Source organism: Croceitalea sp. MTPC6 (assembly GCF_036985525.1).
In the GTDB taxonomy this organism is placed as follows: Bacteria; Bacteroidota; Bacteroidia; order Flavobacteriales; family Flavobacteriaceae; genus Croceitalea.
In genome coordinates this window covers 228,837-286,284 of the sequence record NZ_BTGR01000002.1, presented here as the reverse complement: position 1 = coordinate 286,284, position 57,448 = coordinate 228,837, and the positions used below count along the sequence as shown (strand labels likewise).

Below are 57,448 nucleotides of genomic sequence, written 5' to 3'. Positions count from 1 at the left end.
TATACCAAACTTGTAAGTCTTGTTTAAATTCTGGGCTTAGCTTGCCGTGCTCAACTTTATAAGCTTCAACCATTTTTGTAGCTATACTTGGTCTTGGTCCCCAATCTGCAATAACCTCATCCTTAATTTGATCTAGGATAATCAGTTTTGGAATGGACATCGCATCATTGGTCAAAAATTGATTCATTAAGTCCAAATTCTCATCTCTCAATACGATTCGCAACTCTATATTTGGGTTAAGCTCAGCTATTTTATTCATAACTGGCAAACTTGGTGAAGCATCACCACACCAGCTTTCAGTCAAAACTAAAAAAGTCAGTTTTCTATCTAAACTTACAATCCTTTCTTGGAACTCAACAGGGATTTTTAAGGTTTTATCCCAACGGTTCATACGTCTATCATTCAGCTGGGTGTATTCTATTAAAGCCTTAGATTGGGTTTCTCCAGTAGTTTTCCCATCTATTGCAAGTTCATATACTTTATCTCTATAAATTCCATATGATACTCCCCTGGATAAGCTATCATTTATAATATCGATTGTATTTCTATCTTGAACTGTATTCATGTTTTCCTTTCTAATATTCCATTTGTAGGTATTCTTAGAAAAAACTTACAATGATCGCTTTTTAATCATTCCTCCTCGTGTATCGTTAATACGATGCATTACCACAAAGGCTTTGGGGTCTATTTTTGAGATTTCAGTATTTAATCTACGGATTTCCAATCGCGTGATGACTGTGAAGATAACATCCATTTCTGTTTGATTACCATGCTTACCAAAACCGCCACTGCCTTTATAAATAGTTAGTCCACGACCCATTTTTTCTGTAATCATTTGACGGATTTCTTCATTGTATTTTGAGATAATAGTAACCCCGGTATACTCTTCAATTCCCTCAATCACAAAATCCAAAGTTTTAGAAGCAGCCAAATAGGTGAGCATAGAATATAATGCAGTTTCTACCGAAAGGAAATACGCAGCTGCAAGAAAAACAAGAATATTTATTAAAATTATAATGTCGCCAATGGTTGTGCCCAACCTTCGACTCAAAAAAATTGCCAATACTTCCGTGCCATCTAAAACACTACCTCCTCGTATGGAGAGCCCTATTCCCGCACCCAAAAAGAAACCACCAAAAACAGCCACCAATAATTTGTCTTGGGTTACTTCAGGAAAGTGAACAAAGGCAATTACCAAAGCAAGCCCTAAAATTGCTATAGTGGTTTTAATGGCAAATAGTTTTCCTATGACTCTATAGGCCATAATCATAAAAGGAAAATTGACCAGTATAATTAGAACATATAGAGGAAGTGCGGAGGTATTTGCGACCAGAAGCGAAATCCCTGTAGCACCACCATCTATAAAACTATTGGGGAGCAAAAAACTCTCTAATCCAAAAGCAGCTGTGAATATGCCCAAGACGATAAAAAAAGTATCTTTTAGTAAAGACTTGGCAGTAAAGGTTGTGCTACTATTCAATTTGATATGTATTATATTGAAATTATAAATTTTGAGGGTTGACCGCTAAACTCTTGAAGAGGTTTGCCTTAGTCTTAAAGAATTTATTCTGAACTTCATTTTGTTTTAGTTCAGCATCAATCAACTTGCTTTCTCGAGAGTTTATAAGGAACAAAGAGCTTTCTCCAAAACTAAATTTACGTTCTTCTGCAGACAGTAAAGTATTATAATCCATTACGATTCCATCTATTAATTCATTTTGTAAAACGTAAGAATCCAATTCCCTATAAATGGCCAATACTTTATTTTGAATCTCTACCTGTGCATTATCCCGCTCAAACTGTGCATCCTGTAACTTAAACTTGGCCAGCTTTAAAGCTCCACGTTCTTTTCTTAAAAATAGTGGAAATCTAAAGCTAAGACCACCTTTATACTGCTGCGTTTCAAAAGAGCGTATTTGGTCAGGGGTTTCGGTTAAAAAATTATACTCCACATCAATTTTAGGTAGTAGCCTATTAGCTTTTAATCTTTTATCAACAGTAAGCCCATCAATTTTAAAATTTAGAGACCTAAGTTTTGGGTGATTCTCTAAAGTGAAGCTATCTAGGGGTTTCCCCATTATTTCCAAAGTAATGTCAATATCTTCTGCTACGTTCAAATCTGGAATTACATTGTTCTGCAACTCAACCGGCACATCGTTTATCCATAGAAAATTGGATAGCTCTAACGATTTTTTCATCAGTTTTACTTTGGCTTGTTCCAAACTTAAAGCCCTGTTTTGCATTGCAATTTTTGCCTCCACCGTATCAATTGCTGCAATCTGACCTACCAACGCACTGCTTTTAACACCCTCAAAACGTATCTGGGCATTCCTTAAAAAATCTCGAAATATTTCAGCATCATTATATGCCTGGACCCAATCAAAATAGGCCAAAGAAGCATTATATAAAACTTCATTTACCAGTAAATCTTGGTCAGCTTTTGCTTGCTCTCTAAAAAACTTGGCCTTTCTTAAGGTAGCCATGCGTTCATTGATCCAAAAACCTTGGCCTAAAGACATCGAAACTCCAGCACTGTATAGCCCATCTTCCGGTAAAAACTCCGCTGGGTTAATAAACTGACCTTCATTTTGCTCAAAATTACCTTTCAGCTCTATTCCAAAATACGTTGGGATTTTAAATGTGGCATTCAACCTATCCCAATACTCCGTTTCCTTAAACTCTTTTCTGTCATAATCCACTTCAATTTTTGGGTCAAAGCCTCCTCTTGCTTTCATTAAATTGGCTTGCCCCATAGAGATAGTTAGTTGCGCTTGTTTTGCGATGGGGTGGTATTTCTTAACATAACCCAAATACTCATTGAACTTGAGCATTAAAGTATCTTGCTGCGCAGATAGAGCACAACTAACCAATAGGAATAAGAGCAAGGAATATTTTTTCATTCTTATTTCTTTTTAGCATTGGCCATATCATTATCTGGCTGATAATAATTTGGGGGAAATCCATTAAGTTGGCGCCATAGTTCGAACCAGATTGGCACATCTTCCAAGAGTGCAATAGTATTTGCCCCGGAACCCACCCTAAGGTCTTTAGGCCAAGCTTGATCATCTTTATCTGGAGCCAATAATATTCTGTATTTCCCATTTTCACTTATAAAGGTTTCGATGGCAACTACAGTACCACCATAGGTTCCATAAGACACGTTTGGCCATCCACTGAATATAATTGCAGGCCAACCATCGAACTGAATCCTAACTTTCTCACCCAAGTGCACTAATGGTAGGTCAATTGGCTCTACAAAGGTTTCTACGGCCATATCATAATCTGCCGGCATTATCCCAACAAGTTTATCACCCTCTTTAAAAGTTTCACCAATTCCTCCTTGTATAGCTCTGTTTATAAATCCGCTTTGTGGGGCTTTTATATAATACAGATCATTACGAATAGAGTAGTTGGTAAACTCGTTCTCCAATTTTGTAACCTGTGCTTCCGAATCAAACTGATTGGATTGCGCAGTGAACATATCACTCTGTGCCTTGGATATTTTATCTGTATATTCCGCTTGCACCCTATTAATTTCAACTTGGGCATTAATAACTTCATTTTTACTCGCCAGAAGTTTATTTTCTTGCGAAATTAACTTTGCCTGCGTCTCTTGAAGCTTTAGACGTTTTTCTTCAACATCTGTCAATGCCTTTAAACCCTCAGATTGTAGCTGTACTATACGATTGTATTGTCTTTCTGCTATCGAAATGTTTGTCTTAGCGGCTTCAAAATCTATACTGTCACTCTTTACTTTAAGATTGGACTGCAAAAGCTTGTTTTTTGCCTGCTGTAACTTTAAAGAACGTTCGCTTGACAATGCTCCTATCTGATTGTTAAGAGCCTTTACTTTACCTTGATAAGAGCTGACGGACATTTCTTTTGCCTTAATTTGTTGTCCTGTTCTTTCAACTAGATTAGGGTCAAAATACTCGTTCTTGATTTCTGAGATAAATAAGATAGTATCACCTTTTTCAACAAAGTCGCCCTCTCTTACGTACCATTTTTCAATCCTACCAGGAATTTGAGATTGAATCGTTTGCGGTCTTTGATCAGGTGTTAATGTTGTTAGATAACCTTTTCCGGTGATATTCTGTGTCCATGGCAAAAAAAGTACAATGAACCCCAAAATTGAAAATGCTGCCAAAAACCTATTAAACTGCTTATAGTGTTTTTTATGAAACACTTTTTGAGCCGCTTTAAATCTGGAAAGGTCTACTTTCTCATTTAATTTATTCGGTGAAATATTAAGCATTTTTGTTCGTTTTTTCGTTCAACAATCTTCCATTTTCCATAGTGATGATTCTGCCACATCGCCTTGCCCATCTAGAATTCTCGCTAACTACAACTAAAGCCCATCCGTTGGAAGGGTCGCTCAAGAAACTCATTATCTCTTCCGATTCCTTTTTATTGAACTGATCTAACGGATCTTTTAAAATCAAGAGTTTTGGTCTTCGGATAATACTACGAGCCAATACAATTTTCTTTGATACTGAAGTAGGAATCTGTTTCCCTTCTGGATATAAGATTGTTTTTAGCCCTTGGGGTTGTTCTTTTACAAAACCTGTTAGATTTACCTTATCTAAAGCCCAATAAACATCTTCTTGTGGAATTGAAGTATCCCCAAAGGTGATATTATTTAAAATAGAACCTTCAAAAGGAGATTCCTCGGTCAAGGATTGTCCTAAATGTGAACGATAATAATTTAAATTTACTCCTTGTAACGCAACATCGTTTACAAAGATTTTACCCTCATCTGGAGCTAAAATGCCTGCTATCAATCTTAAAAGTGTAGACTTACCGGAACCACTGGGGCCTTGAAGCAAAATGGAACAGGTAGGCGTTATGGTCAATGAGACATTATCGATAATTTTTTTATCCCTATCCGGTACTTGATAAGAGACGTCTTGAAGCTCAACCGTAAAACCTTCACTTTGTTTAAATGGCATTTCTCCCTCAAGTGGCTCTAAATCTTTATCAACAACTTGACCAAGTTTTTCAAGTGAAGTCAAAAGATCATAGAAAGTTTCCAATCCCAAAATCAATTTCTCCACAGAACTTATGACCAGTAGGATAATGATTTCAGCTGCAACAAACTGACCTATATTCATCTCTTGATTTAATACCAAAAGACCACCAATTAAAAGTAACCCAGCAGTAACAAGTACTTTAAATCCAATCATTTGGATGAATTGAATTACCAAGACCTTAAAATGGCTTTCCCTCGCCTCTAAATAATCGGCTACCAAAGCATCATTTTTGTTGATTGCGTGCGAGGTTTTCCCAGAAAGCTTAAAACTTATGATAGAGCGTGCTATCTCCTGCAGCCAATGTGCCACTTTATACTTGTTCTTGGACTCTTCCAAACTTGTTTGCAGCCCTTTTTGGGCGGTAAATTTAAATACCACATAAATCAGCAATAGTAGTAGAATACCATAAATAATGAAAAATGGGTGGTAAAAAGACAACAACAGAAGACCAAAAATGATTTGTAGCAAAGCTGCCGGAAAATCTATTAGAATCTTGGACAATCCCTTTTGTACAGTTAATGTATCAAAAAAACGATTTGCCAACTCTGGTGGATAATAGTTTCTAAGTTCGCTCATCTTAATTTTTGGAAAGCGATAAGCAAATTCAAATGAAGCTCTAGTAAATATCTTTTGCTGCACATTCTCTATAATTCGAATCTGCATTAATTGTAAAGCACCTACAAAAGCTACCCCCAAGGTTACCAAAACCACCAATACAATCCATGAAGTACTTACTTGCGCACCCTGTATTAAATTGATAATTGCCTGTATTCCCAAGGGTAAGGACAGGTTTACCAAACCTGCAAAAATTGCATAGTAAAATATCTGGAAAACGTCTTTCTTATCCAGTGAGAGAAGACCAATTAGACGTTGCCAAGAGGTCAAAATTGTTTTAGCCATGGTTAGATTGGTTAAGTGTTTTAAAAACTAAGTCTGAAATAAAGCTGCCGGGAGTTTTTACAGTATCACAATTAGTTAATGTTGGGAAATGATCTTTTAAAAAATGTTGGTATAAAGTGCTTTCCAAAATTGTACTCGCCAAACTAGATGGATATTTGTAACTAGGAGATACCTCTTTTATCATATCTTCCAAACGATTTACCATACGTTTATAAATAGTAAAATAACCTTCTTTATTCTCTTGATCTACTTCTTTGGTAAGAAATGACTTTGAAGACTCATTCACTACTATTTTGTTAAGAAGTACTTCATTTACATGTGAAAAAGCATTGTCTTCCACTATTGTTTTGCTAACAATTTCAATAGCCCTTTTCAATTTTTCATTAACATCTGTGATGCTATTGGTAGCAAATACCAACTGATACTCCAACCAACCCCAATACCAAGATGTTAGATATACCAGTAACTTATGTTTATTTTCAAAATAGCGATATATTGAACTTTCATTGGAATCTATTTTAGACCCTAACTTTTTAAAAGTGAAACTTTCAAATCCAATTTCATCGATCATTAAAATACTGTGCTGAATAATTCTTTTTCCAAGATCTGAGGATTCAGGGTCCTTCACATAAATCTTATCGTTAATCGCAATTTTAACGGTTTGCAAAAGTCTTTCCATTTTTCTTTTCTTAATTGGAACAAATATAATAGTATTACTTTCAATATATAATAGTTTAACACTCTTTTAACGAAAGTAAAACTTGTAATTTGAGCTATTTTCCTATTTTTGAGTGATTTTAATGCTTGACTATGAAACACTTATACATATTATTACCTATTCTATTTTTAACGCAAATGCTTACTGCACAACAAAATGAATATTTTAAGAAGTTTGAACATTTCACTGAAAGCCGAGGTAATATGGAGAGCGGTTTAATAATCACGTTACCATATCAAGAAAGGGTAAGATTGGAACAAGGCCTAAACTCCAACTCAGACTTGGGACCTCGTTTTAACTATTTTGGAACAGTGGTAATTGTGGATCAAATGGATGTTTTGCCAAATGGCACCAAACAATTGATATTACGCCGAGAGGACGGACGCAACTTCTATGGATACACTGCTTTTTTGAAGGCAACCTTATCCAATGAAAATATAATGAAGGAAGAAACAGACTTAAACTAATCTACATCCATAATGGCTTAGATAAACTTTTTTGTTCTCCAAGCATCTGTTAAAATCGATAATCGCTAGTCATCAACTTTTAGCAGATGCTTAATACATCTTTGACTTATGATTTTATTGCATATTTCCTGTAATTCCCACGAACAGGCCAACAGTATTGTTGATTTTTTAATTGATGAAAAGCTAATGATTGACGCACTTGTATCTGACAGTATGCTTTTTAAACAATTGAATCTAGGCAAGAAAGAAAGCTTGCATCAAGTATTGATAATGGGAACCACAAAGGCATTACTATTTAAACTGATAACACAAAAAATAAAAGCCAAATACCCTGACAATATGCCTCTAATCTATGCTACACCTATAGTATATATGGAAGAAGAACAGACAAAACACCTACAAGATGAACTTAAAAAAGTTTAATCCGTTTAAAATTTCCAAAGCCACTGGTACTAATGATATAATACAGTTGGTCGAGGGTAGCTTTAGCCCTGCTGAAGCTGCAGACGTATTGCTTTCATTAATCAATTATAAAATTAAATTTCATTCTGTTCAAATTCTAAACCTTAAAGAAATTGAAAAAGATGCCGTTAAGAAGTCAGAAAAAAGAATTGAAGAATTAAAAGACGCTAAGAATAAGGTTACAGAATTAGTTTTAAATGCTAGAAAAAAAGGAGAAAATCTTAAAATTAATAGTACTATTACAGTGACTACAGAAAAAATAACAGCTCCATAAATTACTCTTTTCTGTATTGCGTAAACCAGTCAAACTCGTTTTGTATAATCCTTTCCTTTTCTTTCTCTAGATAATCCAAAAAGGTTTTTGCTACTGGTGAGAATTTTTTTGAGTGTATCCAAATAAGGTTCCAATTGGTTTTTATAGGCAACCCAGGAAGCTTATGTATTTTTAAACTCTTATTCATCAATTCATTCTTAATACCTATCACTGGCATTATAGAATAACCTAGTCCAGCAACTACTGCTTGTTTTACAGCTTCGTTAGAGGTAAGCTCGATTTTCTTGGATACTTGTATCTTCTTAGAATTTAGGTAATCCTCCATCGCCATACGTGTAGCAGAGCCATTTTCACGAAAAATTAATGATGATTTGGGCAAAGATTGTAGATTAATTTTGTTTTCAGACTCCATTTTGGATCTATTCCCTACCAAATAAAGAATATTTTCCATTAGCTCAACCCTATTAATATTTAAATGTTTTGGCAATACAGATACCAATGCAAAATCTACTTCGTTATTCTCCAAATTTTGTATCACTGAAGCCTTGTTGGTTACATCCATTATCAAATCAACTCCAGAATGATTTTCCATAAAACCAGATAAAAAATAAGGCATCACATATTTTCCAGTTGATACTACTGAAATTTTTAATTGCCCTGCCAGATTCCCTCCATATTCCAGTGTTTTATAGTTGATTGCATGAATCTCACCCAATGCTTTTTCCGCCGCTAAAGCAATTTCTTTTCCAAATTCTGTTAAAAATAGTTTACGTCCCACCACTTCTGTTAAAGGAATTGGAAATTGATCTTGAAAATTTTTAAGCTGTATGGATACTGCTGGCTGGGTCAAATGCAGTTCTTCAGACGCTCTTGTAATACTTTGATTTTGAGCAACTTTAACAAAAATTCTTAGCTGATTAAGTGTATAATTCATTAATTATTTTTATGTATATCATTATAAATATAAATAATAATATATGAATTTAATCTATAACCTTTGTAAAAAATTAGCATGATGTTATTTAAAATTCCAATTACACAAAAATTCACACAGAAGAAAGAAGCGACCAAATTGAATGACATTTTATATCCAATATATTTTGTGATAATGGGTCTCATCTTTGGTAGTGTTCTTTTACTGTCTGCCCTCAACAATTTCCTCTTTTTTGGTCATCTGGCTGTTTCAATGTTTATCATTTTTGGCTCAATGACCATTCATCTGCTAGGAAATCAACAAACAAAAAAATATAAATCTTAAAAAAATCAAAACATGGAAACAATGGTTAAAACAAAACAAAAAATTCAATTGGTGGATGGGACTTTTACACCTTCTGAAGCTGGAGATGTTATTCTAGCACTTTTAGACGAAAAAATAAACTTCCACAAATTACAACGTATTTCTTGGTGCGAAGGGAGTGACAAAGCAGATACAGAGTACCCAGACGGAAGAATTCAAGAGCTTCAAGAGGAGAAAAGAATTGCTAAAGAATTCATCGCATCAGTAAGAAATGAAGGAAAAAGACTTCGCATAGATGGAATTCTTAACATCACTTTAGAAGGATAAAGCCTTAATGGACTTTCACTTACTTATTGACAACCTGACCAACCCTGCACTGCTATTTTTCTTCTTAGGAATAATAGCGGTGCAATTAAAAAGTGATTTAGAGATCCCACCTAATTCATCAAAGTTTATATCACTTTACCTACTTTTTGCAATTGGATTTAAAGGTGGGCTAGAACTTTCGCACAGTGAACTAAGCATGGAAATAGTATGGTCCTTGGTCTTTGGAATATTGCTCGCCATTTTTGTGCCTTTATATGCTTATTTTATCTTAAGAAGAAAGTTCTCAGTTGAAAATTCTGGTGCAATTGCTGCGGCTTATGGGTCTGTTAGTGCAGTCACTTTTGTAACTGCAATTTCATTCTTAGAAATGGAACAAATAAATTTTGGAGGCCACATGGTGGCGGTTATGGCATTAATGGAAGCACCATCCATTATAGTTGGTGTTTTATTAATGTCGCTTTACAAAAAAGAAAAACCAAAAAATGGGGAGGTCAAAAAAGTATTCCACCATGCCTTGACCAATGGTAGTGTATTACTGATATTGGGTAGTTTGGTAATCGGCTTTTTGGCGAACGATCAACAAGCAGCTGGCATCAAACCTTTTACCACAGACATTTTTAAAGGATTTCTTGCTGTTTTCCTATTGGATATGGGAATAACAAGTGGGAAAAAGTTGAATGATTTTTTAAAGAAAGGATGGTTTGCACTACTACTTGCCCTTGTAATACCAATAATTAACGGGGTTTTTGTGGCTTGGTTTAGCCAGTTTATCACAGGAGTTGAAGGAAACCGTTTTCTTTTTGCAATTTTGGCTGCTAGTGCATCCTATATAGCTGTTCCTGCAGCAATGCGTATAGCTGCACCTAAAGCTAATCCAAGTTTATATTTACCTATGGCGTTAGCAATTACCTTCCCCTTTAACATAACACTTGGCATGCCACTTTATATGTATATTGTACAAAATTTTTAGTGCAAAATGCAAAAACATAGATGTGGTTGGTGCGAAGGTGATGAGCTTTATGAAGCCTATCATGATGATGAATGGGGAGTCCCCTTAAAAGACGACGTTACACTTTTTGAATTTTTGGTTTTGGAAACTTTCCAAGCTGGGCTTAGCTGGATTACGATTCTTCGTAAACGCGAAAATTTCAGAGAAGCCTTTGACAACTTTGATTACAGGAAAATTGCAAAATACAATCAAACTAAGATTGATAAACTGTTACAGGATGCGGGAATCATAAGAAATAAATTAAAAGTAAACGCAACAGTATCAAATGCTGTAGCATTTATGAAGATTCAAGAAGAGTTTGGTAGCTTTAGCAATTATATATGGGGTTTTGTAGATGGGAAACCAATCAAAAACGCTTTCAAAAACTATAAAAATGCTCCTGCAAAAACAGAACTTTCAGATAAACTGAGCAAAGATTTAAAAAAACGTGGATTTAAGTTTGTAGGGAGTACGGTTGTATATGCCACCATGCAGGCTATAGGAATGGTAAATGACCATGAAACCAATTGCTTTAGATACCATGAAGTATAAAGTCTTCCTTCTTTTTGTCCTATTCATCGGTGTTTCTTCAGTTGTTTCCCAATCAAAACAAGAACGGGAATTTAGAATTAAAGAAAGTGAATTCCCCAGTTCTGCCAGAAAACTTATAACACCTTATTTGGGTAATGCCAAAAGAGTTCGGTTTTATAAGGAGGTTGATGGTGACAAAGTTTCTTTTGAAACTAAGTTTAAGAAAGGGAAGCTAAAATATAGCGTTGAGTTCAGTAAAAATGGTGAATTAGAAGATGTAGAGTTTATTATCAAAAAAGTGGACATTCCAAACAGGACTTTTGAAATGATAAGCAATTACTTAGCCTTAAATCATCAGAAATATCGAATTAAAAAAATTCAACAACAGTATCTTAACCAGGAAGAAAATCCTATAAGCGTATTAAAAGCTGCTTTCCAGAATTTAATCTTACCCGAAATTAATTACGAATTAATTGTAGCTTCAAAAGATGATAAAGGCTACTCAGAATATGAAATCACTTTTAATTCAGATGGTGAACATCTGCTTTCCAGAAAGTTAGTAAAGCCAAAATATGACCATATTCTTTACTAGAACTTTTCAACGGGCTTCTTTCTGCATGCTTTTTTTGATTAGCTTATCAAGTGTTGCACAAGAAAATTTTACTGCTTATTGGCAACCTTCCATAGCGGTTAATTATGATGTTACTTCAAGGTATTCAAATAATTTTTCCATTCAAAACAGAAACTATATTTACGATAATGAAACTACCGAATTCTCTATACGGCAAATAGATGTATCCCACTATTCAAATCTTAGAATACGTGACAATCAAAGCGTAGCTTTTGGAATCTTGTATCGTTTTAGGGAAAATTTTGATGGGGGCAACAATGAACTTCGATTAACACAACAATATAATTTACAGTATAAACCTTATGTAGTACGTTATGGACATAGACTGCGTAGTGAACAACGCGTTACCAGTTCAAAAACTACCCATCGTTTTAGATATCGTTTTAGTTTAGACTTCCCGCTTCAAGGAGAAAAATTGGATATAGGTGAACCATATTTTGTAGGTAATTTTGAAAACTTACTAAGTGCTACAAAAGAACAGGAGCCACAATATGATGTTCGCCTTACCTTAAATTTTGGATGGAAACTAAGTGAAAAGACCAAATTGCAGGTAGGTTCAGAATATCGGTTGGAAGATTATAGCCAAGATTTAGAACAAGTGCTATTTTTTTTAAGTACCCTGAACATCTCCCTGTAAAATTTTTATAAACTCATTTCTAGAAATTTCTTCCGCCCCTAAACTTTCTAAATGTTTAGTATATACTTGACAATCGATAAGTCTATATCCTTCAAATTTCAATTCTTCCACCATATGTATAAAAGCAAACTTAGAAGCATTGGAAACCAGACTGAACATGCTTTCCCCGCAGAAAATGTCACCCAAGTCAATTCCGTACAATCCCCCTACAAGTTTATTGTTCTGCCAAACCTCATAGGATTTGGCAAAGCCTTTTTCATAAAGTTCACAATAAGCGTTGATCATGTTTGGTGTTATCCAAGTTCCATCCTGCCCTTTTCTCACCAACTTTGCACATTGCTCAATAACTGTTTTAAAACAGGTGTTCTTTGTTAATCGAAATTGATTACTTTTTAGCACTTTTCCCATGCTCTTGGAAACCTTCAATCTATTAGGATATAAGACCATTCTAGGGTCTGGGCTCCACCAAAGAATAAGGGCATCTTCATTAAACCATGGGAAAATTCCACTTTGATATGCTAATAGCAATCGTTCAGGTGATAAATCACCCCCGACTGCTAATAGGCCATCTTCATTTGCAGTTTCTACAGCAGGAAATTCCAATCGGTCATTTAGAAAAAATAAAGAGCGGTTTTTACCATTATTTTCCACGAGAACAATTTTTTATTAAAGTTAGGTATTAGCCACTAGAAAATAAGTAAGCCTAGAATGTAAATTACACTCCCCACTAACATAAATAAAAGCGTGTAGGGTAGAATTTCCTTTGCCTTTAACTTTGTAATGCCCAATAATGGAAGCGCCCAAAAAGGCTGAAGCATATTTGTGATTTGGTCTCCATAGGATAAGGCCATTATTGCTTTTGGCAATGGTACGTTTAAAGACAAAGCGGATTGTAGCACAAGTGGTCCTTGCACTGCCCATTGACCTCCACCGCTTGGCACAAAAATATTTACCAACCCTGCACTAAAGAAGGTGAAAATAGGTAAGGTTGTCTCTGTGCTGATTGATACAAAGAAATCAGAAATTTGGTTTATCATTCCACTATTCCCCATAATTCCCATGATTCCAAAATACAACGGAAATTGAATCAAAATCCCGGCAACATCTCCAATGGCTTCCTCTACTGCAACCAAAAAGCTTTTAAAGCTACCATGGAGTACTACTGCCAATCCCAACATAAAAAAGTTGAGCATGTTCGGGGTAATGTTTAAGCTTTGTAATGAAGGCAAATACTGGATTAAAAAAACACCTAGAATAAGAGTTCCAAAAATAGTCGAAGCTAGCCTAGAGTAATCCAATTTTTCCGCTCCAACCAGATTTTCTTTACCTATTGACTTAAATTTATATTGGTTTAACTGAATATTACTTGTAAAAGATTTTCTACCCAAAGCATAAACCAATGCTGAAATTGAAATAAGGACCACAAAAAAGATGATAAGATTTGAAGTGCTAAAAACTGTTGAAGCAGTTGAAATTGATGAGGGCAATTGGGAAATAATATCTCTACCAACAGTATCGCCCAATAACTCCTTTAAATGACCAGTTTCTGAGACTTTTATGGGAGCAGAACCACTTATTCCTCCATGCCAAACCATAAGCCCTCCATATCCGCAGGCACCAATTAATGGATAATTCAGTGGAATTGAATTTTCCTGGGCATATTCTCCAACTTTTCTTGCTAAAATTGCTCCAAAAATTAACCCAAGTCCCCAATTAAAAAAAGAAACCAACATTGTTGAAAAAACAACTAAAACAGCTGCATTGGAAGTATTCTTGACATGTCTTGTAATACTGAGAATCAGACGCTCCATTGGCTTGCTCAATACTAGAACATGTCCCAGTACTAAAATGAGCATCATTTGGTAGGCAAAAACCAAAAGGTTGTTGTTCCAAATACCACTTTCCCAATAAGAAAGAATAGTAAAAAGATGATTTTCCTTAGTAGTACTTTCCGTGAAAACCATTGCTAACACTATAGTTACCAGTGTCAATAACACTGCAATGGTAAAAGGCGAAGGCAAATACCTTCTAAATAAGTTCTCTATAAGCTTAGTAAAGCCCATTCGTTAGAATGGCAAATCGTCGTGGTCTTCCTCTTTTATATTATCTACAGGTTCAAAAGCTTCCATAGGCGGTACCGGCGGCATATTATCTGTGGCTGTTTCTTCTTGAAGGTTTTCAATACGCCATCCTTGAATAGAGTTAAAGTATTTTGTCTCTCCTTGAGGGTTTACCCATTCCCTACCTCTTAGGTTGATACTTATTTTAACCATTTGCCCCACACTATAGTTGTTCAACAAATCACATTTATCCTGAACAAATTCAACCACAATATGCTGAGGGTATTGCTCCTCGGTAGTAACAACTACTTCTCTTTTTCTAAAACCATTGTTGCCATAAGTTTTAGTCTCATCTATCATTTTAATTCTTCCCTGAACTTCCATGTGTGTCTCTTTTGTATAAGGCTCAAAAATACGTGAAAACCATCACTTTCTAAAACTTGTTTATGAACTCCTTTTCAACAATTACACTCTTTTTACGTTATCTTTAAATACAATTAAGCCATTAATGGAATTCAATCCCAAACGACGGACTTCGAATATCATTTTGCTGATTTCAGCTTTTGTTATTGTTAGCCTTATTCTTTGGAATACAAACATCTTTTTTGAAAAATTTAAGCAAGAAGAACGCTTAAAAATAGAAAATTGGGCGGCGGCACAAGCAGAGCTGTTAAACTCTTCAGTAGATCAAGAACTTGGAAATCTTCCTGTCCAAATATTACAGAACAACGCATCTACTCCCATGATTTTAATTAATAAAGATGGTAGCTTTAAAACACATAACATGCCTGAGGATTTAGAATCTGACTCTTTAAGGCTTCAAAAAAAAATTCGCCAATTTAAAAATGAGAATGACCCTATTCCTATGTCCTATAAGGGTGAGGAATTGGCAATGTTGTATTATGGAAATTCTGAAGTATTGAACAAACTTAAATATTACCCAATAGCCCTATTACTTATTATTTTCCTTTTTGCAGCGGTAATCTTCTTTTTCTTTAAGACCAATAAAGCATCAGAACAAAACAAAGTATGGGCAGGTATGGCCAAAGAGACAGCGCACCAGATTGGAACGCCACTCACATCACTTTTAGGCTGGAATGAGTTGTTAAAATCAGAGAACATAAATCCGGATATCACTAAAGAGATTGAAAAAGATATTTCTCGTTTGCAAACCATAACGGAACGCTTTTCTAAAGTTGGCTCTGTTCCTAAATTAGAACCCCACGATATTGTTGCTGAAACTGAAAAAGCCTATCAATATCTAAAGCGTAGAAGTTCTAAACTAATCCATTTCTCATTTAGTTCCGAAATTGAGGAACTACCTGTTCTACTAAATCCACCACTTTACAATTGGACCATTGAAAATTTAGTGCGAAACGGGATTGATGCCATGAAAGGAAAAGGCAATATTGCCATACAAATAGAACGACATGGAAATTATGTGCATATAATGGTATCGGACACTGGTCACGGGATAGCAAAAAGTGAATACCAAAATATATTTAATCCTGGGGTAACGTCTAAAAAGAGAGGCTGGGGCCTTGGACTTTCTTTAGTTAAAAGGATTGTTGAAGAGTACCATAAAGGAAAAATTAAAGTATTTTCGTCCAGTAAAGAAGGAACAATCATGCAAATTTCCCTTAAAGCAAATGTATAGTCATGGCAAAGGAAAAACAGATTGCGATTAAAGATGCCGAAATCACCAACAACTGCCCCGAGTGTTTTAATCAGGAGCTAAAGCTTACATTTTATCAAAAACATACGTATAACCCTTTTTACCATAAAACCACGGGAGAAGTTACACACGAAATTAAGTGCAAAAAGTGCTACTCCATAATCTATCCAGTAAATTGGACCCCTGATATTGAGCGCGTTTTTGAATATTATAATAAGCTTGTTGAGCCGGATAAAAAATCTATACGGTTTACCACACTGTTCTTTATTCTACTCTTGATCTTACTTGCAATAATAGCTACAGGAGTGTATTTGTATCTTGAGGGGATTATTTGAGCTTTGCCCTAATCATCTCGGCAATTTCTTCAAATGCTGAAGGTTCTAATTTTTCTTTATGTTGAAAAGTGGCATTTTTCATAGTATGCAGCGGAATCAAATGTACATGAACATGAGGGACTTCTAATCCAATAACAGTCATACCAACACGTTCACAAGGAATAGCACTCTCAACCGCTTTACCAACTTTTCTACTAAAGTTCATCAGGCCCATGTAGGTAGCTTCATCTAAATCCAAGATTTTATCCACTTCTTTTTTAGGAATACAAAGTGTATGCCCCGCAGAATTTGGGTTAATATCTAAAAAAGCAAAGAAGTCATCATCCTCTGCAATTTTATAACATGGAATATCCCCATTAATTATTTTGGTAAAAATACTAGGCATTGGTGATGGTTTAACTAAAATCCTATTAGATTGATAGGATTAAATATAGTTAAATAGAAATTCCTATGACCTGGTAATCTCTAAAATATCAAATTTTAAGGTCCCGTTCGGTACGGTAATTTCTGCAACATCACCCACAGATTTTCCCAGTAGGCCTTTGCCAATAGGAGAGGTAACTGATATTTTACCGGTTTTTAAATCTGCTTCACTCTCCGCTACCAAGGTATATTTCATTTCCATACCATTTGTTTGGTTCTTTAACTTTACCGTAGATAGCACCAATACTTTTGAGGTATCTAATTGGGACTCGTCAATAAGCCGTGCGTTGGCCAAAGTTTCTTCCATCTTGGAAATCTTCATTTCAAGTAGACCCTGAGCCTCTTTGGCCGCATCGTATTCTGCATTTTCCGAAAGATCACCTTTGTCGCGTGCTTCGGCTATAGCTTGCGATGCTTTAGGACGCTCCACATCCCTTAAATGGTCCAATTCTTCCCGTAACTTCTTTAAACCTTCTGGTGTGTAATAAGATATTTTACTCATATCACAATAATTTTATGCAAAAGAACACTGCAGAAAACGCGAAAAGTCTTCCCAATGTTCATAATTCTATTTAATCGAAAAATCCTCTGCTACAACTATATCTCTATAGCTTTTTAGCGAGGATTTAACGCAAATATACACATTTTTTAGCCATTTTTGTCTCTAAATTCTTATAGATGAAGTACCTTTTTGGTTCACTCCTTTTAGTTTTACTCCTTTCATGTGAAGGCAATTCAACGAATAGAAATCCATTCTTACAAGAAGTATCTTTTAGGTTTGAATTAAATCTAAACTTACCCTTGTACAATGGATTAAATAATATAGGAAACCCTGTTTATGTTGGGAATACAGGTGTTGGAACCCGTGGTGCATTTGTGATGCGCAATAGCATAGACACTTTTATCGCTTTTGAAGCTAGTTGCCCCAATCATGCCCCTAATAATTGTTCCACAATGAACATCGAAGGTCAAAATGTAATCTGTTCTTGCGAAGATTTTGAATACAGTCTTTTTACTGGTGGGCAATTGAATAGACCAGATGACGGAAATCGTTATTACGACCTTCTATTTTATAGAACTACTCAAAGTGGGAATTCTGTAATAATATCTAACTAAATAATCCCTAATATCTTATCCATTACCCAGCTAGTATGCAACGCTGTTTTACCTGTTGAAGGATGCTCAGAAAACCCTAAAAGATGGTGGCGAATGTTGTCCACATGATATTGGTGCAAGTGCTTTGGATGTTCAATTACAAGCGATTCATCCACATCTTCTGAATCTATTTCTATAGGATAATCATCCAATACCGAAAAACGGATTTCCCCTTTAGAACCAAATATTTCTACTCTGTCCTGGCGTTCGTGAACGCCAAAAATCCAGCTTCCCTCACCGGTGATGCCATTTTCATGAATCCAACTTCCAGTTATCGCATCATAAGCTGAATATAACCCTTGTTGGTTGATGGAAAATCCTTTAGCATCTTTAATATTTCCTAGTAAGAACGTGAATAAATCCAAGCCATGGCAAGCCAAGTCATCAAAATAGCCTCCACGCGCAATCTTGGCATCTGTCCTCCAATTATACTTTCTACTCAAGTCCAATTCACTCACTGTTCTACTTTTATACCAACGAATATGCCTTACTTTTCCAATTAAGTGATTATCCAACCATTCTTTAATTTTAAGAAATCGAGGTAAGGACCTGCGATAATATGCCATAAATAGCGGAAGGTTCTTATCCTGAAAAGTATTATAAATTTCTAGGCTATCCTCATATGTGGGTGCCATAGGCTTTTCTATACAACATGGTTTTCCAGCCTTAGCTACTTGCAATCCATATAGCTTATGGGTATCTGGCGGGGTTGCAATGTAAACTGCATCAATGTTTGGGTTATCTATTATTTCGGAGGCATTAGTAGTGTAGAAAGGAACATGGTGTCGTTTTGCATAATCCTTGGCTTTAGAAAGGTCGCGTCTCATCACACCTTCAAGCTCAAAACCATCCGCCAAGTTGTAAGCGGGACCACTTTTTATCTCAGTAACAGCCCCGCATCCAATAATTCCCCATTTAATGTTTTTTTTTCAAAAAAAGGTTTCAAAGTAGCTGTTTTGAATTTCCTTTAAAAGTAACCAATGTCCTTAAAAATTAACCGTTGCACCTACAAGAAAATTAATTCCCGCTTGTGGGTAATATCCTGCTCCTTCAACAGTAGTTATTGTTCCAGGGTTAGAAAAGTCGTCATCAAAAGTGAAAAAATAACCGTTTGATTCAAACTCAGCATTAAGAATATTGTTCACCAACCCTGAAAAAACAATACTTTTTAAAAATCCATTACAAGAAAGTTCATACTGTAGATTTAAATCTGTCTGAGAATAGGCATCCAAAACCGACCCTTCAGAATCTATATTACCCATATATTGTTTTCCAACATATTTGGATAACAATGCAATTTGAAACTCTTGAACAGGAGCGTAGGTAAACATATTTCCGATAATTACATTAGGTGAATATGCAATATTAGTATTCCCTAAGTTTTGTAAAACACCATCTCTTTGAAAAACAAAATCTTGATTTTTGTTGGTACTCAATGCAATATTAGGTGTTATCCTAAAAACATTGCTTAATCGAATATTGGCATCAATCTCCAATCCCAGACGGTAGCTATCCCCTACATTTGCTCGTAAAGGTGCTCCAACATCATTAAGTTCGCCCGTTAGTACCAATTGATCCTTGTAGTTCATATAATATAGATTGGTACTAACTTGGACATCTGGTGAAACATAACGCCAACCCAACTCAAAATCATTCAATTTTTCTGGTTTTGGGTTTCCATTTTCATAATCATTCCGGTTTGGTTCCCTGTTGGCTACAGCATAAGACAGATAGAAATTGTTGCTTTTATTTAAGTCATAGGTTATACCTGCTTTTGGATTAAAAAAATTGAAGGTGTCATCCACTATGCCCGTATCTTCCCCATTAGCCTCATATCCTACGGTTCTATACTGCAAATCTCCATACAAAGACCACTTGTCGTTCAATTTATAATTTGCTTTGGTATAAACATTGAAATCTGTTTTAGTAGAATTATCATCATAATAGAGATCTCTATATTCACTATTACTTGCGAAACGAGCCCAGATAACTTCACCGAAATGGTCACCTTTATAAGTATTCCAACCTCCACCTATGATTAAATCAAGTTTATCCTTTTGATAGTTGGCAGAAAAAACTGTTCCATAAAAGTCATTATCCAACCAACGGCGACGGATCAAATCTGTAGTGTTTACTTCTTCTCCATTTACAGTCAAGGGCTCAAACCCGTAGGTTGCGAAATCATCGTCTTCACGAAACTGTTCAAAGAATCCTCTTCCTCTGGTATAATGCAAGGCAATATTTGTGCTCCAAAAATCTGAAAGCTGCTCATTCCAAAGTAGTTGGAAATGGTCCTGCTTATAGTTATCGACTTCGTTTTCATAAAATTGCGTGACACCATTTTCGTCTGTATAAATCCCAGACGGATTAAAAGTTCTATCAGTTTCTAGTGTAGCAGCATCAATTCCATACCAAGCTTGATAGGTAATCTCGTGTCCTCCAAATAGCAACGCTTTTATTAAAGTATTGTCATCTTTATATGCTCCTTGCAAAAAATAAGAATCCAGTTCTGATGCTGCTCTATCTATATAACCATCAGATGTAATTCTAGATAGTCTACCTGAAATTTCTATATGGTCATTTAATAATCCTGTACTGAATTTTATATTATTCCTAAGTGTATTAAAACTCCCAAACGATGATGAAATTTGTCCATAGGCATCTTCTGAAAAACCATCTGTCAGTAAATTTAAACTAGCCCCAAAAGCTCCAGCGCCATTAGTAGAAGTTCCCACCCCTCTTTGCAGTTGTAAACTTTCTGTGGAAGAGGCAAAATCTGGCATGTTTACCCAGAATGTACCTTGAGATTCGGCATCGTTATAGGGAATGCCATTGATAGTGACATTAACCCTTGTTGCATCACTTCCACGAACTCGTATACCTGTATAGCCAACACCTGCACCAGCATCTGAAGTAGTGACCACCGAAGGTAAAAAGTTCATTAAAATAGGAATGTCCTGTCCCAAATTTCTAGGTTTAATATCTTCTTTTGTAAGATTGGAAAAAGTAACCGGGACTGCGTTGGTTACTCTAACTGCCGAGACAAAAACCTCATCAAGGACTACTTTTTTCCCTTGTAAAGTGTCTGTTTGTTGGTTTTGTGCATTTAGCGAAAGTGCTAGGCTGAACAAGGCCATTGTTGTAAAAATAAAAGTTTTAATGCGGCAGTTTCTATTGTTTTTTAAAGGTCGCATTGAACCGCTTTTCTTTTGAGCGGTATTTAAAGAAAAAATTGAATAGAGCGGTTTCATCCGTAAAAATAATTACGAATAAAAGGGGCTATTATTCTAAGTTAAAAATTGATTTTTGCCCACTTAAGGACCATGCTGTTCCATGAAGCGCTTGGCGCCATCCCTTGGCAGCATTACCTGCCCAGGTTCATTGGGTATAATCTCAGCTTTATCCTAAAACGCGTTTAGAAATCAGCACCCCTTTGAGATAGGGCAAATGTAATGCGCAATTCTATAGAAAACAAAAAAGACTACTTAAGTAGTCTTTTAGAATTTTGTCGTTTACTTTTTCTTTTGAATCCACCTTCCGTAAGAATCAATATATACAGTTCTAGCCGTGCCACTACTTAAAACCATGACCAACTTATAGGTATTCTTATTGTTTTTATAAGCCTGTCTTAGTTTAGACGTTGGATATTCCTTTAATATTTCGTCTACTACTGCTGATGGTAGTTCCGATGATTTAATCTTTTTAAATTCATCAATCACTACAATCGATTCTGCTCCCGTTTTAACTGAATCATGATTAGCACTTGAAATATTCCACACCATAACTGTGATTACAAAAAGAAATATTTTTTTCATTCTATAAGCTTTTTAAATTTTAGGACTTATTATTTACGAATTAAAATAACGAATGGATGTTCCGAAAGTTGTTTTAAAAAGAAAAAAGGCTGCCGAAGCAGCCTTTCTCAACCAATCAATACTTAATTGATGGTCTCGGATTAAGCATGGTTAGTGTAACATAGCTAGCATCCTTTCTATAATAATTTTCTTTCATAAAAAAAGGGCCGCATAATCAGTGCGGCCCTACAACCAATCAACCAACCAAAATCCGCGAGCCAGAATGGCTACAGCGGAATGTGAATATCTTCTTTAGTCTTTAATTTATCTTCTTCAGTAGCGTAATTCTCATCTACAACTAGTGCTTCTTCTGTTTTACTTACGCTGTAATCTTCATTAGGGTTTTCAACTTTATTGGTATTGGCAGAAGCAATTACTAATACTCCTATTAATGCTAATCCTAATAACCCCGATTTAAAAATATCTTCCATTCTTTATTGTCTTCATTATATAAGACACAACTGTTCTAAAAAAGTCACATTTTCTCAAAAAAAACTTTATCAGATGGTTTTTATATAAGGATTAACAAACTCTTTGTATCCATTTCTTAATTGTGAGACGTAACTATAATGAGGTAATACCGAACACTAAGGTCATGAAAGATAAATCCAGAAAAAGTTTTACGGTTAAAATAATTGTCAGCTATACCGTGTTGGGACTTTTGGGACTTATTGCAGCTATCTTTATTTATTCAGAAATTAAAACATATACTTCATCTGACCTACTAGAAGAAAATGATAAAAAATTATTACGAACTAGTTCCCTACTAACGGGAATTTATACTTCTGAGAATCTATCTACCATAGCACAACAGCGTAACACAAATAGTAGTCTCAAAAAATACACTCAAAAAGTTGATTCCCTATTTTCAGAAATAGATACTCTAAAAAATAACTCACAAAGCAATTCGCAGAAACAACTGCTGGACAGTATTCGTCTATTACTCCACCAAAAAGTATTTAATGTCTCTGAGCTCCGCAGATTAAGGCAAAAAAATGATAAGAGTACCTCTATCGATTCTCTCCTAAAAGAATTTAATAAGATTGAGCTTTCCATTGGACATATTACTCCTGAATCATTTGTTTCAAACTTTGATGAATTGCCAGAAAAAAGTAAGGAAATTATAAAGGACTATGTTTCTTTTCTGAATAAAAATATTCCCAATGAGGAAAAATCTGAAAAGTTAGATTCTGTTTTAACTGCCTCAAAACTGATGTTATCAGAAGCTAAAGCTCAAAGTGAAAAAACAAAGCTTAATTTAAATAGAAAAGAACGAGAATTATCCAATGCCAACCTTAAGCTGTCGCTAAAATTACAGCGTATTATTTCTATAATTGGTAAAGAAATTGCTGTAAATACGCTAACTAATAAAAAAATAAAGAATGATGCGCTTTCAAAAAGTATCCGCCTTGCAGGTTTAACGGCTATTATAGGACTTTTGATTGTTGCTTTGTTTACATTTTTAATTAATAAAGATTTTTGGAAAATTCAAAACTATAGGCGTAAACTAGAATCTGAAAAAGCCTTTTCCGAATCAGTCTTAAAAAGTAGGGAACAACTAATTGCTACCGTTGGGCATGACCTTAAAACCCCATTGAACACTATTTTAGGATATTCGGAGCTACTAGAAACTACAGCTTTGACCAAAACCCAGCTTACTTATGTTAATAGTGTGAAGTCTGCATCAACTTACGTTGAAGGCTTGACAAATGATTTGTTGGATTTTTCAAAAATTGAAGCTGGCAAAATAAAGTTGGATAAAAAGCCTTTTAGGCTTGATAGACTAATTTTAGAAATCACGAAAAACCTAAAGGAAATTCATAGCAAAAAAGGAGTGGCTCTGCTTTTAGACATTTCAGAAAATTTAGGAAAAGAAGTTATTTGCGACTCCTTACGGATTAAACAAATTTTGACAAATCTTATTGGTAATGCCTTTAAGTTTACCAAAAAAGGGTCTATTACCATTAAAGCCAGTATTAAAAAAAAGAACACAATTTGTATTTCCATAGCTGATACTGGCATTGGTATTAGAAAAGAAAAACAAGAATTAATTTTCAAAGAATTCTCCCAAGGTGGGGACGAAATCGGAAAAAAATATGGGGGTTATGGTCTTGGGTTAACAATCTCAAAAAAGTTAGTTGAACTTCTTAGTGGAAACATTCAACTACAAAGCAAAGAAGGCAAGGGCAGTACTTTTACATTATATCTACCCTTAGAATTTGCTTCTGAGAATGAGGTTACTAAAACTAAAGAACCCAAAAATCTTTCAGGTATTTCGCTATTGATAATTGATGATGATCTGGCATTGTTAGGCTTACTTTCAGAAATGTGTAGAACCATTGAAATTAGCACACATACTTTTTCAACTTTTAATGAGATTAAAAAAAATGATGTCTTGCATTATGATGCGGTTCTAACTGACATCCAAATGCCATCAATAAATGGTTTTAAGGTTACTAAGAAATTAAAATCGGGCAATTATCAGCATTATAAGCAGCAGCCTATTCTTGCTATGACCGGTCAAACCAGTGTTGATGAACAAGACTATCTTTCCAAAGGCTTTTCAGCCATTTTACAGAAACCCTTTTCAAAGGAATTATTCCTAAAAAAACTGACTGCTTCTTTAAGCATAACCCAGTTAAACAATAATAAGTCTTCACAAAACTATTCAATTGAGTTAGAAGAAGATTTATATAATCTAAATGGAATTAAAGCTTTCGTGGGAGATGACATGTCTGCAATACTAGAAATAGCAACTACCTTCTTGAATGATACTAAAGAAAATATGGTAAAATTAAAAGAAGCCGTCAAAAGTGGAAAGGTAAAAAACATTAACGAAATAGCACATAGAATGCTACCAATGTTTCGCCAGCTTAAAGCTCACAACGCAATGCCATACTTAGAAAAATTAGAAGTTATTTCTAATGAAACTAACAAGAATATATTACAGGAAATATTCACTTCACTTAAAACACATGTAAAAGAATTATGTCTTGCCCTAAACACTAATTTAATTACAAATCCAGATTATAATGATTGATTTTGTTATACAGTGTCTTTCTTGTAATCTGAAGTAATTGTGCTGCTTTTGATTTGTTGAAATTTGTTTTTTTTAATGCTTTCACAATCTGATCTTTCTCATATTTTGACTTGGAAAACATATCAGAGGACTCAATGCCACCATTTTTTACTACCTCTTTTGGCAAAACATCTGGTTTGATGTAATCTTCTCTAGAAAGTAACACTGAGCGTTTAATTACATTTTTGAGCTCCCTTAAATTCCCTGGCCAATTATACTTTTGAAAAAGTGTAATCACTTCCTCAGAAAAACCCATTATCCCTTTATTTAAATCAGAATTTGCTTTTTCTAAAAAGTAGTTGGCAAATAACATTAAGTCTTCAAAACGTTCACTCAATGGTGGAATTTCTATTGAAAACTCATTTAATCTATGATACAAATCCTCTCTAAAGTCATGTTTTTGAACTGCATCTAGTAGGTTTTCATTTGTAGCACTAATAATCCTAACATCAATTTCTATTTCGTTGGTGCTACCTACTTTCTTAATCTTTCGTTCTTGAATCGCCCTTAGCAATTGAACTTGATTCTCATAATTAAGATTCCCTATCTCGTCCAAGAACAATGTCCCACCGTTGGCAGCCTCAAAGTGACCAACCTTATCTTGTACAGCCCCAGTAAAGCTCCCTTTTACATGACCAAAAAACTCGCTTGTTGCTAGCTCTTTAGGTATTGCACCGCAATCTACGGCAACAAATTTTTTGTTTTTTCGACCACTGTTTTTATGTATGGACTTGGCAGTAACTTCTTTACCAGTACCGCTTTCGCCAGTAATTAACACCGACATATTTGTAGGGGCAACCAATTGAATGTGTTCCTGTAGTTTTTGGGATTTTTCGTCGATACCAGTGAGTACCCTTTCTTGATTAATGCTTCTCGCTTTAGTTGTTGAATCAATACCTGTTTTTTCAATCTTATTCTTTGAAGTTTTTAAAGACTGATTAACTACCATTAAAATTTCATCAGGGGTAAATGGTTTTGAAATATAATCGTCTGCCCCCTTTTTCATAGCTGCAACTGCAGTACCAACCTCAGCATAGCCAGTCATTACTATTACAGCAGTCTTTGGATATATTGATTTTATTTCAACCAATAAGTTAATTCCGTTACCATCAGGTAAACGAAGGTCAGATAAAATTAAGTCAAAATTAGTAGTGGCAATCTTATTTCTAGCATCAGTTACTGTTGAACACACTTCACTCTTCCAACCATTTTTTAGAAAAAACTTTTGCAACATTTGACCAAACGAAATGTCGTCTTCTACGATTAAGATTTTTTGGGGCATGGGGCTAATCTTACTCTTGTAAAGATACGATGCCCGTGGGGTGTATTTCTTTTAAAGTTATCATAAAAAAGGGGTGTATAAACACCCCTTCCTAAACTTAGTTACGATACTAACTTAACCAAAATCGCCTACATTTCTAACCAATTACCTTCGGCATCCGCATAAAGTGTTCCATCAGTACCATCTTGAGTGGTAACTTCTAATTTGTACTGACCTTCTTCATTAACATATGCTTTATTGATAGTAGCTCCTGCATAATCAGTTTCTAAAGCCTTAACAACAGCAGCTGGTAAGTCAGAAGCCGAAATTTCTTTAAACTCACTTACTTTTACTTCAACACTGATTTCATCTTGAATCATTGTATTTGAAGCAGCAACAACTGTTAAACTTCCTAAAACTAATGCAGTAGCAAAAAATAACTTTTTCATTCTCTATGTATTTAGATTAAACATTTATTTGCTTAGTCTAAAGAGAAAATAATGCCATAGCAGCAATTTTCAGTTTTATAAATTTAAGTTATTGATTTTGAATTACTTATGTATTTTTAAGATTAGGCAATGTTGTATAAAATTGTGTATACTTTAGGAGAAGCTGTATACTTTTTATACACTTTTAAATGATTCCTAGCACAATTATGCTTGATGGGATGGCTTTAATAAATCATTTACGGTTTTAACTGGGTTAAAAGTTACTAAAGGTACTTCTACAAAAATGGTATTCCAAAAGGCCATAGCTCCATTCCAAAGTCCAGGCAATTCCAATGCCTTTAATTCTTTACCTTCTTTGGTTTTGCCTGTGATAAAACCTTGTTTAGAATCCACAAAATCTAGTAGGTTGTATTTTTCCCCTTTGTAATTTCTAATCCCACATACTAAATCCACAGGGTTAAAATGAGTGGAATTCTTTAATATGGAAACTTGTTTTGCATCATCCATATCTATTTGTGCTGACTCAATGATTTGAAGTGAAATACTGCCCTCCGTATCTTTAATCCAAAATGGACCTCCGCCTGGTTCACCTTCATTTTTAACCATTCCACAAATACGGATAGGCCTATTTATTTTTTCTTTTAACTCGACAATTTTTTCGGCTTCAGATTTAGTATCAAAATCTTGTGAAAAGCGGACATTCAATTCTGCCTTTAGAAAATTAAAAATACTTTCTAAATCCTCTGAAGCAGTTGAGATACTATCTAAAAGCTTAGCATATTCAAAAGCTTTGGCTTGTTTTTCTAGCAGAACCCCTGCAAGAACTTTTTTACTATCTGAAACGGCAGCTAGATTCTTTTCAATAACAACGTTATCAATATTCTTAATGAAAATAACATCGGCATCCTGATCATTTAAGTTTTCTATTAATGCCCCATGACCACCCGGTCTAAAAAGAATAGAGCCATCGCTATTTCTAAAGGGTCCATTATTCATGTCTACAGCCAGAGTATCCGTAGCTGATTTTTGGTTAGAATAGGAAACATTAAAACTCGTATTTGTATTTGATGACACTCGCTTTGCAGCACTGTTTTGCTCATCTTTAAACATTGCATCATGTTGTTCTGAAATTGTAAAATGCAGATTGGCTTCACCCTCAGTTTTGGCATAAAGAGCAGCTTCTTTTAAGTGCTCCTCAAAAGGGGTGGCTGAACCTGAATCGTATTTATGAAAAGGAAGCAAACCTTTGGGAAAAAAGCCATAATTAAGACCTTCTTCAGTCAACATCTCATTTACAAATGTATATACTTTTTCACCCTCAGAAGCTCCTTCAATAGTAATCCTTCCCATTATTAAATTATAGAAAGGAAGGCTTTCCATTCCATCTACAAATTGCTTTACATCCTTATCACCTGTTCTGGTAATATAGTCCGAAAGACTTTCTTTAGATGGATTGTAAGCATCTATAAAGTTGAACATTGCCTTGAACATTCTTGAAGCTGCTCCTGATGCGGGCACAAATTTTAAAAGCGAAAGATTGCCCCGTGAGTTTTCGAAATTGCTTATTAATTCTTTTTCTTCATCCCCTGAAAATCTTGATATCCCTTCACCTACAACTGCAGCTTTTTCTAAGTTCACGAAAGGAATACCTTCTTTAAATGTTTCTATTTGAGCTAATACCTGTTCTTTGGAAATACCTTTATTTGCCAATTGTTTAAGATCCTCTTCGCTAAAGTCAATCATAGGTTTTAGAAGTTTATCAATCTGTTCAACAGCAGTTTTAAACCGCTCTTCTTTATTTCCACTTAAAATAATAAAATTCCGCTGGTATCGCTTTAAAGTATCATGAAAATATTCAAACATTTCTTCACGCTCATTCGGCTTATCACGTAAATCATCTGCTTCCCATGTTGTATCTATATTGGTTAAGAAATATAACTGATATGTATTATGTAATGCATGTTTTTCCAGCATTGGGTCACAAGCACCTATATAATAAGCTTCAGAATATACTTTGGTTTCCAGTAAATCTGTATCACAAAATAGAATCTTATTGGCAGTTTTGGTCAGTTTATTCTCTAATTTTATTTGCCCTTTGGCAATTGGCAACAAATCGTGAGGTTCACAGGTCTTTTGTTCTCTATTCCATTTGTCTTGAAGGTACGCTCTAGCATATTCTGGCACCCAAGCAGTTTTATAATGCGCAGCTAGTTGTTTTGCTAATGTAGTTTTACCAGTAGATTCTGGACCAAAAAGGACTACTTTAATAATGTCTGAGGGCTCTTGTTTAAGTTTTTCTTCCATGATTTATAGCCGTAAATGGCAATGATTGTCAAAACTGCAAAAAGCAGCGAACTAAAAATAAGTCCTTTATACCAATATAAGGGCACGGTTATAATGTCTCCAATAATCCAGTAAATCCAATTCTCTAATTTCTTTTTAGCCATTAACCACATTCCAACAAAGAAAATTGCGGTAGTGACCGTATCTATGTAAGCAGTCCAAGTATTGTAACGGTCGGTGAAATAGTAAACTAAAAAAACAAAAACTAATGCACCTACAAATAAAAGCACGGACCATTTTTTTTCCTTAGGAGTTGTTTTAGTAATTGGAACAAAATGAGTCTCATCTACCTTGCGAGTCCATAAATACCATCCAATAATGCTCATAACAAAGTAGTATGCGTTTATGAGCATATCTCCCAAAAGGGAATACACTAAAAGAATATAAACATAGATTCCTGTTGCAATTAATCCTGTAGGATAAACCAGAATATTTTCTCTTTTAGAATACCAAACACTAAGTATTGTAAAAACAACACCTATCATTTCTAAAATGATTAAGTGGGTTGGTACATCTTGGTATTGGGCAAAAAGCCAATCAAAAATGTGGCTCATATTTGCTTCGGTCAGATTTTACAATTTTCATAAACAACAGCCCTTTATCCATTAATTCAAAAGCTGTTTCAATCTCAGTATGCAACACTTGCATGACTTTTCCGTATTCACCAAACACTTGGGTGCTTAGCGGGTTCTCCAGAATAGTAAGTCCTGAAGCTCTTAATTTTTTAATGAAATTGATGATATGTTGTTCAAAATCATCTTGTAAAGGAGAGAAGGTAAGTTCAACAGAAATTTCCATTTTGGAGTTTATAGGTTTAACAGTTTTATTTTTTTGCTTAAAACTACTATTAAACTCATAAACATCTAAACTTTTAAACATCTTCATTCGAGCGAAGCGCATAAACACAAGTAAAACCTTCAAACTCTAAAAAAGAGATATTGTAGTCTGATTTTTTACCCTCATATAGAATTTCAGCACTAGTTTTTTCATCTTCTAGAGCAAAGTCTTTTACATTAATATGGTTTAAAAAACTTAACCCGTGTTGCGCATATATTTTATAAAGTGATTCTTTAGCTCCCCAAACTGTAGTAAGTTTTCTAACTCTTGCTTCATCATTTGCCAATGTGCTATATTCTTCGATTGGCGTAAACTTATAAGCAATTCTAAGTATTTTATCTCGGTGCTTTTCAATATCTATTCCAACTTCGTTGGCTGAACTAATTATAATGGCCGTAAAATTATGTGAATGTGTAATGGATATGTGATTACCATCTTTTAAATGTGGTTTTCCAAACTCATTGTATACCAAATCTTTGTCTTCATAATTGGCAAGCTTTAACAAATGACGAATGCTCAAAAATGCACGGCGATGCATTTCCGATTTCATACCTAACATTCTATTTTGGCAATACTCCGTTAATACGACATTCTCAGCTAGTACATCTTCAGGCTCAGTAACCTTCCAAATATATACTTGTATTGCGCTTGAAACTGTTATGGTTTTGTAAAGAGGCACGGTTAAAAGTTAAGTAATTTGTACCTTTGCACATCAAAATTTGCTGTAAAAATCAAAAAATAATTATGAGCACAAAAACAATTCCGTTTGTACCGTTTAAAGTAAAAGATATTTCTCTTGCTGATTGGGGAAGAAAAGAAATTGAACTTGCCGAGGCTGAAATGCCAGGCTTAATGGCACTACGCGAAGAATACAAAAATGAGCAGCCATTGAAAGGTGCTCGAATTGCTGGATGTTTGCACATGACCATCCAAACTGCTGTTCTAATTGAAACTTTAGTAGAATTAGGTGCGGATGTAACCTGGAGTTCTTGTAATATATTCTCAACACAAGATCAAGCTGCCGCTGCTATCGCTGCTGCCGGTATTCCAGTATACGCTTGGAAAGGCATGAATGAGGAAGAATTTGATTGGTGTATAGAACAAACCTTGTTCTTTGGTGAAGACAGACAACCTTTAAATATGATTTTAGATGATGGTGGGGATTTGACCAATATGGTTTTAGATAGATATCCTGAGCTTGCTGCTGGTATTAAAGGTTTATCCGAAGAAACTACGACTGGAGTCCATAGGCTTTATGAAAGGGTAAAAAAAGGAACTTTACCAATGCCCGCAATTAATGTAAATGACTCTGTTACCAAATCAAAATTCGATAACAAGTACGGTTGTAAAGAAAGTGCTGTTGATGCCATACGAAGAGCAACGGATACCATGTTGGCAGGTAAACGTGTTACCGTTTGTGGTTATGGCGATGTAGGTAAAGGCACAGCGGCTTCATTTAGAGGAGCTGGTGCAATTGTTACCGTAACGGAAATAGATCCTATTTGTGCCTTACAAGCTTGCATGGATGGTTTTGAGGTGAAAAAATTGGAAACTGTAATTTCAAAAACAGATATTGTTATCACTACCACGGGGAACAAAGATATTATTCGCGAAGAGCATTTTAGAGCGTTAAAAGACAAAGCCATTGTTTGCAATATTGGACATTTTGATAATGAAATTGATATGGCTTGGCTAAATGGAACTTATGGAAATACCAAAGATGAAATTAAGCCTCAGGTAGATAAATATACTATTGATGGCAAAGACTTAATTATATTGGCAGAAGGCCGTTTGGTCAATTTAGGCTGTGCTACTGGCCACCCAAGTTTTGTAATGAGTAACTCATTTACAAATCAGACTTTGGCACAGATTGAGCTTTGGAAAAATAGTGCTAATTATGAGAATGATGTTTATATGCTTCCTAAGCATTTGGATGAAAAAGTAGCTAAATTACACTTGTCCCGTTTAGGAGCTGAATTAACAGAATTGAAAAAAGACCAAGCTGATTATATTGGTGTAACAGTTGAAGGCCCATATAAGCCAGAATACTATAGATATTAAGAATACTGAATATTATTAGAAAATAACCCTCGTGATAATACGAGGGTTATTTTTTGACAGGATAATTACCAATCGAACGTTCCTTTTTATGAATATCATTCTTACAGGCGCAACAGGAACTTTAGGCTCGCAAGTCCTATTTTCAATATTAGAAAATAGGTTTAACGAACTAGAGAGTTTGTATCTTATCGTTCGCAAGAAAAATAAAGCCTTGCCTGTAGAACGAGTTTCAAAAATGCTTAATAGCAACATTGTTCCAGATTTTATCAAAGACAATTTGAATACTATCAGCAAAAAAATACAGGTCGTTGATGCTGAAGAAATTTTAACTCCCAAGCAATTCATTCAAACAGGAAAGCTATACTATTTTATACATTCAGCTGGCTTTGTAAATTTATCCACAGACCCCAACAGTAAAGAAGAAATTTTCAAAGAGAATCTAACACTAACCCAGAATATTTTTGAGGTTTACACACCCTACATAAAAAAGTTTATATACATCAGTACTGCTTTTTCCATTGGTAAATTGGATGCACTTTTAAAAAATAACTACATCTCAGCCGAAAAGACAGATTACAGAAATTATTATGAAGCTTCTAAACATGCTGCAGAAAAATATTTAGTAGGCGCTGGAAAAGATGCTAAAATTCCAGTACAAATCCTAAGACCTAGTGTTCTTGGTGGAAATATTATGGACAAACCAAGCTTCTTTATATCTAAGTATATGGTGTTTTATCTGTTTGCAAAGTTTTTTCATAGAAATACCTCATCAGATTCTATTAGAATTCAAGCCAATAAGGATAGTCTGTTAAATATTATTCCCACGGATTATGCCGCGAAGGTTATTGCCAAGGTTTTTGATACTGCAATTGAACAATTAAATATTGTAAACTCTACAGGAACAAATATTTTTAACGGTATCACCAAAATTTTAGAAACGGTCGATTTTAGAAACTTCAAATTGACTCAAGAATTGATTACAACGGCCTCAGACTTTGAAAGTACCTTGGAAAAGTTTTATTATGAAACTATTGGTGTTCATTTGACTCCATATCTAACTTCGTTACCCCAAGAATGGGACACTACTTTATTAGAAAGTATTTTACCTATTCCAAAATATAACTTAGAAGACTATTTGGTGGCTACCGTGGAGTTTGCAAAAAACAACGGATTTCGGAATCAACGTTGGTAATACATTAGCTAGCTAAATCACGTTGTATTTCATTTTTCAATATTTAGAAGGTATCTTTAGTAAAAGTTAAACATGCCTTTCCTTGCTTTTTTTAAACACAAGACATTTCCTATACTACTAGTGAATTTTATTGGAATATTAGGCTATAGTCTAGTTATCCCCATTTTAATATTTATAGTTACCGATTTTGGAGGTAATGGATTCATTTATGGGGTACTTGGAGCCATGTATCCTTTTTTTCAGTTTATCGGGGCCCCTATTCTTGGGCGTCTTTCGGACAAGATTGGCAGAAAAAAAGTGCTTATTATTTCCCAAGCAGGGACATTTTTGGCCTGGTTACTTTTTCTTTTGGCATTCATTTTACCTGAAATGATGTTATGGTCACAAGACTCAGGTTTTACTGGAAAATATCAAATGACCCTTCCCCTATTAATTATTTTCTTTGCCCGTATTTTTGATGGTTTTACCGGTGGAAATATTTCTGTAGCTAACGCCTATATGTCAGATATATCTACCGATGCCGATAGAAATAGAAATTTTGGAAGAATGGGGGCTTCTACTAGTTTAGGATTTGTTCTTGGACCTGCAGTTGCCGGAATTTTAGCAAGCACTTTATTGGGTGAAATGCTACCACTAATTCTTGCTGCATTAATCTCTTTGACAGCAATTTTTGTAATAAATGTTCGATTGGAGGAAAGTGTTCCATGTATTGTTGATACAAAAGGAGTATCGTTAAGAAATTTTCGTCGATTTTTTCAAATAGAGCATAAAGATTGCTTTTCAGAAGGTGAATTACAAGCAACAGGCAATATCAAAAAAAATGGGTGGCGGACTATTTTGAGAATATCTGGTATTCCATTGCTTTTTACCATTTATTTTCTGACTTTTTTCGGCTTTAGCCTCTTTTATGCTGGTCTTCCAGTTTATGCCAATTCATTGCTAAGTTGGTCTGCAACAGATTTGGGGATTTTTTTGGCTTATTCAAGCTTTATCATGGTCATTGTACAAGGACCTATATTATCAAAACTGTCAACGCAGGTCTCAAATCATACTCTAGTATTGGTTGGTTCTCTTTTTCTGGGAGCGAGCTTTCTGTTTTTAACTAGTGAAAAGATAATAATACTTTACTTTGCCAACACGCTACTATCTATAGGGAATGGGATTATGTGGCCCAGCTTTCTTTCTTTGCTTTCATCAACAGGTACAAAATCAACCCAAGGAGCTATTCAAGGATATGGCACTTCAATGGGTAGTTTTGCTAGTATGTTAGGGTTGATCACTGGCGGAATTCTTTTCGAAAATTTAACTACGTACATCTTTGTAATTGGAGGCTTTCTTTTTTTTATTATAACTATTCTGATGATAGTACACGGTGTTAGACATAATACCAAAAAAAGTACGAGAAAGAACAAGAGTGTCATTTTATCATCCTGAAGAATAAATATTTGAATTGTTTATATGATCAAATATTCTTTTCCTATATCTCAACTGTAATGTTTTTTATAGTTTACATATCCAACCAACGTTTAAAATTAGTGGTACGCTCCCTAGAAACAATTACTTGCTCCTCTTCCTTTGGCAATAGTTTTAATAGTAACCGACTATTAAAATAACTATGTATTTCTATTACCGCTTTTACGGAAACCATAAATTTTCTGTTGATTCTAAAAAAGTGGATTGGGTTTAGAATATTCTCCAACTGGTCTATGGTATATTCTATGGGGTAAGATTGCCCGATGTGTGTGTGCAGACAAATCATTCCTTCATAGGATTTAAAGTAGGCAATGTCCTCTACATTGAATGACCTAAATTGATTTCCCACTTTTACCATAAAGCGGTGTTTATACTCTTTGTGGAACAATTGCTTTAAATGTTCTAAATTTTCAGTTGCTCCATTACCATTTCTGGTGATATTCTTTTTAAATTTTTCTAATGACTTTTTTAAGTCTTCCTTTACAATGGGTTTCAATAAATAGTCTAAACCGTTATACTTAAATCCACGTATGGCAAACTCATTGTAAGCAGTTGTAAAAATTACTGGAGGGTGATCTTGCAATCCATCCAAAATATCAAAACCGTAGCCATCATTGAGCTGGATATCCAAAAAAATGAGGTCTGGCATCACGTTTTTGGAAAACCATTCGGACCCACTTTCCACAGAATTTAAACTACTGGCAATCTCAATATCTGGTGCCAATTCATTTACCAGCTGCGCCAAGCGCTTTGATGCAAACTCTTCATCTTCAACAATAACTGCCTTCATATTAAGAAACTGCTAAAACGTTCATTTCAGTAATACTCCTATCTAAAAGTGGAATTATTACTTCAAAAAAATCTACTTCTTCCCTAACCAAAACCTGCTTGTTGGTATAATAGGAATAACGCTTTTTAATGTTTTTAAGGCCAAGCTTTGTGGTCTCTTCTTTTAAATCACGCTTTCGAAGGTTATTTTTAATCACTAAGGCGTCATACCCAATAGTTGAAATCTGAATTTCTAAGGGGCGCTCTTTACTGTAATAGTTGTGTTTTAAAGCATTCTCTACCAACATTTGAAGCGACAATGTTGGTATTATATAACTTTCTGACTGAACTTTAATATCGGCCTTAATTACTACGGCATCTTTATGACGGATATTCATCATAAAAACAAAGGAATCCAAAAATTCCAACTCTTTTTTGAGGCTAACTAAGTCTTGCTCTCTATTGTCCAAAATATAACGATAACTGGAAGCTAAACGAGTAACAAAATCTGAAGCTAAATCCCTATCCTCATACATTAATGAAGTTAGTGTATTTAAACTATTAAATAAGAAATGAGGGCTTATTTGATTGCGCAACGAGGAGTATTTAGAGGCAATCATTTCACGTTGTAAATCATGCAATTGCTTTTCCAGTTCATCATGATGGTTCATCGCATAATAAAACATATTAAAGAATATTACAGTTATTCCCAATAAGGTAGCTCTGGAAAAATCGATTATAAATTGTTGTTTAGGTGGTATTAAACAAATAATGTTCAAGGGTTCTTTTAATGGAAATAGTGCCAAATAATAAACCAAAGCACAAATAGGAAGCATTATTACTAAATTGATGCAGACAATTTTTAAGCTTCTTTTGAGATTGAGTTTACAATACTTTTTGTGTCTTTTTAAAAGATAATCATTGGTTTCCCATGTTAACATAAAGAGGAAGAATGCACTGAAATAATAGAAAAGACTGGTTGGACTAAACAAATCTGCTAAACCTTCAGGATGTTGCTCCATAGTCAACTTCACCGTAAAAAAAACGACATTGACGACCATCCAGCGAAACAGAAATTTTTGAACCCCTTTTTTTGTGAATTTAATATTCATAACAACTTTAAAGATACACAAGTCTGTTTTCTTGACTATGCTATACTTTCCTAGTTGTCATATTTTTTCTTGAACCGTTTCAAATTTATTTGAACTGTATTTTATGCCCCTAGATTGATATATTCCATCTTATTCTAAAATTTGATGGTCCAAAGAGAAAATCCCCAATACACAAAAATCAAATCTTAATTCCATTAAAGACAATACATCTTTGAGTCAATCAAATACTCAAAAATCATGAAACAAGTTTTCTTTGTATTTCTTCTTCTATTAGGATTAGCTGCTCCAGCTCAAACAGGAATAATTAAAGGAATTGTAATAGATAAACAATCCGAGCAACCTTTAGAAGGTGCAACTATTGAACTTTTAAATGTTGAAATTGCTACCGGAGTCATCACAGGTTTTGATGGGCGTTTTAGCATGCCTAATGTTCCCTTGGGAAGAAACGTAATTCAAGTTAGCTATATTGGTTATGAGAGCGTCACTATTCCAAATATTGAAGTAACCTCAGGAAAAGATGTGTTTGTTACGGTACAGCTTCTAGAATCCTTTAATCAATTGGATGAAGTAATTCTAACTAACGAAGCTAATAAAGACAGACCCTTAAACAAATTAGCAACTGTTTCAGCAAGACAATTTGGAGTTGAAGAAGTAACACGATTTTCTGGGGGACGAAGCGATGTTGGAAGGTTGGCTGCAAACTTCGCTGGAGTCTCTGCTCCAGATGATAGTAGAAACGATATTGTAATCCGTGGTAACTCCCCAACGGGTTTACTTTGGCGTTTAGAAGGAATTCCTATTCCAAGTCCCAATCACTATTCAACACTAGGAACTACTGGCGGACCAGTTTCTGCTTTAAATCCAAACCTATTAAGGAATTCTGATTTCATTACCTCAGCTTTTCCAGCCGAATACGGAAATGCCATAGGTGGGGTTTTTGATTTAGGCTTTAGAAAAGGTAATACGGATGATTATGAATATACACTACAAACCGGAATTTTTACGGGAGTTGAAGCTATGGCAGAAGGTCCTTTAGGGACCAAAAAAGGTTCCTTTTTAGTTTCAGCTCGTTATTCGCTAGTAGGTCTTTTAGGAATTGGTGCTGGTGGAACCGCTGCAACACCTAATTATAACGATGTCTCGTTTAATCTTGATTTCGGAAAAGTGAATAATGGCAATCTTTCCATTTTTGGGATTATTGGCAATTCTGATATTGAGTTTTTAGGAGATGATATTGATGAAGATGATTTGTTTGCAGCTGAAGATGAAAACACTTTGGTTGACTCCCAATTTGGTGTTATTGGTATAAAGTATAATCTGAGTCTAAATAATAATTCTTACCTACGCACTATTGTCTCGGGTTCATATTCTGGAAATACATTCTCCGCAGATCGTTTTATAGAAAAAGATACCCCTCAAGAACGCATTATAAGATATACGGAAGCTGACAATACCGAAGTTAGATTAGCTTTATCCACACTTTTTAACTCTAAAGTGAGCAGCAAATTAAGTTACAGAACCGGAGTTTTAATTGAAAATTATAATATCCAAAGCTTATTGTTGGATAGAAATGAGCAGGCAGACAACGATGGCGACGGTGACCCAGATTTAATTACATTTAGAGATATTGATGAAAATTTAAGCATTCTTCAACCCTATATTCAAGGTCAATTTAGAGTGACCGAGGATATTACGTTAAATGCTGGATTGCATTCTCAATATAGCACTTTAAATAAGCAGTTCGTTTTAGGGCCAAGAGCAGCTTTAAATTATAATTTTTTACCAAATCATTCTCTAAATTTTGGATACGGACAACACTACCAGTCTATTCCATTACCACTACTTTTCTTGAATGAAAATGTGAATGGAGAACTAATACAAACAAATAGAGATTTAGACTTTGTAGAAAGTACTCATTATGTTTTAGGCTATGATGTAAAACTTGGCAATTCCTGGAGAGGAAAAATAGAGGTTTACCGACAAGATATTGAAGATGCAGCGGTGGAATCATCCCCGTCTAGTTATTCTACCCTAACAGAAGGTGCAAACTTCATTTTTGACAATGACCGGGTCTCATTAACCAACAACGGTACAGGTTTTAATCAAGGAGTTGAATTTACCCTAGAAAAGTTTTTTAGTGATAGCTATTATGGATTATTAACTGGTTCTTTTTTTGAAAGTAAATATGAAGGTAGTGATGGTATAGAAAGAAATTCCCCATTTAACAATGGTTATGTTATAAATCTTTTAGCTGGAAAAGAATTTAAAATAGGGGCATCGGGGACCAAAGTTCTATTCTTCGATACCAGATTAACCACTTCCGGCGGACGTTATTTTACCCCTGTAAATTTAGAAGCTTCACAGCAAGCGAGATTTGAAATTCTTAGAGAAAATGAGGCTTTTAGCCAGCAGTATGATGACTACTTTAGATGGGATGTAAAATTTGGCATCAAGATAAACAGTAAGAACAAAAAAAGGTCACATCAGATTTATTTTGACCTGCAAAATGTTACCTCTAATGAAAATGTATTTGTTAGAAGGTATAATCGTTTGACAAATCAGGTAGACCAAGTGGACCAGATAGGATTTTTTCCAGATTTTGGTTACAAATTCCAGTTTTAAGCGTCTTATTAGCATCAATCAAGAAATCACAATCATGAAAAAAGAAGAACAAAAAAATCAAGAGAAAGAGAAAAAATTGAAGATTACCTCTTTCTCCCTTAAAAGAAAACAGCAACTAAAATCAAATTTTATTTGGTGGGGTTGGAAAACGACTTAAGTTATGAAAAAAGCAGCACTCATGTTTGGAGTTGTATTAATAGGTTTAATTGTATTGGTACAATGGAATAACAAGGACAATTCTGTAGATTTTCTAGATAATCATCTTGCAGAGATTGAACGTCTATTTGAGAAAAGAAATGTCTCCAATCCTGAAGTTTCACAAGCTAGTGTATCTTGGCATCTTGATCACTCGCTAAAAACTATAAATCGTATCTCAGAACAGTTAATTCAATCAAAGCCTAAAGACTATTCATCAAGCTTCAGCTTTCAACGAGTGGTAGTACATACAACCGGTGTGATTCCCAGAGGAGTTGCCCAATCCCCACAAAATGTGAGACCACCAGATGTAATACTCTTGGATAGTTTAAAAATTCAATTGGAAGAGGTTAAAAACAATATTAAAAAAATAAATTTATTGGATAAAAATACTCATTTTGAACATCCTGTTTTCAAAACTTTGGACAAAGGGCAAACTAAGCGTTTTTTAGCTATCCACACCAACCATCATTTAAAGATTATCAGGGATATATTGGAGCAATAGCTTATTGATTGTCCAAGATTCTATTTAAATCATAAAAATAAAAGTTCTTCTCATCGTTCATGGCTACAAAAAGGCCATTGGGGAAAGTATCATTTAGGGGGGTCGTTACCACTTCACAACCATCTGTTTCTGTCGTGTTCAGATTTACTGCTTTGATAAATGAGTTATCTTTTCGCGAAAAGATATTGAACTCCCCCTGTTGCTGGTTGGAAACGATTAAACATCCTTCTCCATTTGGATAAGTAGCAATAGCAATTCCTTCAATATCGTCTAGAAATTTGTCTCCTCCAAAACAGGAAATTTCTTTATTCCCCATGCTTGGCTCAGCATAATACTTTCGAATGCAGACCCCCTCATCAGCATAATAAATAAATCCTTTTTCATCATCAACAGCAATAGCTTCAATCTCTTTTTGACCACTAAACTCTCCAAACTTTCTAATCAAATTTGCTTTAACCCCTTTGCTATCTGTATTTAGCTCATACTGATACAGGTAATTGTTTTTAGGTCCCTTTTTTCTACCAACAATGGCATAAATTTTAGTGTCTTTTGGTGATTTATATAATGAAATTCCCATTGGTAAATTCTGTTCAAATCCTGTTTCATCCACAAAAACTGAAAAACCACCATTATCCAGTGGTTTCATATCTGGCACTGAAAATATTCTAATTTGATGCTTTTCACGCTCGGTAAATACTAAAATATCTGTTTGAGTAGAATCGTTTAATTGAAATCCATATTCCACATCTACGTTATTGGGCCTTTCGATGTCCCTAATGGTCATTTCTTCAATTATTTTTCCATCTAAATCAAATGCATAGATAGCCCCATTGGTTTCTTTATCAGTTCCAAAAACAATACTTTTTGATGCATCATCTGAATTAACCCATATAGCAGGATCGTCCGTATCGTTTAAAGTAAAAGCTGTAATTACATCTGGCTCAATTGGTACAAGCTTACTTTTCTTGCAAGCTACAAGTGTAACAACTCCAATTAAAATATAGGTTACTTTTTTCATTGTGTTTATATAAGAACAAAACCGCCCTTACTATATTTAAGGACGGCCTTAAGACAAAACTAACTCAAACTATTTTTTGAACAAATCGTATTTTAAACCGAATGTAAGCCGTAAACTGTAAAATTCAACTTGTTGGGTTCTTTCACTAATACCCTGAAAATAACGCAAAGGCTGATTAGTTATATTATTTAAATCTGCATACAATCTTAGTTTGCTATTTATGGTATAGCTGGCATTAAAATCTAAGAAAAACTGCGTATCATAATATCTATCTTCAAAGTCGTTACCCCCTATTTCATCAATATAAGAATCAGAGAAATTAGCAGACAATCTTGCACTAAATTTCTTGTCTGCATATCCTAAAGAGCCATTGAACATGTTTGGGGCAGTATTTGGCAAATCTAGGTCGGTTCGCTCATCTCCATCTTCGTTACGTATGCCGTTGGCACTTGATGTCAAATATGTATAATTCAAGTAAATGCTAAAGTTTTTTGCAAAGCCTGGCAGAAAATCCAATTGTCTTTGAAAAGCAAATTCTGCTCCGAAAATTGTTGCCGAATCTCCATTCAAAGGTTGAAACAAATCAAAACCTTCAGTATCGGGACCGAAAGAATTGTCTGGGGTTTCCGAAATAAAAGTATATACAAAATCAGTTATGTCTTTATAAAACAACCCTCCAGATATTATACCAACGCTTTTAAAATAATGTTCTGCCATCAAATCAAAGTTCATTGATGTTGTTGGGTCTAGTTCAGGATTCCCCACAAAAATTTCATCATCACCGTTCACCACATCTAAAAATGGAGTTAAATCCACATAATTTGGCCGTGCCAAAGTATTGGTCCATGCCAAACGTAAAATAGTGTTGCTTGAAAAGTCATATTTAAAGTGAACCCCTGGAAGTATATTAGTATAAGAACTCTCTTCTGTGATTTCACCTACTACATTCTCTTCATCTTCAATTTGATTACCTGTTGCAGTAATGTTTGTGTTTTCTATTCTAAGACCGGCTAAAAGACTCAGTTTATCGGAAAGCTTTTGGTTGGTCATGGCATAAGCGGCCCAAACATTTTCTTCTACGTTAAAATTATCCCTTAAAAATTCATCAGGAACAGATTCACCGGCATTGTCACTCAAATCAAGACCCCCTAGCCAAACTTCATCGGGGTATAGACCAGCTTCGTATTGACTACCTGCTAAATAATCGGGGTCAGTATAACTTTTAGTAGGTACATCGGCCAAGGTTGGAAATTGATCTTCCAAATCAAATTCAAAAAAGTTGTTGTTCCTGAATTTCTTCTTAAAACGACCTCTTGCCCCAAACTTAACGATACCATCACCATTACCAAAAAAGTCCGTTGGCAACTCAAAATTCAAGAAAAAATTGATGTCTTCTTCTTCAGTATACTGAGTTTCATTGGTGATTTCATCAAATTCAAAACTGCCCAAATCATCAGCATCAGAGGCATTTTCTGCGGTCATTATCGGAAATTCTGGGTCAGTGTTGTTATTCAATACGGAATACTCTGCTACATATTGCGCATAACGCTCATCTAAACGTTCTTCGGAGGCTTTGGCATAAGCAGCCATCCAATTCATTTTTAAACTGCCAAACAAGTGATTTCCACCAAGGGTGTAATTCTGCATACGTTGATCTTCCAAACGTCTATTTTGAATTCGGTCGCTATCAAGCCCACCCTTGGTCTCGCGAGCAATTTCAGCTGGAAAACGCGTCGGCACCCCGCTGGTAATGGTAAAATCATCTATACCAATATCCTCAGCATCCAATATTTCTTGAGCCAGCACAAAACGGTTTTCACGATCATCTCGCCAATTGTACATGGTTTTTAAATAAATAGTGTTATCCGCGTTAAAATTATAATCAAAATTAGCGGCAAAACTTCTACGAATACGCTGTACCAAATAGGTGCGTTGTTCAGTTACGTTAGTGTAAGGATCTACATCAACTTCATCAATTATGTCTTCACCATCAACGTCTTGTACTCCTGTATTGAATTCAAATTCATCGGTCCATTCCGCTTCTACATTGTCAGAACCAAAGTCATTGTCATTGATAGAGGCGGAAACCATCCATCCGAACTTTCCATCTTTAGTACGGTCACCCACTAAGAAGGAACCATTTAAAATTCTTTTATCAGTAATAAAATTAATTCCTGAGCCCGCTGTGGCCGAAAGTCTAAAACCTTGTGGAGCGGTTCTAGTAACCAAGTTTACAGAACCACCAAGAGCGTCAGCATCCATATCGGGGGTTACTGCTTTGTTTACCTCAATGGTCTGAATCATATCAGAAGGAATTAAATCCATCTGAATATTTCTGTTATCCCCTTCCGCAGAAGGAATTCTACTGCCATTTAAAGTAACCGAATTTAGTTGTGGTGATAGACCGCGCACAATAATATTACGTGCCTCCCCTTGATCTACTTGCATGGTTATACCAGGAATCCGTTTAACAGCATCCCCAATATTAGCATCTGGAAATTTACCAATCTGGTCTGTTGATACCACATTAGTGATATTTAAATTGGTCCTCTGAGTATTTAATGCTTTTGCCTGCCCACTTATTCCGTAGGCACTTACTTGAACTTCTTCAAGTTCAAAATTTTGTGAGTTCATTGTAACAGATACCACAGCGGTCTCACCATCCGCAACTGTAACTTCTTGTTCAACATTTGCGTAACCCAAGTAAGAAATTTGAAGGCTATAAGTTCCTTCTGGAACTCCTACAAGGGTAAATCGTCCGTCAAAATCTGAAATAGCCCCTTTTGAAATCGATGAAATATAAACATTTGCACCAGGCACGTATATTCCATTTTCATCAGAAATTGTTCCTTGAATATTACCTGTTTGGGCACTAACAAATACATATCCTAAAATAGTGATAAAAGAAAGTAATTTAGTTTTCATGATTTGGTCTAATTAGTTGCCACAAAGGAACTGTTTAGGCTTACAAAACATGTTTCAGAAAGTTAAAGGATACTTTACTATTTACTTAATATCTTGTTCATTTAATCTCAATTTTACGTAAAATTTAAATCCTGTAAACAAAAAACCCCGCTAAATAGCGAGGTTTTTATATAATTTTAATAGATATTTTCTATGCCTCAAAAGGCTCAATGGAAACATAAGATTTACCTCCCACTTTCTTTTCGAACTTTACAATACCGTCTACTCTAGCATGTAATGTATGGTCTTTGCCAGCATAAACATTTTCACCTGGATTGTGTTTTGTTCCACGCTGTCTAACAATAATATTGCCGGCAACTGCAGCCTGACCACCAAAAATCTTAACTCCTAATCGTTTCGATTCTGATTCCCTACCGTTTTTAGAACTACCTACACCTTTTTTATGTGCCATGATATAATGTTTTTTGTTCCTATTTTACTTTTTTAATGCTTCTATAAGCTCTGCTTTCTTCATCGAAGAAATACCTGTAATTCCCGCAGCTTTAGCCATTTCTTTCAATTCTGCTACGGTTTTGCCACTCAAATCTTCAGTAGCTTTGGCTTTTGCAGGTGCTTTTTTGGCTGGAGCTGCTGCCTTTTGAGGCGCTTCTGCTTTAGCAGTCTCTTTTTTAGGAGCCGCTGCTTTTTTTGGTTTTGACGGAGCTGCTTTCTTACCTCCCTTGGCTACAATACTTTCAACAATAATTTCAGTCAAAGATTGTCTATGACCATTCTTTTTTCTGTAACCTTTACGTCTTTTCTTATGAAAAACGATTACTTTGTCACCTCTAAGATGCTTTACGACTTTGGCCTCTACAGCCGCACCGTCTATGACTGGGGCGCCGATAGTTACGTTACCGTTGTCATCTAAAAGAAAAACTTTGTCAAAAGTGACTTTTTTTCCCTCTTCTGCCTGTAATCGGTGAACGTACACTTTCTGGTCTTTTGCAACTTTAAATTGCTGCCCTGCCATCTCTACAATTGCGTACATAATGCGTTTAATTAAATTATATTTAGCTGCTATTTTTACAAATAGCGGGTGCAAATATACTGCTAATTCCTTAATCTACAAGCATTTTTTAAGCAATTGAACATTTATTTTTTTGGGTTATTTGATGCCTTAAAAAGTTGCATAAACGTAAGTGTTAAAACAATAGATGTTGCGAAACCCATAATGGCAACAGTAAAAAATACTATTCCTTTAAAATTATTGTAATCACTTGCCCAATTCTTTGAAAGCTCGAGTAAAAAATCAGGGTTCAATTCTGTAGAGTAAATAGCAAAAAAGAGTGTAAAAAGTAAGGTTGCCAAAAAACCGGTAATAATACCGTTGGTAAAACCTTTACTGTAGGTAAAAGATGAACCCTCACGTATTCTTGTATATTTTATTACCTCATAAATGGCAAAGCCAGTTATTACCCCATTAAAAAGGCTGTAAAACACATTGGTATGTTTTCCCAACAGGGATAGAATTAAAAAATATGCTATTAAACTGGCTGTTGTGACAATACCAAAACGAATAGGTAATGTAAAGTTTTTCATCTTTTAGATTTAAGTCATACTCAAAGTAACAAAATAATATAAAAAATCCTGTTAAAAAGAATAATCCTTTTCTATCCTCTATCCTAAAAAATATATATTCGTGTAACACTTATTAATTATTGAAGACTAATTCGAAGTATAATTAATTCTAAACACTCAGAAATGAAAAAACTTTCCTTTTTATTCTTTGTCATGCTTTTTTCCATGGGCTTAGTTTCTGCTCAAGAGGTAGCCTATGAAGAGTATGATTTAGACAATGGTATGCATGTCATCTTGCATCAAGACAATGGTGCTCCAGTAGTATCAACATCAGTAATGTACCATGTAGGTGCAAAAGATGAAGATCCAGAAAAAACTGGATTTGCACACTTTTTTGAACACTTGTTGTTCGAAGGCACTAAAAATATTGAACGCGGTGAATGGTTCAAGATAGTTTCTGCAAATGGAGGCAGTAATAATGCCAACACTACGCAGGACAGAACATTCTATTACGAAACATTTCCTTCTAACAATCTACAATTAGGATTATGGTTGGAATCTGAAAGGCTACTTCATCCTGTAATCAACCAAATTGGTGTGGATACTCAGAAAGAAGTAGTACAGGAAGAACGTAGATTACGCTATGATAATTCCCCATATGGAAGGTGGAGAGAACAAATGTTCATTAATCTTTTCAAAAAGCATCCTTACCGATGGCAAACAATTGGTTCTTTGGAGCATTTGGCCAGTGCCACTTTAGAAGATTTCCAGAAATTCAATAAAATCTACTATGTGCCAAACAATGCAGTACTTGTAGTTGCTGGTGATATTGATATTCCAAAGACCAAGAAAATGATTCAAGATTATTTTGGCCCTATCCCAAAAGGAGCAGAGATAAAAAGAAACACTTTTGTGGAAGACCCTCTAAACGGTCCCATAAAAGCTAGTTATAACGACCCAAATATTCAGATTCCCCTTTTTATGATGGGTTACAGAACTCCAGCGCAAACTGAAAAAGATGCCTATGTACTTGATATGATTTCAACTTATCTAAGTGATGGGAAAAGTTCTAAATTATACAAAAAGCTTGTAGACGAAAAGAAAATGGCCTTGCAGGTATTTGCCTTCAATGGCTCACAAGAAGATTATGGCTCCTACATTGTTGGGGGTCTTCCTGTAGGTGAAAATACTTTGGAGGATATCAAAAAGGAGATTGAAGAAGAAATTGTTAAAGTTCAGTCGGAGCTTATTTCGGAAAAAGACTATCAAAAATTACAGAACAAGTTCGAAAACAATTTTGTAAACTCTAACAGTAGCATACAAGGTATTGCTAACTCTTTGGCAAGGTATTACATGCTTTATGACAATACCGATTTGATAAATACTGAAATTGATATTTATCGTTCCATTACAAGAGAGGATATTAAAGATGTTGCCAATAAATATCTTACTCCAAGCAATAGAGTAGAGTTAGAGTATTTACCAGAACAAAAAGAAGCTAACTAAGATGAAAAAGTTATTATTATTTTCGATGTTGTCCCTGTTTTTTGCAACATCTTTCGCACAAGTTGATAGAACTAAACAGCCAGAACCTGGTCCAGCACCAGAAATTAATTTACAAGAGCCCAATACTTTTGAGCTTAAGAATGGGTTAAAAGTTATGGTTGTTGAAAACCATAAATTACCTAGAGTCTCAATCCAACTGCAAATAGACAATCCTCCCGTTTTAGAAGGAGAAAAAGCTGGAGTCCAGAGTTTGACAGGCAGCCTTATGGGGAATGGTTCCAAATCAATTTCAAAAGATGATTTTAATGAGGAAGTGGATTTTCTCGGAGCTAGACTAAATTTTGGTGCCACGAGTGCTTTTGCAAGTAGTTTATCCAAATATTTTCCTAGAATTTTGGAATTAATGGCAGATGCCGCCCTTAATCCAAATTTTACTCAGGAAGAATTTGAAAAAGAAAAAGCAAAGCTCATTACTGGGCTCAAAACCCAGGAAAATGATGTGTCAGCAATTGCCAGTAGAGTACAAAGTGCTCTAGCTTACGGCAAAAATCATCCAAGAGGTGAGTTTACTACTGAAGAAACGGTAAACAATGTAAACCTTATAGACGTAGAGAATTTTTACAGGGATTATTTTGTGCCAGCTAATGCATATTTGGTTGTTATTGGTGATATAGAGTTTGACCAAGTAAAAGAATTGGTAACTAAAAACTTTACACCTTGGACCAAAGCTGTTCCACCATCATTAAGCTATTCCGAGCCAAAAGATGCACAATATACCCAGATTAATTTTGTAGACATGCCAAATGCCGTTCAATCGGAAATTTCTGTACAGAATTTGGTAGACCTTAAAATGAAAGATGAAGATTATCTAGACGCTCTGATTGCCAACAGAATTTTAGGTGGAGGTGCACAAGCAAGGTTATTTCTTAATTTAAGAGAGGATAAAGGATACACCTACGGTTCCTATTCTGGAATCGGCAATAACAAATATGGCCCATCTACTTTTAGGGCAACAGCTAGTGTTCGTAACATGGTAACTGACAGTTCTGTGGTCGAACTTTTAAAAGAAATAGATAAGATTAGTTCAGAACCAGTCACAGAAGAAGAGTTGGCAAATGCTAAGGCAAAGTATGTGGGAAATTTTGTGATGGCTTTGGAAAGGCCACAAACCATAGCAAATTATGCGTTGAACATTGAGACCGAAGGCCTTCCAAAAGACTTCTACAAAACGTATTTGGAGCGCATCAATGCCGTAAGTATAGATGATGTCCAAAACGCTGCTAAAAAGTATTTTTCTTCAAGCAACGCTAGAGTAGTTGTTACTGGAAAGGGAAGTGAAGTTTTGGAGAATTTGGAAAAGGTAAGCCTTAATGGTAAAGCTGTTCCCGTACTTTACTATGATAAAACTGCTGATAAAGCTGAAAAGCCGGATTACGATGCTGCACTTCCAGAAGGAATTACTGCGAACAATGTGTTGGAGAAATACATTGAAGCAATTGGGGGCGCTACCAAGGTAAATGCCATAAGTTCTTTAAAATTGGTTTATGAAGGTGAAGCTATGGGAAGCAAAATAAAAATTGAGGAAAAAAGAACAGCAGATAAATTTGCCCAAACTACCTTTATGAACGACAATGCCATGATGGGAGTTGTAGCTAAAGGTGATGAACTTTACATGAAGCAAGGTGCAAATAAAATGCCTTTACCAGCAGACATGAAAGAAGATATGATGAGTGTTTTGGGTATTTTCCCCGAGCAGGCATTTTTAGCTAACGGAGCAGCAAAATTAGCTGGCGTCGAAAATGTTGATGGTAAAGATGCCTATAAAATAGATGTTGCGGGTAAAGTGATGCAATCCTCTTTCTTTTATGATGTTGAAACTGGCCTCAAAATAAAAGAGACTTCTGTTATTACAATGAACGGGCAAACGCAGAACCAATCTTCCATGCTCAAAGATTATCAAGAAGTTGATGGCATTAAATTTCCATCGATAAAAACACAAAGTTTTGGGCCACAAGAAGTTGAAGTTAAATTACTAGAAGCAGTAATCAATACTGGTGTTTCTGAAGCTGACTTTGAATAATTTTCAATACTTATAGTGAATTTTTAAGACGCCTTTCGGGGCGTCTTTTTTTATTGACCAGATATACCCCGAATAAGATTAAGAGTGCAGCAAAAAATTGTTTCAAACTAAATTTTTCTCCGTCCAATATTCCCCATAGAATCCCTACAATGGGAATTAAATACGTTACTGAGACCGAAAATACCGCCGAAGAAATCTGTGTCAATTTGTTAAACATCACTTTAGCAATACAAGTGCTAATAACACAGAGAATTATTACATATCCCAAAGAACTCCAGAAATATTTTCCAGAGCTAACCTGATCTCCAAAAAATCCAGATAGTGGGAGCACAATAAGAGCTGGCAAAATTATACACGCAAAGTTACCAACAGCAATGGCCATAGGGGGTACGTTTTGCAACTTGCTTTTTATGATATTAACGTTACCCGCATAACAAATTGCAGCAGTAATCACAAAACTTGCATACCAATAGTCCTGTTCTGGGTTTACGGCAGCACCAAAAAGTATTAAAAATCCTGCCCCTAAAAGACCAATTAAAACTCCCAATAATTGATTTTTTGTAAATGAAATTCCAAAAGCGAGCAAACCAATAAATAGTGTAAATAAAGGAACCAAGGAATTTAATATCGCGGCAATACTACTATCTATCTCACTTTCGGCAAAAGCGAATAGAAACATGGGAATAAAACTTCCAATAAAGCCAGAAAGCGCTATCCATCTCCATTCTTTTTTAGAAATACTTCTTAGAGATTTAAACCCGATCATGAAAAGAAGAAACCCAGCAATTACAACTCTAACAGAACCCAATTGAATTGGTGTAAAACCCTCTAATCCTTTTTTAATAAGTATGTAAGATGTCCCCCAAATAAAAGATAAAACAATAAGGTAAAACCACTTATTTTGTTGCAGCTTCAAAGTATCCAGGATTAAGCTACAAAAATGAGGTATTTAATTCGGATTTCTTAACTAATTTTACAAGACTTAAAATATTACCATGAGGACACTTGTTTTTATTTTGCTGTTGATGATTGGCATCTCGTGCAAACAAGAAAAGAAAGTAGAAGAAGGACCTACACAAATGGAAGAGGTTATGGCAATCCATGACGAAGTCATGCCAAAAATGGGTACACTTTCCAAACTTGTTGCCGAGCTAAAAACCAAGGTTGATACCACGGCCACTGGAAAACAATATGAAACTGCAATGAAAGACTTGCAAGATGCCAATAAATCCATGATGGATTGGATGATGGGATTTGGGGACCGTTTTGATTCTGATGAAATATTGGAGGGTAAAGAACTTTCTCCTGAGAAACAAGATTGGTTGGATGAGGAAGAAGAAAAAGTGAAAGCACTTAAAGAAAAAATAAACTCTAGTATTGAAAGAGCAGAAGCTTTACTTGATAAAGATTAGGCTAATCTTTCCATTCCATACTTTCCATAATCCTACGAATATCTTTTTGTAAATAATTTGTCGCTGGGTAAATGGAGTCATAATTAGGTTTCGCATAAAAGTATAGTGAGCCAGTAACAAAATGGTTAATACTATCTGTTACATAAAACTGAGACTGTGAGGCAGCGTTCCCAGTGACTTCATAAAACATTCCATAAACCTCTTTTGGAGGATTTACAAAAGGTTGTTCTATAATGTTATCGGCCTTAGCGGCATGTTCGTAGGATAGTTTTTGACTATCCCTTAGAAGCGTGTTCAAATCTTCCCCAACCTTTTTGTAAGTGATATAAATGGACCCTTTAATAGTTGGGTAATCAATCGTCATTGCATTTTCGTTCTGAATTTTGACTTTGGCAATCTTATTCATCTCGAAAACATAGTTCTTTGTATCCAACTTTCCGTATTCTGTTTTGGGAAAATCCAATCGCAACATCGCCTTTGGTTTTGGAAACACTTCTTCTTTGCACCCTGCCAATACTATAAAAGCAATCAATACTATTAAGATTCTATGACTCATGCGGTAATGTTACTTTAATTTGCTTTAACCTCTTCTTATCCATACTTTCAACAATAAATTGATAGTCGTTAAATACCACTTTCTCCCCCCTTTTTGGGAAACTTCCTGAAATTTCCAAAACAAAACCCGCAATGGTTTCCGATTCTCCCTTTTTTAATTCGAACTCCTCTTCATCATCAATTTTTACTACGCGATAAAAATCTTTCAAAGTGGTTTTTCCTTCAAATACATAAGTATAGTCATCTAATTTTGAAAATATCAGATCTTCATCATCAAACTCATCACTAATATCACCTACAATTTCTTCAATAATATCTTCTAGAGTAACAATACCTGAGGTTCCTCCATATTCATCGACCACAACCGCCAAATGTTTTTTCTGTTCTTGAAACTCTAGTAAAAGATCATCCAGTTTTTTATTTTCTGGGACAAAGTAGGGCTCCCTAATCAAAGACATCCAATTAAACGTTTTTCTGTCTATATAAGGAAGCAAATCCTTAACATAAAGTACCCCCAGTACATTGTCCATATTCTCAGAAAAAACCGGAATTCTGGAATATCCATTCTTTTTAATTTCCTCCAACACTTCAGGGAATTTCATTTCTTCGTTTAGCGCAAAAATGTCAATACGTGGCCGCATTACTTGTTTGGTATCCGTATTCCCGAATGAAACAATGCCCTCTAATATTTTTTGCTCTTCCTTGGTAGTATCACCTTCTGAAGTAAGCTCCAAAGCTTGGGAAAGATGGTCTACACTAAGATTGGATTTTTCTTTTCCCAATTTTTCCTGTAGAAATAGTGTGGCAGAGCGCATTGGCATGCTTAATGGCGTAAAGAAAAAATCAAAAACTTTAAGAGGTAGTGCCATAAAGCTTGAAAATTGTATCCTATTTCTATTGGCATAGATTTTAGGAAGAATTTCTCCAAACATTAAAATTAAAAAGGTGGCCAATACCACCTCAAGAATAAAACGAACAGAAATCACCCCAAGTAATGATTGATCAATTCCTGAAAAAATAGTATTCCCAATAGCGCTAAATAAAAGAACTATACCAATATTTATGGCGTTATTGGCAATCAAAATTGTTGCCAATAATTTTTTAGGTCTTTCTAAAAGCTGAATAATCAATTTTCCTTTTGAAGTACTCTCTTCATCAATGGCTTTTAAATCTGTTTGGGAAAGTCCAAATAATGCAACCTCTGCCCCAGAAATAAGTGCAGAGCAGATTAAAAGCAAAACAAGCACGACTACTTTTGCCGTAAATACTCCATTAAAAGAAAGAAATAATACTAGTAAACAATGGGAGTCTGGGTCCAAATGATTACAATTTAATTATCTAGAATGGTAAATCATCATCTTCTTCAACATTCTGTGCAGGTGCTGCTGTTGGAGTACTCACAGGGTTATTTGAAGTCGGTTGTGCATTCGTATTGGATTGTGGTATTTGTGCGTTTGCACCACTCTCATTTTTGGTGGTTAAAAAAGTAAAGTCTTGTACATGAACTTCAGTAGTATAACGTGTATTGCCATCCTCACCTTGCCATTGTCTGTTCTTGAGCCTGCCTTCTACATAGACCTTATCTCCTTTATTTAAGTACTTCTCGCAAATTTCTGCAGCTTTATTGCGCACAACTACATTATGCCAATCTGTATTGGTTACTTTTTCACCGGTCTGCTTATTGGTATAGGTTTCATTGGTGGCGATAGGAAATCTGCCAATACAGCCACCACCCTCAAAATAATGCATTTTCACTTCGTCTCCTAGATGCCCAATCAGCATCACTTTATTTAATGTTCCGCTCATAACTTTATATTATATCAAAAGTACTAAATTTTAAAGGTTTTAATGAAGTCTGCAATTAAAACGGGAACTGGATAATTAGTCACCTTCTCCCAAGACAGCCCATCCTTTAAACTCTTATCAATCTTTAGTATCCAGAACTTGGTATGCAAATGTTGATGAGACAGCTTATGGACAATTGGTTTATCATTGTACAAGTAAACATCCGAAACACTTTTAAGATTCAAGAGGGATAACACTTCTTCCTTCAAACGTTTCAACTCTATTTCTTCCGTAGTTTCCAACAATGGAAATTGATATAGGTTTTGCCAAATACCTTTCCCTGTACGTTGCTCAAAAAGGACATTATTATTGTTGTCAAAAACTACTAAATAGTTAAAATATTTATTCTTGACCTTAGTCTTTTTTAATTTTACCGGTAGTTCATGAACTCGATTCTCCTTTAAAGCAACACAACTGTCATTTATTGGACAATGCAAACAATAAGGTTTCTTTGGAGCACATTGTATCGCCCCAAATTCCATGATGCCCTGATTATAATCACGAACATCATCCTTGTCCATGATCTCTCTTGCAAGGGATTTAAAATGTTTGATTCCTTCCGAGGAATTAATCGGAATATCAATTCCAAAATATCTAGCCAAAACCCGATATACATTTCCATCAACCACAGGTTCTTGTTCTCCAAAACTTATGGAAGCTATAGCACTCGCAGTATAGTCTCCCACACCTTTTAATTTCACTAACTCTTTGTATGTATTTGGGAAATCTCCATCAAACTTGTTGACAATAGTTTTTGCCGTATAATGCATATTTCTGGCCCTAGAATAATAACCCAAACCCTGCCATAACTTTAAAACTTTTTCTTCATCAGCATTAGCTAAATCATAAACCGTGGGAAACGCATCAACAAACTTGTTATAATAAGGTAACCCTTGTGCCACCCTTGTCTGTTGCAACATAATCTCGGAAAGCCATATTTTATAGGGGTCTGTCGTACTCCGCCAAGGAAGTTCACGCTTGTTTTCGTTATACCAAGTCAGTATTTTTTTTGAAAAAACCATATGCAAAAATACTATTGCGCCAAAGTAACAGTTTATATACTTAAAATTTAGGGCTTTATGCAAAACATTTATATATTTGCAAGCCTAAAAAAACGAAAATCTAAATACGAAATGACGAAAGCGGATATTGTATCTAAAATCTCAGAGAAACTGGGTATTGAAAAAGGTGACGTACAAGCGACTGTAGAATCTTTTATGGAAGAAGTTAAGACGTCCTTAGAGAATGGTGATAATGTGTACTTAAGAGGTTTTGGTAGCTTTATCATAAAGACAAGAGCTGAAAAAACAGGAAGAAATATTTCCAAGAACACCACGATTAAAATTCCTGCACACAATATTCCTGCATTTAAACCTGCAAAGGTTTTTGTAGAAGGAGTAAAAAGTAACGTACAGGTTAAATAAAATACTAACGTAAAAAGCACACTATATGCCTAGTGGAAAAAAGAGAAAAAGACATAAGGTAGCTACCCATAAGCGCAAGAAGCGTAGGAGAGCAAACCGACACAAGAAAAAGTAGTCTGCTAGACTACTTTTTCATTTTAATCACACGTTCATTGACATTTCGGTTCAAAAATTAGCATACCATTACGGCTATTATAGCCGTTATAAATATTTTTTAATCATCCGCTATTGCGGATAAAAATCGATACATGAATAGAGAATTAATCGTAAGATCTAGTTCTGACGCAGTCGATTTTGCCTTATTAAAGGATGGAAAACTTATTGAACTTCATAAAGAGGAAGATAATAATAGCTTTTCGGTTGGGGATATTTTCCTCGCCAAAATAAGAAAACCAGTTACCGGCCTAAATGCAGCCTTCGTAAATGTTGGTTATGAGAAAGATGCTTTTCTGCATTATCATGACCTTGGCCCACAGCTATCTTCCATGTTAAAGTTCATTAAACAAACAAGAACAGGAAAACTCAGAGATTTTTCCTTGAAAGACTTTCCATTTGAAAAAGATATAGACAAGAATGGCAGTATTAACGATGTTATTAAGGCCAATCAGTCATTATTAGTACAGATTGTAAAAGAACCCATTTCAACCAAAGGACCAAGAATAAGTTCAGAGTTATCAATAGCTGGACGTTATTTGGTCATGGTTCCTTTTTCTGATCGGGTTTCGGTTTCACAAAAAATCGAAAGTAACGAAGAAAAAAGTAGGTTAAAAAGACTTGTTAAGAGTATTAAACCTAAAGGATTTGGAGTTATCATCCGTACTGTTGCAGAAGGCAAAAAAGTCGCAGAACTTGACAAAGATCTCCAGAACTTGCTGGACAAATGGACAGCAATGTGCAAAACCTTGCATAAAGCGCAACACCCTTCAAAAGTATTGGTGGAGCTCAATAGAGCCTCCTCTATTTTAAGGGATGTATTCAACGATTCCTTTACAGGGATACATGTTGATGATGAAGCCCTTTATGAAAACATCAAGGATTATGTGCACGAGATTGCTCCTAAAAAGGAGTCCATAGTAAAACTATATAATGCTCCTTCTCCCATTTTTGAAAAATTTGGGATAGAGCGACAAATTAAAACATCATTCGGGCGTACTGCCTCCATGAGCAAAGGTGCTTACTTGGTCATAGAACATACCGAAGCTTTACATGTAATAGATGTAAACAGTGGCAACCGTTCCAATAAAGCAAAGAATCAAGAAGATACCGCCTTAGAAGTAAATATGCTTGCAGCATCAGAAATTGCCAGACAATTACGACTTAGGGATATGGGCGGAATTATCGTTGTTGACTTTATTGATATGACCAGGGGCGACCATCGTAAAAAACTCTTTGACCATTTAAGGGACGAGATGAAAGATGATCGTGCTAAGCATAAGATTTTGCCCCCAAGTAAATTTGGTCTTGTTCAAATTACAAGACAAAGGGTACGACCAGAAATGAACATTAAAACAAGCGAAGAAAACCCTAATGGCAGTGGCCAAGAGGTTGAAGCTCCAATTGTTTTGATAGATAAGATCAACTTTGATTTAGAACGAATTTTAAAAGGTCCAAATAAGAAGAAAAGCATTGTATTAAATATACATCCCTTTATTGCTGCTTATTTAACCAAAGGAACTCCTTCCATACGTCAAAAATGGTTTTTAGAGCATCAGAAATGGGTTAAGATTCAGCCCAGAGATGCTTATACTTATCTAGAATATAGATTCAAAGATAAAGAGGGTAAAACTCTCAAATAATAAAAAGCGACTTCAGAGATGAGGTCGCTTTTTTTGTTTTATATACTTTTGAGAATGCATGTATCAAAAAGCTATTCTGTAAAAGAAGCCATGAGCAAATTAGAGAGCTACTGTGCCTACCAGGAACGTTGCCATAAAGAAGTGGTGCAAAAACTGAAAGAGATGCGTATGATTCCCGAAGCCATTGACCAAATTGTCACCCATCTTATTCAAGAAAATTATTTGAACGAGGAACGTTTTGCACAAAGCTTTGCTAGGGGAAAGTTCTCCATAAAAAAATGGGGCAAAAATCGAATTGTGAATGAGTTAAAGCAGCGTAATATCTCTAGATTCAATATTAAAACAGCACTAAAAGAAATTGACGAATCGGAATACATAAAAACTCTAGATGAACTTTCAAAAAAACGTTTGACGCAAATTAAAGAAACCAATATTCAAAAAAGAAAGAAAAAATTAGCTGATTACTTACTATACAGAGGTTGGGAAAGCCACTTGGTTTATCAAAAAATAAAAGAATTAATCTAAATCTAATTCAATACGTTGTTAGTTTTTTTGATTGCTGCTTCATTTTTCCAGTCAATCCATTTTTGTCCTTTTATTCTTCGCATTAAATTATCAAAATGGCGCATCAGTATGATATTGTAGACTGCTTTTATAAAATTTTTAGGCTTTCTAGCTATTGCACGTAGGCTCATTGAAAAGCCTGGAGTAATATACTTCATGTGATGCCAGTAACCTTCTGGTATGTAGATAACATTGCCGTGTTCCAATTGCGTAATGTAGCCTTTCGCATGTTTTAGAGCTGGCCATTTTTCTAAGTTGGGATTTGAAAAATCAATATCCTCGCGAACTATTAGGGAATGAGGAATCTTATAAAGATATTTTGTCTCCGATTGCGGAAAAAGTATACACTCTTTTTTTCCTTCAAAATGAAAATGAAAGATATTGGCCAAGTCAATATCATAATGCATAAATGTATGTGAATTGCTACCTCCGAAGAAAAGCATAGGAAGTCCTTTCATTAGTTTAAGTCCAAAATCTGGATACTTATAATCTTTTTGGAGTACTGGTACTTCTTTAATCACATTCCAAAGAAAAATTCGAAACTTGGTTGGCTTACTTTTTAATAAATCCACATAATCTGCCATTTTCATTTTAGCATGTGGTTCATTAAAACCTTCATCATGTTTTACCGGCCTATCATCATAAAGGGGAACTTCCTTATCACCTGCCACTTCTTTAATATACTCTAAATTCCATTTAGAATATGCCGGCCAATCTTGGATATATCGCTCAATAACCACCGGCTTTTGTGGTTTAAAATAATCGCGGATAAATTCTTCTTTGGAAAGCGTTTTTACCCTAGGGATTTCTTTAAGGTTAAGTTCCAAAATCACATTGTTTCAAACTAACTAAGTTAGTAAAAGGATACTAAATGAAGTAAAGTCTATTCCTTGCTTACTAATTTTGAAGTTGCTTTGGCATTCTCGTTTCGTTCAATTTTGTGACCTGGACGAGACCATTTTGGTTTTTCTCCTAGTGGTTGAAGTTCAGATTCTGAAGCTTCTACCGTTTCCGGTTGGGGAGCTTTTACAAATGCTTTTTGAGGATTAAGTCCTAGCATTTTAAACATTTCCATATCCTCATTAACATCTGGGTTTGGAGTGGTCAATAACTTATCGCCCGCAAAAATAGAATTTGCCCCGGCAAAGAAACACATCGCTTG

Annotated in this window: 60 protein-coding genes (2 of these 60 only partly in view); 24 read left to right on the top strand and 36 right to left on the bottom strand. The window is 35.1% G+C overall.

The window, feature by feature from the left end; translation table 11 throughout:
* The 6 genes in view from AACP56_RS05740 to AACP56_RS05715 are tightly spaced (at most 45 nt apart) and all read right to left on the bottom strand, a layout consistent with a single transcriptional unit that may run on beyond the window.
* On the bottom strand, positions 1-565 hold the 5' portion of the coding sequence (locus AACP56_RS05740) for a thioredoxin family protein (RefSeq protein WP_339336738.1). The gene continues 59 nt to the left of window position 1, outside the view; only the first 565 of its 624 coding nucleotides appear in the window; it begins with the start codon at positions 563-565; its stop codon lies off the left edge, out of view.
* A 45-nt stretch (positions 566-610) separates the two neighbouring features.
* Positions 611-1,480 carry a YitT family protein gene (locus tag AACP56_RS05735; protein ID WP_339336736.1) on the bottom strand — a complete coding sequence of 290 codons (870 nt, stop codon included), beginning with the start codon at positions 1,478-1,480 and terminating at the stop codon, positions 611-613.
* Between the two features lie 22 nt (positions 1,481-1,502).
* On the bottom strand, positions 1,503-2,900 hold the full coding sequence (locus AACP56_RS05730) for a TolC family protein (RefSeq protein WP_339336734.1): 1,398 nt from the start codon (positions 2,898-2,900) through the stop codon (positions 1,503-1,505).
* Positions 2,901-2,902: 2 nt separating this feature from the next.
* Positions 2,903-4,255, bottom strand: coding sequence for an HlyD family secretion protein (locus tag AACP56_RS05725; RefSeq protein WP_339336732.1), 1,353 nt, complete (start codon positions 4,253-4,255; stop codon positions 2,903-2,905).
* Positions 4,248-5,930 carry a peptidase domain-containing ABC transporter gene (locus AACP56_RS05720; protein WP_339336730.1) on the bottom strand — a complete coding sequence of 561 codons (1,683 nt, stop codon included), beginning with the start codon at positions 5,928-5,930 and terminating at the stop codon, positions 4,248-4,250. Before AACP56_RS05720 ends, AACP56_RS05725 begins: the two co-directional genes overlap by 8 nt.
* Entirely contained in the window at positions 5,923-6,609 is a 687-nt protein-coding gene (locus AACP56_RS05715; protein WP_339336728.1) for a TetR/AcrR family transcriptional regulator, read from the bottom strand. Before AACP56_RS05715 ends, AACP56_RS05720 begins: the two co-directional genes overlap by 8 nt.
* A 131-nt stretch (positions 6,610-6,740) precedes the next feature.
* Between AACP56_RS05715 and AACP56_RS05710 the strand changes: the two genes are divergently transcribed.
* The 3 genes from AACP56_RS05710 (at position 6,741) to AACP56_RS05700 (ending at position 7,851) form a co-directional block, all read left to right on the top strand.
* Entirely contained in the window at positions 6,741-7,115 is a 375-nt protein-coding gene (locus AACP56_RS05710; protein ID WP_339336726.1) for a hypothetical protein, read from the top strand.
* Positions 7,116-7,223: 108 nt separating this feature from the next.
* Entirely contained in the window at positions 7,224-7,538 is a 315-nt protein-coding gene (cutA, locus tag AACP56_RS05705) for a divalent cation tolerance protein CutA (protein WP_339336724.1), read from the top strand.
* A complete protein-coding gene (locus AACP56_RS05700) occupies positions 7,519-7,851 on the top strand; it encodes a hypothetical protein (protein WP_339336722.1) in 333 nt (110 codons plus the stop codon). The genes cutA and AACP56_RS05700 overlap by 20 nt, the downstream gene beginning before the upstream one ends.
* Before the next feature lies 1 nt (position 7,852).
* Here the strand turns inward: AACP56_RS05700 and AACP56_RS05695 are convergent, their stop codons facing one another.
* Entirely contained in the window at positions 7,853-8,785 is a 933-nt protein-coding gene (locus tag AACP56_RS05695) for a LysR family transcriptional regulator (RefSeq protein WP_339336720.1), read from the bottom strand.
* 345 nt (positions 8,786-9,130) lie between these two features.
* Between AACP56_RS05695 and AACP56_RS05690 the strand changes: the two genes are divergently transcribed.
* Genes AACP56_RS05690 through AACP56_RS05670 form a run of 5 tightly spaced genes read left to right on the top strand, consistent with a single transcriptional unit; the run spans position 9,131 to position 12,202 of the window.
* Complete coding sequence (locus AACP56_RS05690; RefSeq protein ID WP_339336718.1) at positions 9,131-9,415, top strand: hypothetical protein; 285 nt, start codon at positions 9,131-9,133, stop codon at positions 9,413-9,415.
* Positions 9,416-9,422: 7 nt separating this feature from the next.
* On the top strand, positions 9,423-10,385 hold the full coding sequence (locus AACP56_RS05685; protein ID WP_339336716.1) for a sodium-dependent bicarbonate transport family permease: 963 nt from the start codon (positions 9,423-9,425) through the stop codon (positions 10,383-10,385).
* Between the two features lie 6 nt (positions 10,386-10,391).
* Positions 10,392-10,955, top strand: coding sequence for a DNA-3-methyladenine glycosylase I (locus tag AACP56_RS05680; protein ID WP_339336714.1), 564 nt, complete (start codon positions 10,392-10,394; stop codon positions 10,953-10,955).
* Positions 10,945-11,526: a hypothetical protein gene (locus AACP56_RS05675; RefSeq protein WP_339339861.1), complete on the top strand. Its 582-nt coding sequence runs from the start codon at positions 10,945-10,947 to the stop codon at positions 11,524-11,526. The genes AACP56_RS05680 and AACP56_RS05675 overlap by 11 nt, the downstream gene beginning before the upstream one ends.
* Positions 11,507-12,202 carry a DUF2490 domain-containing protein gene (locus tag AACP56_RS05670; protein ID WP_339336710.1) on the top strand — a complete coding sequence of 232 codons (696 nt, stop codon included), beginning with the start codon at positions 11,507-11,509 and terminating at the stop codon, positions 12,200-12,202. The genes AACP56_RS05675 and AACP56_RS05670 overlap by 20 nt, the downstream gene beginning before the upstream one ends.
* On the opposite strand, the gene aat is transcribed toward AACP56_RS05670, so the two are convergent.
* From aat to AACP56_RS05655, 3 genes are read right to left on the bottom strand one after another with little or no spacing between them, the layout of a single operon-like run.
* Positions 12,176-12,853 carry a leucyl/phenylalanyl-tRNA--protein transferase gene (gene aat, locus AACP56_RS05665; protein ID WP_339336708.1) on the bottom strand — a complete coding sequence of 226 codons (678 nt, stop codon included), beginning with the start codon at positions 12,851-12,853 and terminating at the stop codon, positions 12,176-12,178. The two genes, AACP56_RS05670 and aat, sit on opposite strands and share 27 nt — an antisense overlap.
* 35 nt (positions 12,854-12,888) lie before the next feature.
* Positions 12,889-14,265, bottom strand: a complete 1,377-nt coding sequence (locus tag AACP56_RS05660; RefSeq protein WP_339336706.1) for a short-chain fatty acid transporter — start codon at positions 14,263-14,265, stop codon at positions 12,889-12,891.
* 3 nt (positions 14,266-14,268) lie between these two features.
* Entirely contained in the window at positions 14,269-14,646 is a 378-nt protein-coding gene (locus tag AACP56_RS05655) for a DUF3127 domain-containing protein (protein WP_339336704.1), read from the bottom strand.
* A 124-nt stretch (positions 14,647-14,770) separates the two neighbouring features.
* Between AACP56_RS05655 and AACP56_RS05650 the strand changes: the two genes are divergently transcribed.
* Both AACP56_RS05650 and AACP56_RS05645 read left to right on the top strand, forming a co-directional pair.
* Complete coding sequence (locus tag AACP56_RS05650; protein ID WP_339336702.1) at positions 14,771-15,919, top strand: sensor histidine kinase; 1,149 nt, start codon at positions 14,771-14,773, stop codon at positions 15,917-15,919.
* Positions 15,920-15,921: 2 nt separating this feature from the next.
* On the top strand, positions 15,922-16,272 hold the full coding sequence (locus AACP56_RS05645; protein ID WP_339336700.1) for a hypothetical protein: 351 nt from the start codon (positions 15,922-15,924) through the stop codon (positions 16,270-16,272).
* On the opposite strand, the gene AACP56_RS05640 is transcribed toward AACP56_RS05645, so the two are convergent.
* Both AACP56_RS05640 and greA read right to left on the bottom strand, forming a co-directional pair.
* Entirely contained in the window at positions 16,265-16,657 is a 393-nt protein-coding gene (locus AACP56_RS05640; RefSeq protein ID WP_339336698.1) for an HIT family protein, read from the bottom strand. The genes AACP56_RS05645 and AACP56_RS05640 overlap by 8 nt on opposite strands.
* A gap of 63 nt (positions 16,658-16,720) precedes the next feature.
* On the bottom strand, positions 16,721-17,197 hold the full coding sequence (gene greA / locus AACP56_RS05635; RefSeq protein ID WP_339336696.1) for a transcription elongation factor GreA: 477 nt from the start codon (positions 17,195-17,197) through the stop codon (positions 16,721-16,723).
* Positions 17,198-17,373: 176 nt separating this feature from the next.
* Here greA and AACP56_RS05630 point away from each other — a divergent pair, with 176 nt between their 5' ends.
* Complete coding sequence (locus AACP56_RS05630; protein WP_339336694.1) at positions 17,374-17,811, top strand: hypothetical protein; 438 nt, start codon at positions 17,374-17,376, stop codon at positions 17,809-17,811.
* Here AACP56_RS05630 and AACP56_RS05625 read toward each other — a convergent pair.
* The 4 genes from AACP56_RS05625 to AACP56_RS05610 all read right to left on the bottom strand — a co-directional run bounded on the left by AACP56_RS05625 (position 17,808) and on the right by AACP56_RS05610 (position 22,135).
* Positions 17,808-18,758 (bottom strand): Gfo/Idh/MocA family protein, encoded by a 951-nt coding sequence (locus AACP56_RS05625; RefSeq protein WP_339337027.1) that lies wholly within the window; start codon positions 18,756-18,758, stop codon positions 17,808-17,810. The two genes, AACP56_RS05630 and AACP56_RS05625, sit on opposite strands and share 4 nt — an antisense overlap.
* A gap of 78 nt (positions 18,759-18,836) precedes the next feature.
* The gene (locus AACP56_RS05620; RefSeq protein ID WP_339336692.1) at positions 18,837-21,044 is read right to left on the bottom strand and encodes a TonB-dependent receptor; all 2,208 of its coding nucleotides are present in this window, start codon (positions 21,042-21,044) and stop codon (positions 18,837-18,839) included.
* 318 nt (positions 21,045-21,362) lie between these two features.
* Entirely contained in the window at positions 21,363-21,665 is a 303-nt protein-coding gene (locus AACP56_RS05615) for a hypothetical protein (protein ID WP_339336690.1), read from the bottom strand.
* 266 nt (positions 21,666-21,931) lie between these two features.
* On the bottom strand, positions 21,932-22,135 hold the full coding sequence (locus AACP56_RS05610; RefSeq protein WP_339336688.1) for a hypothetical protein: 204 nt from the start codon (positions 22,133-22,135) through the stop codon (positions 21,932-21,934).
* A gap of 164 nt (positions 22,136-22,299) precedes the next feature.
* On the opposite strand from AACP56_RS05610, the gene AACP56_RS05605 reads away from it, so the two are divergent.
* On the top strand, positions 22,300-24,744 hold the full coding sequence (locus AACP56_RS05605) for a hybrid sensor histidine kinase/response regulator (protein ID WP_339336686.1): 2,445 nt from the start codon (positions 22,300-22,302) through the stop codon (positions 24,742-24,744).
* Here AACP56_RS05605 and AACP56_RS05600 read toward each other — a convergent pair.
* The 6 genes from AACP56_RS05600 to AACP56_RS05575 all read right to left on the bottom strand — a co-directional run bounded on the left by AACP56_RS05600 (position 24,719) and on the right by AACP56_RS05575 (position 30,352).
* Positions 24,719-26,065, bottom strand: a complete 1,347-nt coding sequence (locus AACP56_RS05600) for a sigma-54-dependent transcriptional regulator (RefSeq protein ID WP_339336684.1) — start codon at positions 26,063-26,065, stop codon at positions 24,719-24,721. The two genes, AACP56_RS05605 and AACP56_RS05600, sit on opposite strands and share 26 nt — an antisense overlap.
* Before the next feature lie 128 nt (positions 26,066-26,193).
* Positions 26,194-26,493: a hypothetical protein gene (locus tag AACP56_RS05595; RefSeq protein WP_339336682.1), complete on the bottom strand. Its 300-nt coding sequence runs from the start codon at positions 26,491-26,493 to the stop codon at positions 26,194-26,196.
* A gap of 204 nt (positions 26,494-26,697) precedes the next feature.
* Complete coding sequence (locus tag AACP56_RS05590) at positions 26,698-28,797, bottom strand: DUF4301 family protein (protein WP_339336680.1); 2,100 nt, start codon at positions 28,795-28,797, stop codon at positions 26,698-26,700.
* A complete protein-coding gene (pnuC, locus tag AACP56_RS05585) occupies positions 28,752-29,390 on the bottom strand; it encodes a nicotinamide riboside transporter PnuC (RefSeq protein ID WP_339336678.1) in 639 nt (212 codons plus the stop codon). Before pnuC ends, AACP56_RS05590 begins: the two co-directional genes overlap by 46 nt.
* Entirely contained in the window at positions 29,374-29,634 is a 261-nt protein-coding gene (locus AACP56_RS05580; protein ID WP_339336676.1) for a hypothetical protein, read from the bottom strand. The genes pnuC and AACP56_RS05580 overlap by 17 nt, the downstream gene beginning before the upstream one ends.
* 73 nt (positions 29,635-29,707) lie before the next feature.
* Positions 29,708-30,352, bottom strand: coding sequence for a 4'-phosphopantetheinyl transferase family protein (locus AACP56_RS05575; RefSeq protein ID WP_339336674.1), 645 nt, complete (start codon positions 30,350-30,352; stop codon positions 29,708-29,710).
* A gap of 65 nt (positions 30,353-30,417) precedes the next feature.
* On the opposite strand from AACP56_RS05575, the gene ahcY reads away from it, so the two are divergent.
* The 3 genes from ahcY to AACP56_RS05560 all read left to right on the top strand — a co-directional run bounded on the left by ahcY (position 30,418) and on the right by AACP56_RS05560 (position 34,360).
* Positions 30,418-31,734 carry an adenosylhomocysteinase gene (ahcY, locus tag AACP56_RS05570; protein WP_339336672.1) on the top strand — a complete coding sequence of 439 codons (1,317 nt, stop codon included), beginning with the start codon at positions 30,418-30,420 and terminating at the stop codon, positions 31,732-31,734.
* A gap of 88 nt (positions 31,735-31,822) precedes the next feature.
* Complete coding sequence (locus AACP56_RS05565) at positions 31,823-32,926, top strand: SDR family oxidoreductase (protein WP_339336670.1); 1,104 nt, start codon at positions 31,823-31,825, stop codon at positions 32,924-32,926.
* Positions 32,927-32,998: 72 nt separating this feature from the next.
* Positions 32,999-34,360, top strand: a complete 1,362-nt coding sequence (locus AACP56_RS05560; RefSeq protein WP_339336667.1) for an MFS transporter — start codon at positions 32,999-33,001, stop codon at positions 34,358-34,360.
* A gap of 73 nt (positions 34,361-34,433) precedes the next feature.
* Here the strand turns inward: AACP56_RS05560 and AACP56_RS05555 are convergent, their stop codons facing one another.
* Together AACP56_RS05555 and AACP56_RS05550 are read right to left on the bottom strand one after the other, a co-directional pair.
* The gene (locus AACP56_RS05555) at positions 34,434-35,189 is read right to left on the bottom strand and encodes a LytR/AlgR family response regulator transcription factor (protein ID WP_339336665.1); all 756 of its coding nucleotides are present in this window, start codon (positions 35,187-35,189) and stop codon (positions 34,434-34,436) included.
* 1 nt (position 35,190) lies between these two features.
* Positions 35,191-36,279 carry a sensor histidine kinase gene (locus tag AACP56_RS05550; RefSeq protein ID WP_339336662.1) on the bottom strand — a complete coding sequence of 363 codons (1,089 nt, stop codon included), beginning with the start codon at positions 36,277-36,279 and terminating at the stop codon, positions 35,191-35,193.
* Positions 36,280-36,516: 237 nt separating this feature from the next.
* Between AACP56_RS05550 and AACP56_RS05545 the strand changes: the two genes are divergently transcribed.
* The 3 genes from AACP56_RS05545 to AACP56_RS05535 are packed head-to-tail and all read left to right on the top strand — an operon-like array spanning position 36,517 to position 39,601.
* On the top strand, positions 36,517-38,901 hold the full coding sequence (locus AACP56_RS05545; protein ID WP_339336660.1) for a TonB-dependent receptor: 2,385 nt from the start codon (positions 36,517-36,519) through the stop codon (positions 38,899-38,901).
* Between the two features lie 34 nt (positions 38,902-38,935).
* Complete coding sequence (locus AACP56_RS05540; RefSeq protein WP_339336658.1) at positions 38,936-39,058, top strand: hypothetical protein; 123 nt, start codon at positions 38,936-38,938, stop codon at positions 39,056-39,058.
* Between the two features lie 3 nt (positions 39,059-39,061).
* On the top strand, positions 39,062-39,601 hold the full coding sequence (locus tag AACP56_RS05535) for a DUF1569 domain-containing protein (protein ID WP_339336656.1): 540 nt from the start codon (positions 39,062-39,064) through the stop codon (positions 39,599-39,601).
* 1 nt (position 39,602) lies between these two features.
* Here the strand turns inward: AACP56_RS05535 and AACP56_RS05530 are convergent, their stop codons facing one another.
* The 5 genes from AACP56_RS05530 to AACP56_RS05510 form a co-directional block, all read right to left on the bottom strand.
* On the bottom strand, positions 39,603-40,619 hold the full coding sequence (locus AACP56_RS05530; protein WP_339336654.1) for a phytase: 1,017 nt from the start codon (positions 40,617-40,619) through the stop codon (positions 39,603-39,605).
* A gap of 69 nt (positions 40,620-40,688) precedes the next feature.
* Complete coding sequence (locus tag AACP56_RS05525; RefSeq protein ID WP_339336652.1) at positions 40,689-43,544, bottom strand: TonB-dependent receptor; 2,856 nt, start codon at positions 43,542-43,544, stop codon at positions 40,689-40,691.
* A gap of 190 nt (positions 43,545-43,734) precedes the next feature.
* Entirely contained in the window at positions 43,735-43,995 is a 261-nt protein-coding gene (gene rpmA, locus AACP56_RS05520) for a 50S ribosomal protein L27 (RefSeq protein WP_339336650.1), read from the bottom strand.
* 24 nt (positions 43,996-44,019) lie between these two features.
* The gene (rplU, locus tag AACP56_RS05515) at positions 44,020-44,574 is read right to left on the bottom strand and encodes a 50S ribosomal protein L21 (RefSeq protein WP_339336648.1); all 555 of its coding nucleotides are present in this window, start codon (positions 44,572-44,574) and stop codon (positions 44,020-44,022) included.
* A 104-nt stretch (positions 44,575-44,678) separates the two neighbouring features.
* Positions 44,679-45,125 (bottom strand): DUF4199 domain-containing protein, encoded by a 447-nt coding sequence (locus AACP56_RS05510; protein ID WP_339336646.1) that lies wholly within the window; start codon positions 45,123-45,125, stop codon positions 44,679-44,681.
* Positions 45,126-45,287: 162 nt separating this feature from the next.
* Here AACP56_RS05510 and AACP56_RS05505 point away from each other — a divergent pair, with 162 nt between their 5' ends.
* Both AACP56_RS05505 and AACP56_RS05500 read left to right on the top strand, forming a co-directional pair.
* Positions 45,288-46,610 carry a M16 family metallopeptidase gene (locus AACP56_RS05505; protein WP_339336644.1) on the top strand — a complete coding sequence of 441 codons (1,323 nt, stop codon included), beginning with the start codon at positions 45,288-45,290 and terminating at the stop codon, positions 46,608-46,610.
* A gap of 1 nt (position 46,611) precedes the next feature.
* A complete protein-coding gene (locus tag AACP56_RS05500) occupies positions 46,612-48,690 on the top strand; it encodes a M16 family metallopeptidase (RefSeq protein ID WP_339336642.1) in 2,079 nt (692 codons plus the stop codon).
* Positions 48,691-48,700: 10 nt separating this feature from the next.
* Here AACP56_RS05500 and AACP56_RS05495 read toward each other — a convergent pair whose 3' ends face one another.
* The gene (locus AACP56_RS05495) at positions 48,701-49,606 is read right to left on the bottom strand and encodes a DMT family transporter (RefSeq protein ID WP_339336640.1); all 906 of its coding nucleotides are present in this window, start codon (positions 49,604-49,606) and stop codon (positions 48,701-48,703) included.
* 79 nt (positions 49,607-49,685) lie between these two features.
* Between AACP56_RS05495 and AACP56_RS05490 the strand changes: the two genes are divergently transcribed.
* A complete protein-coding gene (locus AACP56_RS05490; protein ID WP_339336638.1) occupies positions 49,686-50,102 on the top strand; it encodes a hypothetical protein in 417 nt (138 codons plus the stop codon).
* Between the two features lies 1 nt (position 50,103).
* Here AACP56_RS05490 and gldD read toward each other — a convergent pair whose 3' ends face one another.
* From gldD to mutY, 4 genes are read right to left on the bottom strand one after another with little or no spacing between them, the layout of a single operon-like run.
* Positions 50,104-50,658, bottom strand: a complete 555-nt coding sequence (gene gldD, locus AACP56_RS05485) for a gliding motility lipoprotein GldD (RefSeq protein WP_339336636.1) — start codon at positions 50,656-50,658, stop codon at positions 50,104-50,106.
* Positions 50,648-51,976: a gliding motility-associated protein GldE gene (locus tag AACP56_RS05480; RefSeq protein ID WP_339336634.1), complete on the bottom strand. Its 1,329-nt coding sequence runs from the start codon at positions 51,974-51,976 to the stop codon at positions 50,648-50,650. The genes gldD and AACP56_RS05480 overlap by 11 nt, the downstream gene beginning before the upstream one ends.
* 19 nt (positions 51,977-51,995) lie before the next feature.
* Positions 51,996-52,463, bottom strand: coding sequence for a single-stranded DNA-binding protein (locus AACP56_RS05475; RefSeq protein ID WP_339336632.1), 468 nt, complete (start codon positions 52,461-52,463; stop codon positions 51,996-51,998).
* A gap of 23 nt (positions 52,464-52,486) precedes the next feature.
* Entirely contained in the window at positions 52,487-53,524 is a 1,038-nt protein-coding gene (gene mutY, locus AACP56_RS05470; protein WP_339336630.1) for an A/G-specific adenine glycosylase, read from the bottom strand.
* A 111-nt stretch (positions 53,525-53,635) separates the two neighbouring features.
* Between mutY and AACP56_RS05465 the strand changes: the two genes are divergently transcribed.
* The 3 genes from AACP56_RS05465 to AACP56_RS05455 all read left to right on the top strand — a co-directional run bounded on the left by AACP56_RS05465 (position 53,636) and on the right by AACP56_RS05455 (position 56,247).
* Positions 53,636-53,926 carry an HU family DNA-binding protein gene (locus AACP56_RS05465; protein WP_010516435.1) on the top strand — a complete coding sequence of 97 codons (291 nt, stop codon included), beginning with the start codon at positions 53,636-53,638 and terminating at the stop codon, positions 53,924-53,926.
* 248 nt (positions 53,927-54,174) lie between these two features.
* Positions 54,175-55,722: a ribonuclease E/G gene (locus AACP56_RS05460; protein ID WP_339336628.1), complete on the top strand. Its 1,548-nt coding sequence runs from the start codon at positions 54,175-54,177 to the stop codon at positions 55,720-55,722.
* Positions 55,723-55,776: 54 nt separating this feature from the next.
* A complete protein-coding gene (locus AACP56_RS05455; RefSeq protein WP_339336626.1) occupies positions 55,777-56,247 on the top strand; it encodes a regulatory protein RecX in 471 nt (156 codons plus the stop codon).
* Positions 56,248-56,249: 2 nt separating this feature from the next.
* On the opposite strand, the gene AACP56_RS05450 is transcribed toward AACP56_RS05455, so the two are convergent.
* Together AACP56_RS05450 and bioB are read right to left on the bottom strand one after the other, a co-directional pair.
* On the bottom strand, positions 56,250-57,113 hold the full coding sequence (locus AACP56_RS05450) for a cupin-like domain-containing protein (RefSeq protein ID WP_339336624.1): 864 nt from the start codon (positions 57,111-57,113) through the stop codon (positions 56,250-56,252).
* A gap of 56 nt (positions 57,114-57,169) precedes the next feature.
* Positions 57,170-57,448 carry the 3' portion of a biotin synthase BioB gene (gene bioB, locus AACP56_RS05445; RefSeq protein ID WP_339336622.1) on the bottom strand. Its footprint extends 822 nt past the window's final position, so the window shows 279 of its 1,101 coding nt (coding positions 823-1,101); its start codon lies beyond the right edge, outside the window; its stop codon occupies positions 57,170-57,172.

Excerpts from the sequence above, each read along its gene's own strand:
- AACP56_RS05690 (WP_339336718.1), top strand. The coding sequence starts at position 9,131 with ATGGTTAAAACAAAACAAAAAATTCAATTGGTGGATGGGACTTTTACA.
- AACP56_RS05490 (WP_339336638.1), top strand. The coding sequence starts at position 49,686 with ATGAGGACACTTGTTTTTATTTTGCTGTTGATGATTGGCATCTCGTGC.
- AACP56_RS05455 (WP_339336626.1), top strand. The coding sequence starts at position 55,777 with ATGCATGTATCAAAAAGCTATTCTGTAAAAGAAGCCATGAGCAAATTA.
- AACP56_RS05580 (WP_339336676.1), bottom strand. The coding sequence starts at position 29,634 with ATGGAAATTTCTGTTGAACTTACCTTCTCTCCTTTACAAGATGATTTT.
- AACP56_RS05510 (WP_339336646.1), bottom strand. The coding sequence starts at position 45,125 with ATGAAAAACTTTACATTACCTATTCGTTTTGGTATTGTCACAACAGCC.
- AACP56_RS05700 (WP_339336722.1), top strand. The coding sequence starts at position 7,519 with ATGAACTTAAAAAAGTTTAATCCGTTTAAAATTTCCAAAGCCACTGGT.
- mutY (WP_339336630.1), bottom strand. The coding sequence starts at position 53,524 with ATGGTTTTTTCAAAAAAAATACTGACTTGGTATAACGAAAACAAGCGT.
- AACP56_RS05600 (WP_339336684.1), bottom strand. The coding sequence starts at position 26,065 with ATGCCCCAAAAAATCTTAATCGTAGAAGACGACATTTCGTTTGGTCAA.
- AACP56_RS05680 (WP_339336714.1), top strand. The coding sequence starts at position 10,392 with ATGCAAAAACATAGATGTGGTTGGTGCGAAGGTGATGAGCTTTATGAA.
- AACP56_RS05630 (WP_339336694.1), top strand. The coding sequence starts at position 17,374 with ATGAAGTACCTTTTTGGTTCACTCCTTTTAGTTTTACTCCTTTCATGT.
- AACP56_RS05530 (WP_339336654.1), bottom strand. The coding sequence starts at position 40,619 with ATGAAAAAAGTAACCTATATTTTAATTGGAGTTGTTACACTTGTAGCT.
- AACP56_RS05555 (WP_339336665.1), bottom strand. The coding sequence starts at position 35,189 with ATGAAGGCAGTTATTGTTGAAGATGAAGAGTTTGCATCAAAGCGCTTG.
- AACP56_RS05565 (WP_339336670.1), top strand. The coding sequence starts at position 31,823 with ATGAATATCATTCTTACAGGCGCAACAGGAACTTTAGGCTCGCAAGTC.
- AACP56_RS05660 (WP_339336706.1), bottom strand. The coding sequence starts at position 14,265 with ATGGGCTTTACTAAGCTTATAGAGAACTTATTTAGAAGGTATTTGCCT.
- AACP56_RS05715 (WP_339336728.1), bottom strand. The coding sequence starts at position 6,609 with ATGGAAAGACTTTTGCAAACCGTTAAAATTGCGATTAACGATAAGATT.
- AACP56_RS05535 (WP_339336656.1), top strand. The coding sequence starts at position 39,062 with ATGAAAAAAGCAGCACTCATGTTTGGAGTTGTATTAATAGGTTTAATT.
- ahcY (WP_339336672.1), top strand. The coding sequence starts at position 30,418 with ATGAGCACAAAAACAATTCCGTTTGTACCGTTTAAAGTAAAAGATATT.
- AACP56_RS05615 (WP_339336690.1), bottom strand. The coding sequence starts at position 21,665 with ATGAAAAAAATATTTCTTTTTGTAATCACAGTTATGGTGTGGAATATT.
- rplU (WP_339336648.1), bottom strand. The coding sequence starts at position 44,574 with ATGTACGCAATTGTAGAGATGGCAGGGCAGCAATTTAAAGTTGCAAAA.
- AACP56_RS05710 (WP_339336726.1), top strand. The coding sequence starts at position 6,741 with ATGAAACACTTATACATATTATTACCTATTCTATTTTTAACGCAAATG.
- AACP56_RS05645 (WP_339336700.1), top strand. The coding sequence starts at position 15,922 with ATGGCAAAGGAAAAACAGATTGCGATTAAAGATGCCGAAATCACCAAC.
- AACP56_RS05670 (WP_339336710.1), top strand. The coding sequence starts at position 11,507 with ATGACCATATTCTTTACTAGAACTTTTCAACGGGCTTCTTTCTGCATG.
- rpmA (WP_339336650.1), bottom strand. The coding sequence starts at position 43,995 with ATGGCACATAAAAAAGGTGTAGGTAGTTCTAAAAACGGTAGGGAATCA.
- AACP56_RS05475 (WP_339336632.1), bottom strand. The coding sequence starts at position 52,463 with ATGAGCGGAACATTAAATAAAGTGATGCTGATTGGGCATCTAGGAGAC.
- AACP56_RS05720 (WP_339336730.1), bottom strand. The coding sequence starts at position 5,930 with ATGGCTAAAACAATTTTGACCTCTTGGCAACGTCTAATTGGTCTTCTC.
- greA (WP_339336696.1), bottom strand. The coding sequence starts at position 17,197 with ATGAGTAAAATATCTTATTACACACCAGAAGGTTTAAAGAAGTTACGG.
- AACP56_RS05685 (WP_339336716.1), top strand. The coding sequence starts at position 9,423 with ATGGACTTTCACTTACTTATTGACAACCTGACCAACCCTGCACTGCTA.
- gldD (WP_339336636.1), bottom strand. The coding sequence starts at position 50,658 with ATGAGTCATAGAATCTTAATAGTATTGATTGCTTTTATAGTATTGGCA.
- pnuC (WP_339336678.1), bottom strand. The coding sequence starts at position 29,390 with ATGAGCCACATTTTTGATTGGCTTTTTGCCCAATACCAAGATGTACCA.
- AACP56_RS05595 (WP_339336682.1), bottom strand. The coding sequence starts at position 26,493 with ATGAAAAAGTTATTTTTTGCTACTGCATTAGTTTTAGGAAGTTTAACA.
- AACP56_RS05620 (WP_339336692.1), bottom strand. The coding sequence starts at position 21,044 with ATGCGACCTTTAAAAAACAATAGAAACTGCCGCATTAAAACTTTTATT.
- AACP56_RS05465 (WP_010516435.1), top strand. The coding sequence starts at position 53,636 with ATGACGAAAGCGGATATTGTATCTAAAATCTCAGAGAAACTGGGTATT.
- AACP56_RS05725 (WP_339336732.1), bottom strand. The coding sequence starts at position 4,255 with ATGCTTAATATTTCACCGAATAAATTAAATGAGAAAGTAGACCTTTCC.
- AACP56_RS05675 (WP_339339861.1), top strand. The coding sequence starts at position 10,945 with ATGAAGTATAAAGTCTTCCTTCTTTTTGTCCTATTCATCGGTGTTTCT.
- AACP56_RS05560 (WP_339336667.1), top strand. The coding sequence starts at position 32,999 with ATGCCTTTCCTTGCTTTTTTTAAACACAAGACATTTCCTATACTACTA.
- AACP56_RS05610 (WP_339336688.1), bottom strand. The coding sequence starts at position 22,135 with ATGGAAGATATTTTTAAATCGGGGTTATTAGGATTAGCATTAATAGGA.
- AACP56_RS05695 (WP_339336720.1), bottom strand. The coding sequence starts at position 8,785 with ATGAATTATACACTTAATCAGCTAAGAATTTTTGTTAAAGTTGCTCAA.
- AACP56_RS05655 (WP_339336704.1), bottom strand. The coding sequence starts at position 14,646 with ATGGAAGTTCAGGGAAGAATTAAAATGATAGATGAGACTAAAACTTAT.
- AACP56_RS05505 (WP_339336644.1), top strand. The coding sequence starts at position 45,288 with ATGAAAAAACTTTCCTTTTTATTCTTTGTCATGCTTTTTTCCATGGGC.
- AACP56_RS05605 (WP_339336686.1), top strand. The coding sequence starts at position 22,300 with ATGAAAGATAAATCCAGAAAAAGTTTTACGGTTAAAATAATTGTCAGC.
- AACP56_RS05540 (WP_339336658.1), top strand. The coding sequence starts at position 38,936 with ATGAAAAAAGAAGAACAAAAAAATCAAGAGAAAGAGAAAAAATTGAAG.
- AACP56_RS05650 (WP_339336702.1), top strand. The coding sequence starts at position 14,771 with ATGGAATTCAATCCCAAACGACGGACTTCGAATATCATTTTGCTGATT.
- cutA (WP_339336724.1), top strand. The coding sequence starts at position 7,224 with ATGATTTTATTGCATATTTCCTGTAATTCCCACGAACAGGCCAACAGT.
- AACP56_RS05545 (WP_339336660.1), top strand. The coding sequence starts at position 36,517 with ATGAAACAAGTTTTCTTTGTATTTCTTCTTCTATTAGGATTAGCTGCT.
- AACP56_RS05550 (WP_339336662.1), bottom strand. The coding sequence starts at position 36,279 with ATGAATATTAAATTCACAAAAAAAGGGGTTCAAAAATTTCTGTTTCGC.
- AACP56_RS05590 (WP_339336680.1), bottom strand. The coding sequence starts at position 28,797 with ATGGAAGAAAAACTTAAACAAGAGCCCTCAGACATTATTAAAGTAGTC.
- AACP56_RS05525 (WP_339336652.1), bottom strand. The coding sequence starts at position 43,544 with ATGAAAACTAAATTACTTTCTTTTATCACTATTTTAGGATATGTATTT.
- AACP56_RS05500 (WP_339336642.1), top strand. The coding sequence starts at position 46,612 with ATGAAAAAGTTATTATTATTTTCGATGTTGTCCCTGTTTTTTGCAACA.
- AACP56_RS05460 (WP_339336628.1), top strand. The coding sequence starts at position 54,175 with ATGAATAGAGAATTAATCGTAAGATCTAGTTCTGACGCAGTCGATTTT.
- AACP56_RS05730 (WP_339336734.1), bottom strand. The coding sequence starts at position 2,900 with ATGAAAAAATATTCCTTGCTCTTATTCCTATTGGTTAGTTGTGCTCTA.
- AACP56_RS05640 (WP_339336698.1), bottom strand. The coding sequence starts at position 16,657 with ATGCCTAGTATTTTTACCAAAATAATTAATGGGGATATTCCATGTTAT.